Below are 50,284 nucleotides of genomic sequence, written 5' to 3'. Positions count from 1 at the left end.
TTTGCCTTAAGCTTCCTTTGGATTCCCAATTACTCAGGACACCCTTGCCTTCAGCTAACGATTCCACTCCATCTGGGCTCGTTCGGGACTTGGTTTAAAAAAAAACTCAACCTCACCCTAGAGGTAGAGGAAAGTGTGCATGGCACACCAAAAAAAGGCTGCCACATTTCGCGACAGCCTTCTGTTATTTAATTGTAGATGAAAAGCTATTTGCCTCAATCGAAATGAATCTCGATGCTATGTCTGGCAATGTTGCCATCACTGTCCGTCACTTTTACGATTAGGTAGAGGTGCTCGCCTTCTTCCAGTTCGTCCAAATCGCTTTGGGTAACCACGATGCTCTCACCTTCCAGCAGGTCTTGTAGCAATACTGATGTCTCTCCTTCTGCTTCCACGTCTTTATCGTAGATATTTTCTTCCAATACCCGTCCATGACTGTGATCATGGTCATGCTCCTCAGCATCTTCCAGGTGACCCACTACGATCTCTATATGATCGAGGGTACCTACCTCATCTTCTATTTCACCATAAAACTTCAGCTCCTCGCCTACTACTCCTTCGTATTCTTCCACTTCTGTGCCATTGGCATCTTCGAAATGAACATGTGCCATCTCCTCATTTGTGATCCAGATCTCCACCTCTTTGGATGATCCATCAGCAAAATTAGTAGCATTTCCTGCTGCATCGATAGCATCCACCACTAGATGATACGGACCTGCTGTAGCATCTACAGGTATGTCTATATGCTCATGAACATCCTGGGTTTTTCCCGAAAGGGTATAACTCTGATCAAAATCAAAAGGAGTAACCGCTACCCGTCCATGGCTATGACCATTGAAGTTGTCATGAATGGATAGGTTAAAAGTGGCCAACTCGACATCATCCTCAAACATCGCATCAAAATGCAGCTCCTCACCAGCAGCAAACGACTCGCCCATCACGGGTTCTTCCAGTGTGATAGTGGGTGCAGTAATATCCACCTCTGTATCATCCTCACATGCCATCACAAACATAGCCGTAACCAATCCTAAACTAAGTGTTAATCTTCTCATATCAAGTTTTTCATATATGCAATTACATTGCAAATGTATTTTAAACTCTATTTAATTGCAAAAGGGATATTTAGAGAAATAACGAAATTTCGTCCCTGCTCGGGAAGGTTGAGGAGTCTGTATCTACTGAGGTGATTGAAATACCGAGTGTTGGTCAGGTTTTGAGCAGATAAGACAATCTCAGGCTTGAAGCCGTTGAACTCCAAATGGCTACCTAGATTTACTCCCAGCAAATGAAACCCGGGTGTGGTACGCTCATTTCGATCCACACGGTTTTGATCAAAAACCCGCTTATAGCTTACCCCTACATTGATGCCTTCTACCCATGGCAGAGAGGGCTCTAGCTCATACTGCAGCTCCGAATAGACCGATGCTGGCGGTGTAAATGGCAAGGGAAGTTTGGAGTCCAGGTTGTAGTTATAGACGTATTCGTAAGCCACCCGAAAATGGATTTCCTCAATAGGATGGTACTCAGCTGCAAACTCCCCTCCAGCAAAAAAGGCATTGTTTTGGCGGTACTGAAATACCTGCCCGCCCTCAGGAAATGCATCTGGATCCATACTCGATGAAAAACTGGCGGTTGGAGCCAAATAGATAAAGCCATCAAACCACGAAACAAAGGGGCTAACTACCACACTAAAATTGCTCTTTTGATAACTCACACTCATATCTCCCTGTATGCCCCGCTCAGAAGTGAGGGTGCTATCCCCTACCTCATGCCTGAAAGTGCCATGATGGATGCCGTTCATAGATAGTTCGGCGGTGGTTGGCACTTTAAAGCTAGTGCCCAGGTTCCATTTGGCATTGAATGCCCTGCTGGGATAGTAGCTGAGACCTACAGCACCAGAGAAATTATAGAAGTCAGCATCAATAGCCGCGTTGCGCTGATAATAGCGCGCTATCGTATTTTCGTCATCGTAAATAGGCTCCTCAAATGCTTCTATTTGTCGATTGGCATAGTCAAACCGTAAACCCGCAGTGGCCGTAACCTTTCGCTGAAAGCTAAACTCCTCGAAAACAAAGGCTCCTATGGAAGAACTGGTATAATCTGGCAATAGAAACTCAAATCCACCGCGTGAATTGAACTGCTGCTGCCCCTGCACACCTACAATCCGTGAATGCCGTTCTGAGAGCTTTTTGAAATAGCGCGCATTTAGACTAAAGGTTTGCAGCCTCAGTGCATGAGCCATTGTACCCTCAGGTCGAGGCCCTTTGCCATGGGCATGAGGGTTAGACTGCTCCTGCCGGTAGTTGTTTTGATAGCCTATGTCCATCTCCAGCCAATTTTTACCTATCAGGATGTTGCTATTCGAAATGATTTTGAAGTGGTTGATTTCCTGTTGGGGCAGGTCCATATCGCGATCATCCCCATCAGGAGTCAGCTGATAAGCCCTCGGTATACCTATGGCTCCTACAAAAAACCCTGCAGTCTGATGAAAGTTGCTCACCGTTAGTGTGGAGTATCCCCAGTTTTTCTTCAGCCCAACCATGGCCGTAAGGTTTCGTTCGTTTCCTGCTGTATTTTTAAGCTGATTGTTGTAGAGCGGCAGGTTAAAGCTGTTGTAATTAAAGGTGGTGGCTGGTACCCGGTAGTCACCAAAGTCCTGCGTACTAAACCGGAGCCGATACACCTTGTCGTCAAAGTTTCCCTCTAAGGAGGTAGAAGTACTAATGGACTGGTTATTGGTTTTGTAGATACTCTGCACGGATCCCCTGTGGGTACCCGGATCTGGAAGCGATGGCGGAAAGATATTGAGCACGCCCCCCAGGCCGTCGGAACCATACATCAGCGAGCCAGGACCTTTCACTACTTCCACTCTGCCCGGCTCAAACATATCAATCTCCAGCCCGTGATCGGTGCCCCACTGCTGGCCTTCTTGTTTTACACCTTTGTCGTTTACGATCACGCGGTTGAAACTCATTCCACGGATCACTGGTTTCGATATGCCCACTCCGGTATTGATGGCATTGACCCCAGGCAGATCTTCTAGCGAGTTGACCAGCGTGCCTTTTCGGTTGCTTTTCAGGTACTCCATATCGATGATCTCCATAGCGAGCGTATGCTCTTTAGGGCCGGTCTTGTAGTGGTTAGACTCTACTACTATCTCGCTAAGCTCCAGTGAGGTAGGCTCCAGCTCTATGGTGATAAGGTCTCCTTCATTGGCATGCGCCGAAATGGTACGTGCCTCATAGCCTACATAGCTTATGTGCAAGTGATAATCAGCGCTTCGGAGGTTTTCAAAGCGAAAAACACCATCCACGTCAGTAATGGTGCCCTTGTCTAGTTCATGAATCACAATAGCTGCACCTATCAAAGGCTCACCAGCAGGATCGGTGACCTTTCCTGTGAGGACACTTTGCCCCCAGGCAGCTGAACATAAAACGATCAGCAGCAATACAAAAACAGTTCGCATCAATCAGTTGGAGTTGCAGGTGTTACATACTCCGTTGACGATCACATCCATATCTGTCATTTTATAATTTTTGGGTAATGAAAGTGCCGGAATCTCCACAGGTACATCGATGCATTCTGTGGTTCCGCATGAGGTGCATTTGAAGTGCATGTGGTTGTGATGGTGCGACTCCACATCACAGTCGTTGCAAAGGCCATAAACCGCAGAGCCACTGTCACCGGGGATTTTGTGCAGCAGTCCATTCTCCTCAAAGGAGTGCAACGTACGGTAAAGCGTCACCCGATCATACTCCTGAAACTTGTCTTCCAGATCCTTAAACGATAGTGCCCGTTGCATTTCTTTGAAATACGCCAGCACATCCATCCGGCAATCTGTGATACGTAGTTTGTGGTTTTTGAGGCTTTGCTTGAGCTCACTGTACTTCATATTGCAAATATAGGGTAAATGCAACTAAATAACAGCTAAGGATTACAAAGGTTCCCCATCGCTTTAAGCAATTCGGGAAGTTCTATTATTTTGGACTAAAACCAGCAAGACATGCCGATTCACCTATATCAATCGCGAAAAGTAAAACGATACCTCGGGGATCATATCTATATGGACAGCCCCTGGCCTGAGGAGCAAATAGACCCGCTGACCATCTGGTATGTGGACGTGTTTTTCATCAACCGTGCTCGCTACCTGGTATTGGCCAACCCGCTCACCAAACTCACATTCTTTGTCTTTAAGTATTCACGAAAAACACACAAAGACTTTTTGGAAACCTTTCACCAAAACCTGAGTGTCTCGATCCGTGCTGGAGGGATTGACCCGACTCTTTATTTGCAAAAATGTGAATTATTTGTCCCCTACACTCAAACGAACCGATCCGCAACGGCGCACCTTTCCCGAATCAAGCAGGACTATGAATATTCCATAGCCAGTGATCTGGAAGAAATGCCTGTTGAAATAGCAGAAAATCAATTCAATACGAAGATCATCAGAAACCCATGCAGTTTTGGCGGCCCGGGCTTTGACATGCCCATCCGGCGGTTTCATCATGAGCTTTTGCTCAGGAGGTGGGTTTAATACGTTGCTTCCAATCAACAGTTATTTTTAATTCTTTTTATTATTTTTATCCGAAGCACCTAACCAAACGAATTAGACTTGACTGACCTATACCAAAACAAATACCGCATCGCATCTGCGCGGAATCCATACTGGGATTATGGATGGAATGGCTCGTATTTTGTCACCATTTGCACCAAAGACCGGATCTGCTGGTTTGGGGATGTGGTGGATGGAAAAATGCGATTGTCGGAAATGGGGGATATCGCCAATAAATGTTGGCGGGAAATCCCGACACATTTCCCATTTGTAAAATTGGGTAACCATGTCATTATGCCTAATCACGTCCATGGAATTGTAATTATTGACAAACCATATGATCATCCCGTGGTGATAGAGACGCAAGATTTTGCGTCTCTATCACCACCACCATCACCACAATCAATCCCGCCAAAAAACCAATTTGGTCCACAATCCAAAAACCTGGCATCCATCATCCGTGGATTTAAAATCGGGGTAACCAAAAATGCACGGTTGATTAATCCCGATTTTGCGTGGCAATCCCGATACCATGATCATATCATCAGAAATGAAAAATCATTTCAAAACATTTCCGCCTACATCAAAAACAATCCCCAGAAATGGCACGAGGACCGATTTCACGCGAATGACCGGAAACCCTGTTAATACCCGTTAACAGGTGTTAACATTTGTTAAACACCACGAACCACCCCTTCAATATTTTTTGGCCTCAGCCTATACTTGCAGCATGATTTAGCAGATCGCCTACATGCGAGAGCGGATAAAATGTTTGAGATTCTTAACCTTTTAATTCGTTAGAAAATGTCAGTGAAACAAGCTATAACTGCAACCAAAGGCGCCAAGGCTGCGCTGAGTGTTGCGCTATTTTCTTTGATGTGCTGGGGTGCAATCGCCCAAAAAAAGGCCATCACCTTCTCCCCCAACCTGTACAACATTGAAAACACTTCAGATGAGACGTTTCGCTACACGGCCACTCTCAAAAACAGCAGCGATGAGGCTAAAACCTTTGCGCTTGAAGCAGGTGTACCTGAGGGCTGGAGGGCATCGTTTAAGGTGCGCGGAAGTAGTGTAAGGTCCCTCAAAGTGGACAAAGACAAAACAGAGTCGATCAGCATAGAGCTCAAGCCTGCACATGAGTGCAAGCCCAACACTTACAAAATACCGGTAACCGCCAAAGCAGAAAACGAAGACCTGTCCTTTACTTTGGAAGCAGTAGTGAAGGGCTCCTATGAGGTAGCGCTCAGTACTCCTTCGGGAAGACTCAGTGGCAAGGTGGTGGAAGGCGAAAAGATGGAATTTGCCCTGAAGGTAACCAACACGGGTACCCTGCCGCTTAGCGAGCTGGACCTCTCTGCACGCACTCCTTCCAAGTGGGAAGCGAGCTTTGAGCCCGAAACCATCGAAAACCTACAGCCAGGCAAATCTACGGAAGTAAAAACCACCCTTACAGTACCCGAAAAAACCCTTCCAGGAGATTACATCACTAAATTCACAATAAAAAACACCGAGTCGCGAGATACCGCTGAGTACCGGGTGACTGTAGAAACCTCCGTGCTGGCCGGCTGGGTAGGCATTCTGGTCATTGTAATAGCTGTTGGTATCGTCTTTTTCCTCATTCGCAAGTTTGGCAGAAGATAAGCAGAGCTATGGAGCGACAAATCATAGAACTGAATAACCTGTCGAAGCGTTATGGTTCGCTCACGGCTGTAGATAGCCTGAGCCTGAGCATCCAAAAGGGTGAGATTTTTGGACTGCTGGGCCCCAATGGTGCCGGCAAAACCACTACCATCCTGATGATGCTGGGCCTCACTGAACCTGACGCTGGCACAGCGTATGTGTGTGGACACAATGCCACCAAAGACCCCATTGCTGTAAAGCAAAAGGTGGGCTACATGCCCGATAGCATAGGCTTCTATGACGATATGACCGCCTGGCAAAACCTGATGTACATCGGTGAGCTCAACGGCATAGCGGGCTCGCAGCTGAAGCAGGTCTGTGAGGAATGTGTACAGCTGGTGGGCCTGGATGCGGAAGCCATGGCTCGGCGCACATCTACCTTTTCGCGTGGAATGAAACAGCGCCTTGGACTGGCCGAGGTGCTCATCAAGCAACCAGAAGTCATCATCCTGGATGAGCCTACCCTGGGCATCGACCCCATTGGGGTAAAGGAGTTTCTAGACCTCATCGTGAAGCTAAGCCGCCAAAAGGGCCTCACCGTACTGCTCTCCTCCCATTACCTACAGCAGGTACAGCAGGTGTGCGATCGGGTGGGAATTTTTGTCAACGGTAAGCTACAGGCCCAGGGTGACCTGTCCACACTGGCCCGGTCCGTCAATGGTAAAGCTGCCTGCCAAGTGCAGATCGTACTTCAACAGCCATTAACCATACCGTGGAAAGATGAGGCTGACATCCGCCAGCTTCCTGCCGTGCAGGAGGTAACCATCGACGGCCACACAGTAGACATAGCCCTGCGGGAGGACATCACCCCGGAGATTGTCAGGTTTTTTGTCCACAAGGGCTACGATGTGGCGGGCGTTCAGAAGAAAGAATACCAGCTGGACGACATCTATCAATCGATTTTTAGCGCCTAGAAAAATGGAACTATGGAAAAGACGAACAATGCAATAGCTGCCACCATATCCTCCACCAGTCAGGCTCTGAGCAACGCCTTTTGGGTGATGGTGCGCAAAGAAATAGCCGGTCAGATACGTAGTTGGAAGTTTATAGTGCTACTGGTACTGATCCTCCTCACCTACTGGGGGTCGCTGCTAGTGTCTATGAGCAACCTACGGTCTATGGTAGCCTCGGTAAGAGATGCGGATGAGCTGTTTCTCTACCTAAAGCTCCTGACCTCCACGGAGGGGAGCCTGCCGCCGTTTCACGTATTTCTCAACTTTTTGGGGCCACTGTTAGGCATCAGCATGGGATTTGATGCCATCAACTCCGAAAAACAAAGTGGTACGCTCAGCCGCATCATGGCTCAGCCGGTGTACCGAGACAACCTGTTGCTATCCAAGTTTGTGAGTGTCATCATTCTGGTAGGGACTCTGCTGGTATGTCTTACGCTACTCATGATCGGCACGGGCACGCTGCTTACGGGCATCCTAATAGAGCTGGAAGAAGTGCTACGCATCTTTGCACATGTGCTGATTAGTCTGTGCTACATTGCCTTTTGGCTGGCCATCGCCATTTTGCTGTCCATTCTCTTTCGGCAGCCGGCTACTTCAGCGCTTACAGCCATCGGTATTTGGCTGTTTTTTACGGTATTCTATGAAGTGATCGTCAACCTGGCGGTGAAAGCCATGATCCCTGATCCGGCACCTCCTGCAGAGCTGATGCGGTTTTACGACCTACTCTTTAGCCTCACTCGGCTCGCACCCAGCCAGCTATATGCTGATGCCACCACCACGCTGCTGATGCCTTCGGTACGGAGCCTGGGTCCTGTCACCATGGACCAAATGGCCGGTGCTATCCCCACGGCTCTGCCATTTAAAGACAGCCTGATGATCGTATGGCCACAAGTGAGCGGACTGCTGGCAGCCACGGTATCTTGCTTTGCATATGCTTACTACAAGTTTATGCGCAGAGAGATTAGGACGTAATACGATCTGGGCTGCATGCAGTTACTGCTGGGTGCAGCCCATCAATAATAAATAATCACCTCCAATCTCCGATTTGCGCTGCGGTCCTCCTCGTCCGAGTTGTCATTGAGGGGGTAGAGCTCACCCGCTCCCGTGTAAGTCATGCGGTCTGGATCTATGCCCTTGTAGACCAACAGCTCATAGATAAACTCGGCACGCCACTCCGAAAGCTGCTGATTATAGCGGTGACTGCCCGTATCATCGGTATGGCCGATCAGGTCTATCTCCGCCTCCGGATACTGGCGTAGCAGCGTTAGTAACTCCTCCAGTACAGCCACTTCTTCATCCTTGGGCCTGCGGCTATTATGCTCATAGGTAAAATAGAGGAGCAGGCTATCCACCATGCCCGCTTCCTTCGGCGGTATCGAATCAGCCAACAGGACACTATCTATTGGCTCCACAGCAGCACTATCTCCCAGAATAGAGAGTTTGTCATCATCTACTGATGCAGGGCGCGCAGGCCTACGACTATAAAATGCAGATCGCCTCTTTCTTTTACTTTTGCGTAAGCGCTTCACCTCCAACCCTATCTCAAAGGCCCCCTGATGGGCCACATGACTATTGAGAGGCACCTCATAGCTGGCTCCTACGCTAAACCGTCGATCATCCACCAGTGTCACTCCGAGGTTTACTCCCTGATTTTGAGTGTAAAAAAGGGAAAGGTCCAGCCGCTGTTTGGTGCGTCCCCTACGCATGTTCATTTTTGATGTTAGCCCCACTGCGGCGGAAAACAGTCGATCGGCTGCCCACAGTCGCACATCTGCTTGCAGGGCAAAATGACGCTTTCGGTATACCTGATGCCCTGCACTTGCATAGAGTATCGGGTTGAGCCTTGCCTCCGACCAGTTGCTTTCTCGTGGCCTGTTGGCACTTAGCAAAGCAACATTGGCATATTTCGCAATTCCATACTTACGGTGACTTTCACTCCAGGCTAAACCCAAATCCCATGTGAAGTACCGACCGTCCAGATCACCACTGATTTCACCATTGGGCTGGGAAGGGTCGAAACCCACCCCCGGAACATACTGCTGACCAGTGGTGAGCTGTGATATAGCGGCAGTCTGCCGAAAATAACTCAGGCCTGTACCCAGGCACAGGCGATGATACCGCTGAGCAGGCAGCAGGTTCACCGCATACAAGCCTCCCATAGTATACGTAGTAAGGAGGCCGTCCAGGCCGGTTTGATCTTGACCAGCCACCAGCCCATACGTCATGGATGGATCCCGAACTTTATTGAAAATGGGATACTTCAGGCTAAGCAGCGCTGAGGTAAGCCGCACCCCGGGCATGGTTTGTTGGGAACGGTACATGAGCTCTGCAGCCATGTAATTATCCATGCCAATAGTAGCCGGGTTATATACCGCATTTGTAAAGTCCACTAATCCGTGCATGGTCTGCTGCCCCTTGGCCCAAAAACCTACGCTTACCAATAGCAGCCAACCAATATGAAATCGCAAACCGTTCATCTTACGAGGTGAATTACTCCCGACTCTGCACCATTGATACGAATAGGATTGCCCGACAAACTCCGTCCTGAAACCTGCCAAAAGTATGCTCCTGAGGGCAGCAACTGACCGAGATAAGTTCCATCCCAGCCAGAAAACAGTAGCTCATCCAGGCTGGCGCTTTCATATACCACCTTACCACGAGCGTTGTAAAGCTGAAAAGTAATCTGCTGCACGCCCTGGAGCCCATACACACGCAGGTTGTCATTGTTTCCATCATGATTTGGTGTAAAAAGGTCTGGCAAATACCCATCATGTTCTACGTACACGGTGATTACTCCCTCTTTAATGCAGCCATTGCGATCAGTAGCTTGAAAGGTGTAGTGGGTAGTCTGCTCAGGCGCAACTTGCATGGTACAGCCTCCTTGCTTCCGTCCGTTCACTTGCCACTGGCAGTATTGCGCTTCCCTGAGCTCCAGGGTCACACTTGCTCCTCGTGTGATGATGTACTCTGGCTGAAACTCCACCTGGCTGGTATCAACAGTAATGGCCACTGTATCATCCATCTGGCATCCAATGCGATAGGTATACCGAGTAAAAAGTGAGTCGTCTTCAGTCACGGTGTACTCCAGCGGATTGTCCTGCCCGAGGCTTCCAGCATTTGCCGATATCCACTCTACCCTTTCCGAATTTGGCACGGAAAACGTTAATAACGATCCACTACAAGCCAGAAGATCTGAAAAAGCAGATACAGGTGGGTCCAGGTAAGCTGCCCCAGCAATGTTGTTGGTGTAGGTGAGCTCAGCATAACCGGAAGCTGGAAATTCTGAATGTACGCTCAACCAGTTTTCGTCATCTCTTGGAAAATCACTTACCGTTCGGCTGCCTGATGAATCATTTAGTACGAGATAAAACGAATCAACTGATTTATCCCGTGGTAGTACTGTAGTAAAGCGAGCAGAATCTTTCCCGTAGACGACCTTTGGCAAAGGCATGACTTTTAACAAACTGGACGATGCCAGCGCCGGATCACCGTCATAGATGCTAATAGGCGTTTTTACATTAATGGTATCATAGCCATCGTTGTAGATTACAAAATCCGCTATTACGGCTGTATCGTTGTAGCAGGTGAGGCTATTAAACCTGGCACGGGCATCCATGGTGGGGTCATCTACGGGCAGCACAAACATCCTGGAGGTGTCTCTGCAATCTCCGGATTGGGCCTCCAGCCAAATGGTATAGTCGCCAGGTTCTTTGAATAAATAGGTGAAGTGCTGACTACTATCAGTCACCTCAGGAAGAACAACAGTCTCAGGTGCACGTGGGGCATGCTGGATATGCCATTCATAAGTGTCAGCACCGGTACTATAATTGACCAGCCGAACAGAATCGGTCATCAGCGCGTGCGGAACTTTGGAAGCAATGATGCGCTTTTCAGGAGAAAATCGTGCAGAGACTCCACACGTCACAGGAATATGGTAAGCAAAAGAAGCAAAACAGGTACTGTCGCTGTTGCGAAAAGCATTGAGTCGTACCTCATACCAGCCCTTTTCAGGAAAAGCATACACAAACGAAGAAGAGTCACTTATCAGCTTGTCGGCTACATACCACCGAAAGGTCAGGTTGGATGAGTCGGCTACTACCGAAAACCTTACCGAATCACCTGCTGTAGACTGTTGCATACTAGCTGAAACCCCCACCGGAGGCAGTTCACAGGGCTTCACACATAAAGTACTGTTGGGCAATTGGGGGTAATCGTTATCAATAAAAAAGCGCATACGCTCTGCCTGTCCCTCCGTAAAAGTACCCGATGAATTGTAGTCCATAAAGTTTTTGGAGTCCGGCACATCTTCCGTAAAAAAGCCATTAGAGTAATTGGAAAGGGTATCAGTAAAGCAGCTATTGAGTAAATTTCCAACAACAGTGTTGTCCGGAGGTGTATCACATACCATATCACCATCCAGCGTACAGTCAGCATTGGCACAGCCCATTGGATACCCTTGGAAGGTATGTAATAAGCCAAAGTAGTGACCTAGTTCATGTACCAAAACATCTACGCTTGCCGACGCAATCCAGACACCTTGATGTGGCGCTGCCAGCCCACCGATACCAAGGCGTGTCCACCAGGTGCGTCCAGAGTACGTTGCCAGAGCCTCTCCTCGAATTTCATCCACCACATAGATATTCACATAGCGAGCAGGATCCCAAGAGACAGTGGAAATGGTACGATCAAGCTCCATGTCTGCATCCAGCCCTCCATAGGGTGTGACGATGTGCTGAATACCGCTGGTCACGCCTGAGTCTGGTGTTGCTTTTGCCAAACAAAACTGAATACCTGTATTGACGCTTTCAGAAAACACCCCCTCTCCTGCAAATGCTTGATTAACTTGATCAAGCAGCTCGATCAGCTCATCCGATCTATCTACCATTGAATGACTGAGAACATGAAATACCACGGGTATTTCGAAAGTGATTCTCCTGGAAGTACTCCCCTGCCAGCGTTCCAGCTTTGTGGCAATGACTAAACGCTCCGCATCGGTAAGGCTCGACTCGCTACCACAGCCATTTTGCGCATAGCCCCAACACACCAACCCAACAAAGATGATCGATAAAAAATACTTCATGGCTGCTCAGAAAATAACTGAAAAGTAATGGGGATAGTAAAATCCTGCTTCACAGGTTTTTGATTTTGCATGGCAGGCTGCCACGTAGGCATGTGACGTACTACGCGCTTTGCTTCTTCGTCGAATAGCGCTCCCAGCGATTGAACCACTTTGATAGCGCCAATGGTACTATCCTCCAGCACCGTAAAGCCCACCACCACTGTACCTGAAATGGAGTCTGGCTTGTGAGCTTCCGGGTAAATGATGTTTGCCTGTAAGTAAGCTAACAAGTGGCTAATACCTGCTATGGGTTGGGCTGCCCTAAAAACACTCATGGATGGGGAAGTATCAATTGAAACAGTATCAGGAATAACAGCCTCCTCTGAACCTGTAGACTCCTCTTTTTGCTCCATAAGTCTGGCAACTGGAAGCTCTGACTGTTTGGTCTTGATCTGGGCGTTCGGATCCAGCCGATCTGGAAGCCGAGTGGCGAGTCCATGTTGAAGGGGCTTGGGTGCCAATCGCATCAGTTCATGGGTTTGCATTTGGATTTTCTCTGGCTTAGTCAAGTCGCTCGCAAGCAGATAAATAATAGCTGTTACAGCGATTGATACACACACCGCTCCTACTATTTTATATTTTACAAGTGTAGCACGGTAGTCTGTATACTGGTCATATAGCGCCTCGAAATTACTATGCTTCGCTCCATCATGCAGGTGCTCGATATGCCGTACGATCTTTACTTTCTTATTTTCCATGGCCATCGATCATACGTTTGAGTTTTTTCAGAATTCTGTAGGTCTTCACCTTAGCGGAATTTTCGGTGATACCGCTCAGGTAGCCAATTTCCTTGAAGGAGTAGCCTTCAAAAAACCGTAACTCCACCAGCATGAGTTCTTTGCTCTTTAGTTGCTCTAATGCCTGGATGAGGGCTGCCTCCCTTTGGAGATGCTCTGCATCAGCACAGCCCATCGACTGGATCAGGGATTCAGCTAGCGCATCATCCATCAGCACAAAGCGCTGATTCTTGCTTTTTCTAAAATATTCGTTACACAGATTAATTGCGATGCGGTGGAGGTAGCTGCTGTAGGGGTGACCCATCTCCCGATAGCTGGACAGCCGGGTCAAAGCATTGAAAAAGACCTGCTGCGCAATATCCGCTGATACTGTGGGCTCATTTACCCGCTTGATCACAAACCGGTAGATCTGCTCGAAATATCGCTCATATAAGCCTTCGAAAGCTCTGTGGTCTTTTTTGGAACGTTCGATCAGTTCCTGATCCGTGACCGTTTCGGTTTTGTTCATTGGTGAATAGGTGCTCCTTTTCCCTGTAGAATGCAGAAATGATCAAAAGATACACTTTCCAGCCAACTTTTTTTCGGAAGTATATCTAGCGCGTCATGTTGGTAAATTTCCAACCGCGACAGCAATGATCAAACATACCCTTAAGCATATACTAAAGTACCGACACCCGCACTTTTTTCTTCTTGATGCGGGTGTTGTTGAGGGTTTTGGCAATTTGAGCAGCTTTTTTGGCGGTAACGGCCACAAATGCACAGTCATGCTTCACCTCAATCACACCTACATCGTCACGATCCAGCTTTCCTTGCTTGATAAACGTACCCGCCAAATCCCCTTTGGATATCTTGTCCTTTCGGCCGCCAGACACAAAGAGCGTCTTCCACACTGGAGCAGAAATATCCTGTCCTGCACCTGGCTTGTAGGTGTCCACCTTCTGAATAAATTCGGGTAAACTTTCTGCTTCCCACTGGATCAGGTACGCCACTCCACTACTATGCATCCGTGCCGTGCGGCCATTACGGTGCGTAAACTCCTCTTCACGATGTGGAAGCTGGTAATGGATGATAAAACCCAGCTCAGGGATGTCCAGTCCGCGAGCGGCCAGGTCGGTGGCCAGCAGCAGCTGGTGCGACTTATTGCGAAACTTCACCAGCGATCGCTCCCGATCGATCTGCTCCATGCCCCCATAAAACGTGGCATGCCCAATTCCTTCTGCCTCCAGGTGCTCACTGAGGTAACTGATGGTGTCTTTGTAATTACAAAAAATAATCCCTGGTTGATCACCCACATTCCTCAAGAGCTGAATGAGTGTTTTGGCTTTGTCCTTTTCAGGCGAAATCACCCGTTTTAAAGTCAGGTTATTGGACTTCTGGCCTAGAAAATCAACGATTTTGGGTTGCTTAAAATTGACGAATGAGGGCACTTCTACACCCTGAGTGGCAGAAGTAAGCACGATTTTACGCACTCGGCGCACCGCCTGTGTGATTTCTATCATCTCCTCATCAAAGCCCACTTCGAGCGACTTGTCAAACTCGTCCAGCACCAGTGTATTGATTTGGGAGGTATCTATATCTCGTCTCCGGATGCGATCTGCTAGTCGACCAGGGGTACCTATGAGGATGGCAGGTGGGGTTTTCAGGTCTAGCTTGTCCTTGCCACCCGAGCGGCCACCATAGATGGCGTTTACTTTGTAGCCGGAACCCATCTCGCGCACTACCTGCTCTATTTGGAGGGCCAGCTCGCGTGATGGCACGATGATCAGCACCTGCACCTTAGACTCCTCCGGATCTAGCTCAGCAATGATCGGCAGCAGAAAAGCCAACGTCTTGCCTGTACCTGTAGGCGATAGCAGCATCACATGCCGTGCCGACTGAATGGCCACTGCGGTGGCCTCCTGCATGGGATTGAGCTGTTGGATGCCTAGTTTTTTAAGGATTTGTTGTTGGTTTTTGATGGACATGGATTGAAGTCAGATACGAATGAGCAGGCAAAGATCACCTTTTTTTCAAGAACCAGCCGTGCACCCGGCCATGGTTAACCAGATGATGAATCAGATAGCTACACTATTGAGTATCAACACGCTAACAATGCTGCCAAATCCATCTTCCTAACTCTACATTAGATTTCTCCTTGCCACAGCCCCAGGAATCAGCTATTATCGAGCAACACTAAAAACGCCAGGCACGTTAGAACCGTGTCTTATCTATCTCGTAAATTGAGGGTTTAAAAAATTCCCAGGGCATACCGATGACCATTACTATAGAAAACATCATACTTATAGGATCCATTCTGCTTCTGATCAGTATTGTAGCAGGCAAAACCAGCTATCGGTTTGGTATTCCTACGCTCCTCCTCTTCCTGTCTATTGGGATGCTGGCCGGCTCTGATGGCATTGGTGGTATCTATTTCGACAATCCACAAATAGCTCAGTTTATCGGCATAGTATCGCTCAATTTCATTTTGTTTTCGGGAGGTCTGGATACTAGCTGGCAATCTGTAAAACCTGTGCTGAAAGTAGGCATCACGCTTTCCACCCTGGGGGTACTCCTCACAGCTTTGGGTTTGGGCTATTTTGTCTACCTCATCACCGACTTTTCCATTTACGAAAGCCTACTGCTGGGAGCCATCGTATCCTCCACAGATGCAGCAGCAGTTTTTTCCATACTCAGGGGAAAGAACCTCGCCCTAAAGAAAAACCTAAGGCCTACACTGGAGCTGGAAAGTGGCAGTAACGACCCCATGGCCTATGTACTCACCATTGCGTTTCTCTCTCTTGTACAACAACCCGAACAGGGCTTCTGGTCGGTAATTCCGGTTTTTCTGCTACAAATGGCTGTTGGAGCTGCGGCAGGTTTCATATTTGGCAAGCTCAGCAAGCTGGTCATCAATAAAATCAAGCTCGACTTTGAAGGCCTGTATCCAGTGCTTACCATCGCGCTAATGTTTATCACCTTTTCTGCTACCAATGCCGTGGGTGGCAATGGTTTTTTGGCCATTTACATCTGCTCGGTGTATTTGGGTAACCAAAACCTGATCCATAAAAAAACCATCATGCGGATGTTTGATGGTCTGGCCTGGCTCATGCAAATCGTGCTATTCCTTACGCTGGGGTTGTTGGTCTTTCCTTCGCAAATTATTCCTTATATAGGCATTGGGCTGTTGATATCTGTTTTCTTAATCCTGGTAGCTCGGCCGCTAGCGGTTTTCATCTCACTGCTTCCTTTCAAAATGAAGCTTAGAAGGCGGTTTTACATCTCGTGGGTGGGTTTGAGAGGCGCAGTACCTATCGTTTTTGCTACCTACCCCTTACTTGCAGGCATCGATAAGGCCTCCATCATTTTCAATATTGTCTTTTTTGTGTCCCTTACGTCGGTGCTTATCCAGGGCACCACCCCCTCCATGGTAGCCAAATGGCTACATGTAGGGTTACCCCAAAAAGCGAAGCCTTTGTCTCCTACCGACGAGCTGCTGGCCGAGCACCCAAAAACGATTATGAAGGAAATCCGGATAGCGCCTGACGCTGCAGCCGTAGGTCTGCAGATAGTAGAACTCAATTTTCCCAAGAAGGCTATTATCGCAATGATCGAGCGCGATGGGGTGTACCTCACACCAAATGGATCTACAGAACTCATGGCAGACGACAAACTCATCGTACTCACCGATAGCATTGAAATTATGGATGAGGTCAATGCAGCATTAAGGATAAACCCCGCTTAGCACAATCTATCGACACAAAACCGCTAGAAAAAAACGAGAATAACCCTACTTTTGTAAAGCTACAACTGCAATACCTTGAGCATACAACGTAAAAACGGCATCATCTCCTTACTACTGGCCACCTACCTGCTGGCCATGGGACTGACCTATTCTGCTCAGTGGTATCTGGTAGGCCCTGAGCTGGCAGCAGTAGCAGCACAAACCGATGACTCTAAGAATTACTTTCACCACACAGTACCTCTAGAGGCAAGTCGTACCATCCAGGTAAAAAACACTCCGCTCCCCCAGCCTTTAGATGAGCCGATAGCCTATACAGCGCAGTGGGCACCAAGCCGTTTTTTCACTGGCCATCTTCAAAAACAGACTTATCAGGAGCTCAACCTGCTGATTGAGCGAAAAAAAGTACAACTCCTCTATCCCTTCCATTTCTACATTTAAGTAGGCCTACACGTATTGAACGCACTGATTGTGCGATTACTATGATTTTCGGCATCCACGCCGACATCTTTTTTACATCAAAACTTTCAAGCAAATGGATATAGGAACAATCGTCATTGGGTTGATCACAGTCGCCCTATGTATTATACCGTTTTTTCTCATGCGAAAAAGCAAACAACTCAATGAACAAAACTTAATCAATGGACTACAGGCACTGGCCGACTCTTACCACTGTGAATTAGCAGCAAAGGAAGTGAGCATGGATTTCGTCATAGGCATTTCTGCTTCAAACAACTATGTGTTTTACTACAAGTATAGAAATGGGAAAATGCAAGAAGAAGCGATTCCTCTGGATGCCATCGATAGGTGCGAGGTGATGACCAGGCGACGTACAATCAAAGCAGGTAAGAAAAGAGAGACGGTATATGAAAAACTAGAACTTGCATTTATACCGCAACACGCTCAAACACCACCCACACGGGTTACGTTTTTTGATGCTGATGAGCAGATCCAGCCCAATGGACAGCTCAAACTCATACGCGACTGGGAAGCGCGTATCAACGAAGTACTGAAAGCGAGAAAACTGGTCAACAGCTAAATGAAGGCCCCGAGCACCGCTCGGGGCTTTTTGGTAGTTCCAAGAATTTTCAATTCAAGAAAAGTCTCCTTCGTTTTGAATTTTGCGTTGTAATTTCGGGCACTTAGGGAATCCTCACTGTCAAATGAAACTCTTGTTAGCCAATATAGCGCAACACCTAAGTCTTCCAGACAAAGACCTCAATAAGCTTACCTCGTACTGGAAAAGTGATCAACTAAAAAAAGGTCAATTTCTATTACAAAGTGGACAAGTGTGCAAATTTGACACTTTTGTATTGAAAGGAAGTCTTAAGGCTTCCATTCATAACAAGTCCACCCATAAGGAAGAAATTATCTTCTTCGCAATCGACGATTGGTGGGCCACAGACCTTCATAGCTTCCATCACCAGAGCCCCTCCTATATGACCATCCAGGCTTTAGAAGATTGTGAAGTAGTCAAACTATCTCACAAAAATTTCGAGCTACTTCTTGAAGCATACCCCACAATGGAGCGCTACTTTCGGCTAATCCTACAGTCGCATAGTGCCGCGCTTACTCGCAGAATTTACCACCGAAATGCGCTTTCGGCACAAGAACGTTACCTTTCCTTTTTGAAAGAATACCCTCAGCTTAATGCCCGAATTCCCCAATACCTGATTGCTTCATACCTTGGGATGTCTGCCGAAATGCTCAGCAAAATCCGGTCACAATTGCGATCTTGAACTAGTTCAAGGCAATTGGCTTGGCAATACTGAAACTTTGCCACCAAAAAAACATGAAGGTACTAAGCATCCAATCGAGCGCCAGTATGGACCGATCGCTCACCCGTCAGCTTTCAGCTCAATTTATTCAGTCACTGGCACAAAAAATTAACTTTAAACTTACCACTTTGGACCTGGTAAATGACAACCCTCCTTTCGTTACTCCCGAATGGATCGCAGGGGCGTTCAGTAGAAAAAGGCTTACGGTAACTCAAAAAGCTGCTCTTGAAAAATCAGACAACTATATTCAGCAAGTCAGACATGCTGACCTCCTGATCATCGGAGCACCCATGTACAACTACGGTATGCCTGCTGTACTCAAAGCCTGGATTGATCAGGTAGCCAGGGTAAATAAAACCTTTTCATTTGATCTATCGAGGGGAGACGAACCAATACGGCCCATTTTATCGGGTAAAATAGCAGTAGTATTTACCTCATCCGGAGAGTTTGATTTTCAGCCAGGTGGTAGCAGATCAAACCACAATCATCTGGTACCACACATCAAAAGCTGCGCGCACTATCTGGGAGTAGATACTGTTAAAAACTTTCACCAAATCGGTATCGAATATCAGGAATTCAAGGATCTGCGCCATGAGCAGTCTAAAGCTCGTGCGTTTCAACAAATACCTGAGCTCGTCAGCAAGCTAATTTAGGCAATGATTAGGGGGTTGGACGTAAATGGAAAAAACTCCAACCCCTTAAAGCTCATGCTGCGCTTTTGACTTGCTCATAAAGTGAAAGACAACCTTAAGCACAACCAGCAAAAACTGCAACAAACCACATGCAGGCAAGAGCAGCATGTAAACCCAAAGAACTACCCCTGGCCCGTTTTCATCCCACATATTGCCCCCACCTGATGCTAGATATGCATAAACCAATGGCAACAGGAACAGTCCCGTATTGGCTATCATCAATCCATTCACTATTCGCTTTCTACGCACATTTTGGTCTTGCGCAAATACAAATATGACAGCTACTAAAACCAATACAAATGCAATGGAAACAATCATAAATTACTGGTGGCTTACACCTTTAGGTTTAACAGGATGACCCAATGGAATTATGCATTAAGGTTCAACCTGTGAATTAATTGTATGTGAGCTTAATAACCCGAATAGGCCGTAGGATACAAAAAAGTAATGTCTATATGCGAAACATTGTTTTGATACTCCGGCAAGACTTTGAGGTCGTTCCACTCGGGCGAATCCACAAAAGCTTTCCAGTGATCATCTCGGCTTTTTTGATCAGCAAATGTGGTCATATACATAAGGTTTGGCATACTGGCCCCTGCCAATACCTCTCCATAAAACACAGCATTGAACCCTAACTTATCAAACAGCTTCACTTCGCCTCCTGCATTGAACATGTCTACCTTGTTTTTAAAATCAAACTCTGTGGCAGACTCGTAGCTGCGTAGTTCATAGATACGGTCTGCTCGAAAGCCAGTAAGCGGAGTAGGCACCAATGATGGAAAGTCTGCAAATGCCCTCATAAGCACAGTACTTATTCGGTTATACGGGGGATTGTCATGTGCTGCATGTAAGTAAGCGCTCCCTGCCTTGAGGTAAGTCTCATCTGCCAAAAGGACTTCATCGAGTTTTACAATATCCTCTAAAGCCGAAAAAGACTGTAACACATACGTCTTTCGCAACGTATCTTGCTCCGGTCTGAGCTTAAATACCCCTGCGCCCTGGAATCCGTGCCGCTTGAGGGCCGGTAAGTACGCTTTGCGCAGGTAACTGTCTAGTGCCATTTCCTGCTCTTCCGAGTCCAGATGGTAAATTTTGAGCTGATGATAGGCCCGATCAGCGATATGAGTCTCACTTGCAGGAGCTGTGGTTGGCGTACATCGCGCCATGAGCGCAAACAAAAAAACAGGTAAATAAATCGATTTCATAAGTATGAGTTAATGTGACGTTTAGCCCTCAGGAAGTTGTTGCCATTTCTTAGGACAGAGCCAAAGCTAATGGATATCTACATGAGATAAGCACTCCGCCACATCCAGTAGCCTACCCTGTTAACTAGCCTGCTTCGCGCTGGCTATGATCAGATACCTTTTCACGACCAAAATTCACTGCATCAATACATCGGAATCCTATTTAAAAATTTCTTTTGGCTAAGCCTTCCACACACCAGCCTGTGTACTCTATTTTTGCGCTCATGTACATTGCGATTTGTGGGAATATAGGATCAGGGAAGACTACCCTGGCGGAGAAGTTAGGGCATCACTACGGCTGGAATGTCCTCTATGAAAGTGTAGAAGACAATCCCTATTTGGCGGATTTTTATGAAGACATGGAAAAGTGGGCCTTTCACCTGCAAATCCACTTTCTAAACAGCCGATTTAATCAGATTAAGACCATTCAGGAGTCTGGTGTTTCCTCTATTCAGGACCGCACCATTTACGAAGACGCTTACATCTTTGCCAACAACCTGCGTAGCTCCAACCTCCTCAACGAGCGCGATTACCGCACATACCGAGACCTGTTCAACTCTATGGTGGAGCACATTAAGGCGCCAGACCTGCTCATCTACCTCAAAGCGGACATCCCACGCCTGGTGAATCAAATCCAAAAGCGTGGCAGGTCTTACGAGACCACCATGCGGATCGACTACCTCAAAAACCTCAACGACCACTATGTAGAGTGGATCAAAGATTATGATCAGGGCAACCTCCTCGTAATCGATGTAAACAACCTGGATTTTGTGGAAAACCCCGAAGACTTTGCACTCATCGTGGAGCGCATTGATGCGGAGATCCATGGCTTGTTTAGCCAGCAATAGCGAGCACTTCAACTACCTACCTTAGTGACTGGGACCTAACAAAATCTTCATACGAATAACATGGTGTTTCAAACAATGCATCGTAATATTGCAATTACATAATTAACTTAGCGAATTATATGAAACTATCCGAAATCAAAAGCGCATTGGCAGGGTTAAAAGAAGTCACTTTTGTGGAGCCTTCTGGCAAACTGGTGCCTGCACATTTTCATGTAACCGAGATAGGTGCTGTGCACAAGCATTTTATTGACTGTGGAGGTACTGAGCGCAAAGAATCCGTCATCAGTCTTCAGCTGTGGACGGCAGATGATTTTGACCACCGACTGGGAGCGCAGCGGTTTGCAGAGATCATCGCCAAATCCGAAGAAGTGCTCCAACTGGAAGACCTGGACGTAGAAGTAGAATATCAGGGCGAAACGATAGGTAAATATGGGCTGGAGTTTAGAAACGGTGCTTTTTACCTCACCCCTTCACAAACGGCCTGCCTCGCCCCTGACCAATGTGGCGTGCCTGCGTCTAAACCAAAAGTGAAGCTTTCGGAGCTTCAAAACTCATGTGCCCCCGGATCGGGATGCTGCTAGCGAGTTGGTGAAAACACTACCTTCTATAGCTTCTTTTGGAGCGTCAAACGAATACCAGTATGAATTTAGTAAGGTTACAGCCTCCGATGCTTTCATACTGGCTTTTCTTTTTTTAGCTGTCCATTGATACGTCCATTTTTCGTGATGTAACTTGCGCTCCCGATTAATTAGATACGACCAGGCATGACACTCAAAACACCACTTGGAAGATTGCGCACTTTTGCCATATTGGAAGGCATCAGTTACTTGCTTTTTGGCATCACCATGCCTCTCAAATACGCTATGGATATCCCTCAGCCCAACTATATCGTGGGCATGGCCCATGGCTGGCTTTTTATCCTGTATATCATCTTTTGCCTGCAATGCATCCGCATCTATCGCTGGCCGCTAGTGACTTCACTACTAGTACTGGCAGCCTCGCTCATTCCCTTCGGCACATTTGTGGCTGATGCAAAGGTGTTTAAGCGGGAAAAAGAAGCTTAATCGAGTTTTTTACAGTTGATAACTAACTTGATTCACAAATCCCAACCGTTTCGAACTGCTTCGAGCTTTGGGATCAAGCAGCTTTTTGAGTAATCGCTTTTAGATAGAAAAATCTGAACCTGATCTCCTTGCTGTACCTTGTTCTTAAATGATTGATCATCTGTAATGGAAACTCCCTCCAGACTTGACCCATCGGCACTTTCATACCGATAATGTACATGCCATAGATGTTTGAAAAACGGAAATGGTAGAATGCTATTACTAGTAACTGAAGTTACCTCAGCAGATCCCACCTCACCAAAACGGTAGAGATGCAATTCCTTTTTTATTCTCAGATACAAAAGCCCTGACGATATCAAGCCGATAAAAAAAATGGGACAAACTACCAACACTATGATTCGAACCGGAAAATGAAAAGGCTCAAAATCAACAAGAACTGAACCACCTCCATCATAGCTCACGGTAACAGCAACTCCCGTATCCAGTTGCTCTAAAGCTTTGGGGTCAAGTGTTCTAAAAATACCATTAGCAATACTATCCCCAGCACTATATTGATAGCTGACCAACATTGGGTTTTGTCCATTTATAGTCACATTTTGTTGGCTTTCGATCTTTGTCACTTTCCCTTCTACATAAGTCCCATTATTTATGAGGTATTTTTCATCTACATTCGGAATGTCTGAGTTAATCAAACTCAGCACCAGGATAAATATTGAAGTGACAAACAAAGGCAGAATTATCGCAACCAGGGAATAAATAAAATGAATCGGCCTTTTCTTCATTAATGAAAACACCGTAACCGGTCTTACATGCCGTCCATTTACTTTTTTGCCATCCTTCATAGAAACTTAAAAAATCAAAACTCGATTATATTAATATTATAATTGTAAAGTAGGTGTTCATCCTTATGAAGAAAAGAAAATCTCTCCCCAATATAAATGATCCTTCTCCCCTAAATAGGGCAAGCCTCAAATCTGACGCACATCACATCGAAAAAACAATCCCATCTCTTGTGGAAAGCCTAATTGGTTGCATTCAAATAGAAGATGGTTACGACCTCAAAAAGGACTATACCGAATATCTCAGCAAAAAAATAGTTAGTGCAGTTGAGGAGTCTAAAAACCACTATCTATTCCTGATCTCAAAAAAATTCCTCAAAAGATCGATTCCTAATAAAACTCCGTAAGACAGGACTTTCAATGGGAATCAACCTTTCAAGGCTTCTAAATACTTCTACCCCATCTGGACCTTTTCGTACTCCAGCGCGAAAGGCTGCTCATAAAACCGCCGACCAGTAGCCTGATACAGTGCATTGGCCAAAGCACCAATCACTGGCGGCAGTGAAGGCTCACCCAGACCGGTGGGATGTTTGTCGTTTTTCACAAAATGCACGTCGATATCCATCTGGGCTTCCTGATTTCGAATCAGACGATAGCCATCAAAATTGTTTTGCTGCGGAGTACCGTTTTCGAAGGTCATCTGACTATAGAGCGCATGCCCGATCCCATCGATCATGCCCCCCTCTACCTGATTGATGGCCCCTTCCAGGTTGACGACAATCCCACAATCTACCGCACACCAGATCTTTTGGATTTTGGGTAGGTTGTCCCCATCTTTTACCACATCCATTACCTGCGCTACATAAGAGTTGTGGCAGTAGTAAGCCGCCACTCCTCGGTATACCCCTGGCTTGTTTTCACCCCAATTGGCTTGCTCCCTGACCGCACGTAGTACGCCAGCATAGCGTTCAGGGTCATAGTCATTTTTCTCACCCACGGGATTTTTGATAGCCCGATCAAACAATTCCAAGCGGAAATCAATCGGGTCTTTCCCTGCAGCCTCCGCTACCTCATCCAAAAATGCCTGCTCTGCACCCGCTGTAAAATTAGAGCGTGGTGCACGCCATGCTCCTGTGGAAATATTGGTATTCACCCAGTAGTTGGTCACTTTGTAATAATCCACCGTACCCGCAGGGAAGCGGTTGGCGAAGAGCGGACTTCCAGGTATACCTGTGCCTTTGGCTTCAAATGCCACCAGATTCTTTTCCTTATCTAGTCCGGCACGATAGGTCACCCGGTATGCCGGGCGGTAGGTCCCCTGAGTCATGTCATCCTCGCGTGTGTACACAAGTTTTACGGGTCCTTGGATAGCTTGAGAGATTGCGGCAGCTTCTAGTCCGAAATGCCCATACAATCTGCGTCCAAAGCCTCCTCCCATTCGGGTCATATCCACCGTAATGTTAGCTTCTGGAATTCCCAACAGCTTGGAAGCAGACTCGCGAAGGTTTTCGGGCGTCTGAATTGGCCCCACGAGCTCAGCTTTATCCGCCGAGACATTTGCATAAAAATTCATCGGCTCCATCGTGTTGTGAGCCAAAAAAGGAGCTGTATACGTGCGCTCTACTATTTCATCGGCTTCAGCAAATGCTTTAGACACGTCACCATCTTCTCGCGCTACATGCCCTTCCATTTGCTCCATAGAGTCCTTCATGGCAAACTCATGATCGGTCGTGTTTTCTAACGAACCATCAGCTTCCCATTCTAGCTGCAAGGCCTGCTTGGCCTTCATTACCTCCCAGGTGGTAGTTCCTACTACCGCCACCAGTTCATTGAAAGCATTGGTATCTGACCACTGCGGCTCCTCCAGCGAAGTATTGATTCGGACCACCTCATGAATGCCGGGCATAGCTTTCACCTCGTCATCGTTCATAGACTTCAGCTTCATACCAAAGGCCGGAGGGTGAACGATCATGGCAACTTTAGTAGCTTCATCGCCAGCATAGTCTATACCGAAAAGCGGCTGGCCAGTCACTATCTTTTTGGCATCCACATTTTTCACCCGCTTACCGATAAGCTGAAAATCTTTGATCTCCTTTAGCTCCACTTCTTCGGGTACTTCAAGATTGGAGGCATCCAATGCCACGTCACCATAGCCCAGCTGGTCACCTATAGCAGGATTAGTAATGATGCCTTTCTCTGCTGTGAGGCCATCTACAGAAACCTGCCATCTTTTTGCGGCTGCTTCCATAAGCATGCGTCTAGCCGTAGCTCCCGCCATGCGCAGCCCATCCCAGCCATGGCGTATGGATTGGCTGCCACCGGCCAGCTGGCGATCAAATTTATCGGTATTGAGGGTGGCCTGCTCTACGATGACCTGCTTCCAATCCACATCTAGCTCTTCGGCTATGATCATGGGCATAGAAGTCTTTACATTTTGTCCGATTTCCGGATTAGGAGAAAAAAGCGTCACTACGCCATTATTGCCGATCTTGATGTAGGCATTGAGGTCGTACCACTCTTCAGGTATTTCCAGGGTTTTGGTACCGGGAGTACAGGAAGCCAGCCAGCTAAAGCTGATCATCAGTCCGGCACTACCTGCCGAACTTACTTTAAGAAATGAGCGTCTATTGATTCGAGTTTTTATTACTGTCATGAGTTCGGGTGTTGGAGGTGATCAGGAGTTTTTAGCAGCGGTTTTGATGGCGGCATTGATGCGGGTGTAGGTACCACAGCGACAAATATTGCCATTCATAGCTGTGGCAATATCCTCATCAGAAGGGCTAGGGTTGCTAGCCAACAAAGAGGCTGCACTCATAATCTGCCCTGCCTGACAATAGCCACATTGGGGCACATCATGCTCCAGCCATGCTTTTTGTACAGGATGGTCGCCCTTTTCTGACAAGCCCTCGATAGTAGTCAGCTCCAGACTGCTGGCAGCAGACACAGGGAGCGTGCACGAACGGATCGCACTGCCATTGGCATGGATGGTGCAAGCACCACAGAGCGCCTTGCCGCACCCAAACTTGGTGCCGACGAGCTTGAGGTGATCACGAAGCACCCAAAGAATGGGGGTGTCCGGATCTACATCCACGGTGTGTTTTTTCTTGTTGACGGTAAGTGTAAAAGTGGCCATAGTAAGCGTAGGGTTTGATTAAGCGTTTAGGTTCAGATCTTATTGTTTATACTTCTCGTTCGCAAAAAGGTTCTTTTCTTGAGCATTTGCAAGCTATTTCGAATCGATTCGATGCTGTTTTAGTACTTCTTCATATTGCTGGCGGGTATCAATATCCATCGCTGCTTCTGGTATTTCAATCATTTTTATTTCGTGGGAATGGCTCATTAAAACCGCCTTTGCGCCTCGATCTCCGGTGAGCTGTTTCAACTCTGAAAAATAGCGCCTCCCAAAATAAGCGGGTACGCCCACCTGCCCGGCATAGCTGGCAGCCACCAGCTCACTATCTGCGCACACGATTTGGTGTAACTGCTGCGCCTGAATGCGAGGTTGATCGCCTAAGACGATGAGTACTCCTTCCAGCTCCGGACGATGCTGTTCACACGCCTTTAGCCCTGCTCGGATACTAGAGGCAATCCCTTCTTCCCATTCCGTATTTTCTACCACTTCAAAACCCTCCACATCAATGTGCTGCAGGATCTGGCTAGCGTTTGCACCCAACACTACAACAGAGAAGGCCAACTGCAGCTCTTTTACTTTTTGCAGCTCATGCTGTAACAAAACTGAAGAATCGTAGGGCAACAGCTGCTTGGGCTCACCCATTCTCCGGCTGCTTCCGGCAGCCAGCACCACTACTCCTATGTTCTTCTGCTCACTCATCGTAGGTCAATCGTTTCAAACTGTTTATTCCTCTGGGAGTGAATCGTTCCCTTTTTATCCCGCAGATACCCTCCCGGCTTTTGGGCGAATGCCGCCTGAACCTCCGCCAATATGGACAAACCTATCTCCGCAGGCGTCTCCGCACCGATCTCGAGACCCACAGGAGCATATACCCGCTCCCAGGCATCTTTTGCGATAGCTACCCCTGAGGCGTTTAGCTCATCTTGCATGCGCAAAAACTTCTTTTTCGGACCTAAAAGCCCAATGTATGGCACTTCGGTAGCCATAAGCAATTGCTGCAAAACAGCCAGATCGTAGTGGTAATTATGCGTGATGAGCACAAAAGCTGTTTGATCATCTACTGGTATGTTTTCCAATACCGCTTCTGGTCTGGAAACCAACACCTGACAGGAGCTCACAAAGCGGTCCTTGCTGGCATGGGACGGGCGGCCATCTACCACGGTCAGCTCCCAACCCAGTGGCTCTGCCAGCTGGGCCAGCACGCGCGCATCATTGCCTGCACCTACAATCACCAATTGCCTTGGGGCCTCAAAAAGCTCTATGAAGGCGTATATCGATTGGTTCTGGAGTTGGTACTTTCGAAAAAGTGAGCATTTGTTGTTTTTCGTGAGCTCCATGTCTCTTTGCAACTGCCGGCGTAACTGTTCGTCTGGCAACTGTCCGTGGAGTTCATTGCCAGTAGCCAGTGCCACCGTGCCGAGGTGCTGTCCACCACTTTTGTCCAAATCAAAAAAAGTCACGACTGCTCTTGTCTCACGATCTGAGGTCACCACCCTCAAAAGCTCAATCACCTGACTATTTGAAGCCTCCAAAGGTTCAAATAGCACCTGAATAACCCCATCGCAGCCCAGCTGCGCTCCTACTATGGCATCAGCTTCATCCCCAGTATCGTAAGTGACCAGCTTGGTTCGGTTTTGGGCGAGCGCATGCAGCGCTTTTTGCAAGGCATCACCTTCCAGACACCCACCACTGATTGCCCCAGTCATTTGGCCGTATTCGTCTACGAGCATTCGGGCTCCGGCTCCCCGGTAGGATGAACCCTCCACATGAACTACTGTAGCAAGTACGCAGCGCATGTTTCGACTGGTTGCACGATCGTATGCAGCTATGATTTCTTTAATCTCCTTCACGACGCGGGCATTTGGGTTAAGGCTTTATAGGCATTGCATATGCGATCTATCGCCAGGGTAATTTCTTCGTCTGTAGTAGGCAGCCCTACGCTGAAACGCACCGCTCCCAACGCAGCACTATCCGTCAAGCCCATGGCCCGCAAAACATGCGAAGGTTCAGCCACAGTTTGCTTGCAGGCCGATCCTCGTGATGCCGCTACAGTACTTAGCGCCCGTAGAAGGCGTTCGGCATCCAAATCAGGAAAGGTCAGGTTGGTTACACTGGGTAAGCGATTGTTTTTGTCTCCATTTACCGTACAGCCCAGCTGCGTAACCAGCTCATTTTCCAGTTTGTCACGCATCGTTCCAAGGTGTCGCACATTTTCCGTCAGGTTTTTACTGGCCAGTTCACACGCTTTGCCAAAGCCTACGATGCCTGGCACATTGAGTGTGCCCGCACGCAGGTTGCGCTCATGGCCTCCTCCGTAAGTCTGAGGCGCGAGCGAAATGCCGGGTCTTACATACAAAGCTCCCACACCTTTAGGCCCATAGACCTTGTGGGCAGAAAAAGCCGCTATATCTACACCCAGTTGAGGCAAACCTACCTCCATCTTGCCCACTGCCTGAGTAATATCGCTCATCACCGGTACGCCTTTGGCATGCGCCAAATCACTAATTTGCTGGATGTCTGCCAGGGTTCCGGTCTCGTTGTTGGCCAGCATAATGCAAACCAGGAGTACATCTTCTGATAGCAAGTCTACTACTTGCTGAAGATCGGGCTGTCCGTGAGCATCTACTCCAAGTTTAGTCACACGGGCGCCAAGTTGCTCCAGCGCGGTGCACGTTTCCAGCACGGCGCTATGTTCGGTAGCGCAAGTGATAATATGGTTTGCCCGCTGTTTGTTGGCTTCATAGTAACCACGCAGCCCCAGGTTGATAGCCTCTGTAGCACCTGATGTAAAATAGATCGAAGCCTGACTGACCCCTATACTCCTGGCTACCTGCTCGCGAGCGTGCTCTACGCACTCTCTGGCGTCCCAGCCATAGCGATGATAGCCACTAGAGGCATTGCCAAAGTGCTCGCTAAAAAACGGCAGCATGGCCTCTAACACACGATGGTCTACCGGTGTGGTAGCATGGTAGTCAAGGTAAATGTTTGGCGTCATAGGTAGAATCTACTCAGACGCTAATAGAATGAGAATCCGCCAAACATCAAAGTGCAAAGAACATCTGAGCTAATATTTGAAGAATATTGGGTAATAAATGGTGACAAGTGGTGAAGATTTCCGACCCTTAGAAAACTTAAAAGGGCCCCAAACAGGGCCCTTTTTTATTGATCAGGAAAGAAACAACAAACCCAACCGCTGATCAATCATATACTCGCTTTTGAAACCAACGATCACGAATGGTTACATTGAGTGAAATCTGATGAGCCACTTCGGAAACCATACGCCCAGAAGTAGATGACAGATTTTTGTAAGTATAGCCAAGGTCTAATCCTCCCAACCCATACTGCACAGGCAGGCCTACCCCGGCAGTAACAAAATAGGTTGGGCGCTGTGCAGACTCGTATCGTAGGTAGTGGTTCTCCCAACCCATACCAAACCGGTATTTCACCCGGTCCAGATAGCGCTCGGTAACCTGGTTTTTGGCATACTCTATACCAAATGCACTCCTCCATACATCCGTGTAGCTGTAATCATCATGGGCGCCATTGGCACCCCACCGCTCCAGCTCTCCATCCCAGCTTACCAGCAGCCCTCCAGCTTGCAAGGAAACCCCCACCCCTATCTTTTCTGGCAGAATGAAGTAATCATCGCCAGTGAGCAGCAAGCTATCCCCCTGCCCGTTAGCAAGTTCCTTTTCTGTGCGAGTAGTGACCGATACCTCTGGCCGGTAAGTGGCCCCGAGGGTAAGTGTGCTGCGTTGCCCCACGCGCCGGGTATATTGCAATCCAAAATCAACGACCGCCTGCGAGGCGGACTCCTCTACTGTGACTGACGAGCTACCGAGTAGCTCATTATCTCCCAGGTACTGAGAGCGTGTGATAGTGCCAGCCAGCAATGCCAGCCTCACCCCAACATCGAACCCTTCAAACAGGCGCTGACCGTAGCCTATATAATAACGCGATAGCCCTCCATTGCCGACAAAACGCACACTGTAATCTCCCGCTAGCTCATCTACCCGATAGTCATCTTGTATGTCGTAGCTGGCATCACTGAAGGGTGAGGCCCCAAATGTAAGCCCACCACCTTTGCCTAACTTCAACCAAAAATTGAGGTTGTTTAGACCTAAAAGCATCGTATTACCGCTGTTCTCTTGCAAACTTTGTGTGAGTACTGTCCCGGTCATACCGATATCAAATACATGAGATGGCCCCACAATCGCGTTTAAAGCTGCAGGGTTTTTGAGGTTAACTACACTGGCAGACCGAGCTGCTATGGAAGCATTGCCCTGCGACAGATAGGCCCCTAAACCATACTCCGAGAGCGTGCCCAGCCCAAAGCGGTTGTAAAATGACCCATTGCTACTTTGAGCACGAGCGCTGCCTACCACCACTATCAATAGCACGAGAACAGACAGCCGCTTAATCATACTCATCGTACTCCTCATCCGGGTAGAATCCCCAAAAATCATCAAACTCGTGCGTGCTGTTTTTGCCAGTGCCTACATACCCGGTGTTTTGAATGGTAAACGCCACTGCCGACGAGCGCGCCGAACCTTCAAAGCTGTTGCTTTGTGACCACTCTCCCGTATTGGGCTCATAAGCATACACGTCCTGAGAATAAGAACTAGCCACACCACCCACGATATAGCCTTTTCCATCCATGGTAAACGCTACCGCACCATATCGGGATACCGCCGCAAGAAATTCATCAAAATAATCACTATCATCATATAAGGTATGGTCTTCCCAGCCTTCAGTGGCAGGATCAAATGCCCAAAAGTCATAGAGATATGAACCGTTGTTTCGGCCAGCACCCACATATGCTTTCCCCTCTATCACAAATGAAACAGCACTTTCTCGTTTGGATCCATATAAGCTAACGACTTGTGTCCACTCATCTGCCGAGGGGTCATACGACCAAAAATCCTTCCGATAGTTGCCATCATAACCGGTACCTATATATCCGCGCTGATCGACAGTAAACCCGGTGGCCGCATAGCGTGCACCTCCACCAAACGCAGCTTTTTCTGACCAGGAATTGGTAGACGGGTCATATTCCCAAAAATCCCCCAACTCTTCTTCGGTCAGGTCTTCATTAAACCCTGTGCCTACATAGCCTTTACCATCAATACTGAAAGACACGGCAGCTATTCGTCCGGGACCGGGAAATGCTGCCATCTCCTGCCAAAAGTTCTGTGTGGCATCATACCGCCAAAAATCCATTAAGTAGTCGTCACCATCTGTACCCAGCCCCACGTAGGCATAGTCACCGATGGTAAAAGACACTGCCCCCGAACGCGTAACTCCCTCAAAATCTGAATATTTTACCCAGTTACCGACTTCTGTTTCGTCATCTATATCCGAACAGCCCATCAGAGCCGCCAGAAATACTACACCCCATAATTTCAATTTTGTTGTTTCCATATTTGTTTGTGTTTAGTCTATTGCTAGTGTATAAAGTATGAGTTGGCTACCGTTGTGACTATCTGCCAGCATCATCACATCCGCGCTGGTCCGCAAATACTCCTGCGGCAGCTGTATGCGCAACCCAAATTCACTGGTACTAAAAGGCTCCAGCATGTATTCTACCAGGTCCGTGACATCCAGCTGGTAATAGGTATCTCTGCCAAAGTCCGCATCTAAATGCAGCACCGCTTGTAAGGCTTCTGTGGTCAGGATGTTTTCAGAACCTACCTCATAGAGGTCCACTTCCAGATATGCAGGATACTCGGATGACTCCATGAGCTCATCAAAAAATGGCTTTAATTGTAAGTTGGCAGCGGCTACCAAATAATCGTCACCTTCCAGCAGAAGTGCTTTCAACCCTGGAAAAGTGGCCCTGACACCATAGCCTGTGCCTCCTGCAAGTACACTTTGGTTTGCTGTACGTGTGCTACTAACAAGCGCCTCGCTATCTGCAAGGTCCATTGCTTCTGGCACGTTGGTATTTAGTACCTGGCTGTAATTCACTGATATTGGAAAATCCACCACGTGTTGGGCTACAGGCAACTCCTCCATATCTGAATAGTAAAGTTTCAGGGCGACCTCCTCCGTAGCTATACCCCATATCGCTTCACTGCCCGCATCCGCATACACCCGAAAGGCACCCACCAGGTCCGCAAAATCATCAGCCGTGAGGATACCTTCTTCCTGATAGTGCTCAAAAAGTGTGCTTCCAAGCGCATTGAATGGCAAGGTAACGGCCAGCTCACGGTCTCGCTCAAGACGAAGCGTAACAGCCGCACTGGCTACCACATCCTGTGGTGCAGCACTTACATTGTACAGCTGACCATCGTCACCCCATTCTATCGGAACAGAAAGCTGATCGGCATGCACTGCGATAGTGGCTACTTCGCCCTCCAACCTCCTGTAGCCGTCTAGCGGCAAATACAATACTAGCGAGTCAAACCGGTGCTTTTGACCGATAGTGGGAGTTTCCAATGTAGTGACATTAAACAAAGCACTGGCAGCCACATCACCAATCATCGCATGCGAGCGAGCCCCCACCACCAGCCTCGACTGATTGCCCGTTACAATGGAGTCGTACTGAAAAGTGGCCAACGCTACACTCAATGTATCGATGTACGACACCTGAAAGTCCTCTTCCCCTACCAGGTTGTTGCCAATAATGGTGGATTCAGAGCAGCCAATAAGACCTAAGGCCAGCACCATGACGATGCTCATATATTTTGGGTTCATAAGCTATATCTCTTTTTTATTCTTTTGTATTGTTTTATGTGGCCTTCCCAATAGCCCACCTCTTGCCGGTGAGCTGTTGTTTGCCTTCCTACTGCCACCGTGATACTATAGATTTCCCATTCAGACAGCTTCAGCTCTAGCAGCAATTGGCGTTTGGACGCCCCCAGGCTAGTGTGGCCCATGACAGCATCTATAGTAGGCAGCTTCGACTTACCAGTCACTACCCAGCCCTTTCCCAACACCCCTTTCACAGCAATATCCTCCAGAGAGTAGTTCGCTTCATGGTTTGCTCCCAAAACCTGCCTGAGGCGCTCCATCGATGAGCCTTGCAACACAGGGTAACGAATGCTCATTTGGTCTTTTCGCTTATGCTTAGTGGCTATTTTCACCTCTGCTCCGTACAATACGATCTGCTGAATCAGCACCGGATCATGAGTGGCGAGTAGCACAAAGCTGCCTTGGGACGACTGTGCTACTTGCAAGCACAGCGACTCATCACCTGCACAGTGCTCCCACTCCCGGGCACTGCCATCCAGAGTGACCTCCGGAATGTCCACAATGCGCCCATACTCCGCACAAGCCGACACAATGACCACCAAAAGCAATAGCCACCTCATTTGCCAGTGGAGCTTTCACCAGGCCGATAAGCTGTCACAGTAGCGGCTTCAAAAGCCCTGTACTGATCCTGTGTTAGAATTCCCCTTACACGGTTATTTTTATCTTCCTGAAGCTTATGAAGGCCCTCTACGTCTGTTGGTTTCAGAGACTGAACAGCCTCCAGGCACTGCTCATAGATCAGCGTAATTTCTTCCCGCTGTTCATCGGATAAAGTGATAGGTTCATTCATGGAGCTATGGTTTATGCTGTGCCCATCCGAAGCCTGGAGCATAAGCGCTCAACATGGCTTCCAAGGCTTTGCAAAATTGATTATTGACCATGGGGCAGCGAAACCCATTCAACCAACGCGTCTTTACCTTCAATGAGTAGCAGGTATTCTTCAAAAAACGAGAAAAAACCCCTAGAAATGACCAAAAAATGGGATTTTGCATTGATCTACAAAAACCGACGAAACGTCGAGACATCTCGTTGATACTTCCATCTTATTTTAGAATCATCCGCTCCCTGGTCATTTTTGAGGTAATCTAAATTTTGTTTTACTTACCAAGTGTTGCACACAAATAGCCATCAATGCAAAGACCACCTCTCAAGTGCATGATTATAGATCCTGACGAAACGGCTTCTCAGCAGCTGATACGCGCTATCGCCGAATGTCCAGAACTACAGCTTGTAGCCACTCACGCTCACTTTTCGGAAGCTTCCCATATAGACCTGGCCGCCATTGACGTGATCTTCCTGGACATAGACGAATTGGGGGTTCACTCCGCAGGTTTTTTCGCCTCGGTGCCTGACGCTTGTCAGGTAGTCATCACCAGCAGGACAGGCAGGTTTTCCTCTGAGGCGTTTGCTTTCAACGTGACTGACTATCTGGTAAAACCACTCACCAAACAGCGTTTTGACATTACCATAAGCAAGCTCACTGCCTTAGCTGTGTCGGCACCTCAGCAGTCAGACAGCTCCCTTCTGGTAAAATCTGATGGTAGCTACCACAAGCTGGCCTATCATGACATCTTGTATGTGGAGGGACTGCAAGAGTATGTCACCTTCCATACCACTACTAAAAAGTTGATCGTGCTGCATTCGCTCAAAAAACTGGAGCAACTGCTTCCCGCAGAATTCATCCGTACGCACAAGTCTTTTATTGTCAACTGCCAAAACATCAGTAGTTTTTCATCTACCAGCATCGTCATAGGCAACCGGTCGCTACCTGTGGGCTCCAACTATAGAAAAAACACCTACCAACGCCTGACCCATCACTATGCGCCACTGGTTGGCTAATGCCCATTAAAAAAATCAACTCCCTTCCGCCCAACATTACCATAAACCACTTTTATTTGAATATGCTACAGTCCAACACAAAGCGCCACAGAATCATCATGCTATTGCAACACATAGGTGTGTGGTGCGTACTTTTGCTGTTTCCACTCCTACTCACCGACCGCAGCGACCCGATGATCTTTCTGATGCGGCATGCCCGCACAGTTCTGATCCTGGGCTTTGTTTTTTACCTCTACTACCTGGTATTGGTACCCCGGCTTTTCCTTACCGGCAAAAAATACACCTTTGTGGCGATCAGTGTAGTGGTGCTGATCTCCCTCGCCTTGGTTTTCATGATCACGGACATCCCCCCTTCTGACAAACCAAACATGCCAAGACCTGGTGGACGAAAAGATTCCGGACTCATGGGGCCCTTTCTGTGGATTAGAAGTTTTACCCTGCTTACCCTGGGTGCAGGTACAGCGCTCGGTATGCGATTTGCGCAAAGCTGGAGACAAGAACGCGAACGGAGAAAATCACTGGAAAACGAACAGCTAAAATCGGAGCTGTCTATGCTCAAGTATCAGCTACAGCCCCACTTTTTCTTCAATAGCCTCAACACCATCTACTCCTCTATAGATGATGACCCCAGCCATGCCAAAGACACCGTGCACAAGCTAAGCAAGCTTATGCGATACCTACTCTACAAAGCCAACGATCAGTCTGTAGCCTTAAAAGATGAAATCACATTTCTAAGTGCCTACATCGAACTGATGAAATCTCGAGTGGGTAGCCATGTAGATGTCATGGTTAGCTTTCCTGCCAAAGACCTGGACCATCTGCAGATAGAACCGCTCATGTTTATCTCTCTGGTGGAAAACGCCTTCAAACACGGCATACATGCCCAGAAACCAAGCCATATCCGCATAGACATGAAACAAACCTCAACAGGAAGTCTTCAGCTGAAGGTGGTGAACTCTAATTTTCCTAAAAGCAACGAGGATCAAAGCGGGTCTGGCATAGGACTTTCCAATCTCAAAAAACGACTCGAACGGCTGTATCCTGACAGCAACAACCGACTGCAACAGGAAATCGTGGATAACCAATACATCGCAACGCTAACAATCCCAACTGCATGACACTGAAATGTATCATTACCGATGATGAACCCAGCGCCCTCAAATTGCTCAAACGCTATGTGGACGATACACCCTTTTTGGAACTGGTGGCCATGTGTAGCAGCGCCAAAGAAGCTATGGAAGCCCTTGCCTCCCATGAGATAGATCTGCTCTTTTTAGACATTCATATGCCAGACCTATCGGGTATGGCACTGGCCAAATCCATAGACCCTGCTATCCCCATCATCTTCACCACAGCATTTGACCAGTATGCCATAGAAGGATATAAAGTCAACGCCAAAGGCTACCTCCTAAAACCGTTTTCCTACGAGGAGTTTATAGAGACTGTAAGCAAACTCACACGAGCTGCCACTGCTCAGTCCACCACGCCTCCCGCTGAGCGGGAATACATCATGGTAAAAGCAGACTATAAAACCTGGCAAATCCCGCTCAATGAAATTCGGTACTTTGAAGGCGTAAAGGACTATGTGAAAATTCATCGTGAAAATGAAAGTAAGCCGCTCATGCCGCTAATGAGCATGAAATACCTCGAAGAGTACCTACCACCCTCCCGCTTTATGCGGGTGCATCGGTCTTTTATCGTCAACCTGGACAAAATCCGCGTCATCGAGCGCCATCAGATTTTGTTTGACGAGGTGCGCATCACCGTATCAGAAAACTACCGGGAGGCCTTTCAGCAATTCATCAAACAGCGATTTGGGACTTAGAGCCATTCAGGGCAAACTTCCTGAAAAAAGCCCCAAACGTCTAGTTCGTTTTTTATCCATAACAGTGGATGACACTTTTGATGTATAAACAATCAAAAGCAGTAAAAAATGAACAAGATCTTCGCTCTCATACTCACAGCCTGTAGCCTAACGGCATGCACCCAGCTGCCGGTACACCAAAGCATACAGGCAAACACCCCAGCAGCTGATGCGCCAGCCACCTATTACAACAAGGACAGCCAGCTGACCTATAAAATCACCCATGATGACGACAGTATCTACCTCACACTCTCTACTGCCAATGCCGCTACACAGGCACGCATACTGAGAGGTGGGCTGTCTGTATGGATAGACCCCTCAGGTAAGAAAAAGCAAGCGTTGGGCTTTAGCTACCCGGTAGTAGAAAGATCTCAAAATCCACGAAACCGCGAGACCAGGCCCCGTGATGAAGGACGCTCCAGACAATTTACTGACCGGGCGCAGCAAATGTACCGCAGGTTTGAAGCCAGCAACCCATCACTGCAGCTTACTGGATTCGCCGGAGAAGGCATCACCCAGCTTTTTGATCCGATGCTAGACCCTACTCCTGTAAAAGTGGCCACCAATATGGACGAATCAGGTACGCTCTCTTATACGGCAAGCATCGCCAGACAACACATAGGCAAACGAGTGTTTACCATAGGTGTGGTAGCCAATGAAATGCCGGCACAGCCGAATCTTATGGCTGAAAACCGCCCCTCCGACGGTCAGCAGCCTGCGGGTGAAGGACGAATGGGCGGAGGCCGACATGGCGGACCCGGAGGCATGGGTGGCGGCATGCGGCCAGGTGGAAATGGATCCCAAAGAGCCACCAGTACTACCATCGATTTTTGGTTTGCCGTATCCCTACAAGACTAACCCCATCAGATCAACAGTTCACAACAAATGACTAAACACTTCATTTACATCATTCTTCTGGCCATGAGCACCAGCACCCTGGCACAATCCGCACAAAGCAGGCTAAATGGTCAGGTGCTGGACTCTACCAGCGCACCGGTAATCGGGGCTACTGTGCTGCTCACCAATGAAAACGACTCCACTATACGCTATGGCAGTACCACAGATCTATCTGGAAACTTTCAGCTCAGCGTGGCACCCGGATACTATCAGTTGCAAATCAGTTTTATAGGGTTTGAAAGCCTGGCAAAACGCCTGCTCATCAACCATGAAGAAGTAAACCTCGGCAAAGTCACCCTGCACGAACAGACTCTGGCACTGGACGAGGTAGCCGTAGTAGGCAAACTCATCCCTGTGATCGTGAATGGCGATACCACCGAGATCAATGCAAAAGCCTACCAGACCAACCCGGATGCTGATGCCTCTGATCTGTTGGAAAAAATGCCCACCATCAGCATAGCCAATGGCTCCGTGCAGGCAGAAGGTGAAAACGTAAAAAAAGTACTCGTAGACGGCAGGCCATTTTTTGGGAGTGACCCCAATGCAGCACTGAAAAGCCTACCGGCAGAGGTGGTGGATAAGATTCAGGTGTTTGACGACCTCAGTGACCAGGCAAAGCTCACGGGATTTGATGATGGCAACTCAGAGAAAACCATCAACATCGTAACCAAACAGGAATTTAGAAACGGCTCATTTGGCAAAATCACTGGCGGATTTGGTGCGGACGACCGCTACAAGCTCAACGGACTGCTCAACAGCTTTAACGACGACCAGCGCCTCACAGTGGTAGCTCAGAGCAACAACATCAACGAACAAAACTTCTCTACTGCCGACCTGGCTGGGGTCACTTCTGGCAATAGCCGCCGTGGTGGAGGTGGCGGGCGCCGTGGAGGTGGTGGACCTGGCAGACCTGGTGGAGGCAATATTTCTGGCGATATCAATGACTTTTTGGTAGGCAGCCAAAACGGACTGGTCAATACCAATGCCGTAGGGATCAACTACACTGATGAAATAGGCGACAAACTGACGCTCAATGCCAGCTACTTTTTCAACCAAACAGAAAATACGGCCCACACCACACTGGAACGCCAATACTTTGGCGAAGGCCAAAACTACACTGAAGACGAACTGGTAGCCGCCACCAACCAAAACCACCGGCTAAACATGCGCATGAAATACGAAATCGATGAGCAAAACACGGTCATCTACACCCCGTCGTTTACCCTCCAACGCTACCAGGGACTGAGCGACCTCAGCACACAAACTACCCAAAGTGCCAGCACACTGAGCAGTGCACTGACTAACTACAGCAGCGAACTACGCTCCTACACGCTGAGCAATCGCCTGCTGCTGCAGCATAAGTTTAGCAAACGAGGACGTACCCTTTCGCTAAACCTCTCCCAAAACTATGACCCCACCAATGCTTCGAGTGAACTCTACTCAGACACCTACTACGATTCGGAGCAAGACACGCTGGACCAACAATCCGACCTGGAGCAGTTTGACCAAACCTACAGCGCGCGCCTGATGTACACGGAGCCTCTAGGGCAAAAAACCATGTTGATGATGAACTACAAACCATCGGTAAGCTTTAGCAACAGCGACCAGCTCACCCACGACTTTGACGAAAGTACACAAGCCTATAGCACGCTCAACGAATCGCTCAGCAATGTATTTGAAAGCCGGTACATGGCTCAGGAAGGTGGCGGAGGTATTTTGTACCGTATGGGCAGTGGAGGTGCATTTACGCCGGGCAGCGGGCGGCCCAGAGGCAATGTACTCATGATCAATGCCAACTACCAGTATGCGCAGTTGACTACCTATCAGGAATACCCCGCTGCTGCTGAAACCAGCAAGCAATTTGCCGCTCTGCTGCCCATGGTGATGTGGCGTGCCAAGCCCTCCACCAATAGCGACCTGCGGATCATGATGCGAACCAGCACCAGTGTGCCTACAGTAAACCAGCTTCAAAATGTGCTGGACAATACCAACACTACCCAGCTGAGCATAGGCAACCCACTTCTGGATCAGCAGTACCAGTACAACTTCTTTGCTCGTTATAACCTCACCAGGCCAGAAAAAGCCCAAACCTTGTTTCTGATGCTGGGAGGTAGCGTCACCAATGCCTACATAGGCACCAGTACCACCACCGCTACTAACGAAATCAAAACCGTAGACGGCATTACGCTAGCGCCCGGTGTACAGCTCAGCAAACCCGTAAACCTGGACGGCTACTACAACCTCCGGGCACTGAGTACCTACGGTCTGCCACTTGGCCTGCTCAAGTCCAACCTCAACCTCAACTTTAGTGCGCAGTACACACGTACTCCCGGCCTCATCAATGAGCAGCTCAACTACACCTACAACCCAAGCCTAAGCTGGGGAGCAGTGCTCAGCAGTGGAGTCAGCAAGCGGCTAGACTTTACCCTGTCGAGTAGTAGCACCATAAACTTCACGCAGAGCAGCCTCTCCGAAGGGCTCAACACCAACTACCTCAGCCAGCAAACCAAACTGAAGTTTTACTGGAACCCCTGGGATGGACTGGTTTTGCGGACCAATTTTAACCACCAATTGTATGCCGGACTCAGTGACACTTTTGACGACAACTACCTCATCTGGAGTGCAGGCGTGGCCTATAAGTTTATGAGCAACGACCGGGCGGAGCTGGGACTGGAAGCATTTGACCTGCTCAACCAAAACCAAAGCATCTCCCGTACCTCTACAGAAACCTATTTTGAAGACTACCAGACCAACACCCTACAGCGGTACGTTATGCTCAGCTTCAAATACAACTTTGGCAAATACAATGTAGGTGGGTAAAGCTGGCTCACCGCAGGCATAGCCGAGTCACCCCGAGTCGAGTCACCCTGCCTGCCTGCCGCGCCAAAGGCGGGCCTGCCGGAGGCATGGTCGAGTCATCCTGCCTGCCTGCCCGCCGGAGGCATGGTCGAGTCGCCTGGAACTGGTGGTCACCCTGAGTCGGGTCATCTTGAGCCTGTCGAAAGATAGAACCGACTCATCATACCCCATCCCACAAGGTTTTGTCTGATAGTTCGAGACTAGGCGTCCCCCAAGCCTGTCTGCCGACAGAGGCAGGCTCAACATGACAAAACCAACGGGCCTGCCTCGCCGGAGGAGGGCCTTTCACGCCGCAGGCGGGCCTGTCACCTCAAAAAAAACCCTGGAGGTTTTCAAAACCTCCAGGGTTTCTACATGCCTATATTGGACAGGTGTCCCGGTCTGGTGAACATGCCAGATGAAAATCATACAGATTTACAACAACCGGTTTTTTATATAATTTCGCATAAGCTCACACACCAATTCCATCTAAACTCATGAGGCATTTTCATCCGCTTTTCTTAGTTCTATTGATTTTCACCCTATGCACAGGAGTGGTACATGGACAAGCCAAAAAAGTGGGCCGTATTATTGACCAAAAGAGCAAAAAGCCTATTCCTAATGCGATCGTCACTTATTCAGGTAATCCGGAAGGAAGCCTCAGTAATTCATTTGGATATTTTGAATATCCGGAAGATGTAACTGAACTGGTAGTATCTCACATCAGCTATGCGACGATCCAAATTCCAGTTGACTCGTACACACCCGCTATCCTCATTCCTTTAAAAAGAGAAAACTTCACCCTGCCCGCACTGACACTTCAAAAATACCAGGAGCTTCCGGTGTTTACGTACCAGGACAGCTTACGCGAACTTATGCTTCAGCAACGACAACAGCAATCATCAGAACTTATGATGGGACCGGATTTTCCGGGAGGCATCCAGTCATTTCATCATTATTTGCTAGAGGAGTTCCAAAAGTCAGATACATTCCCAACTGATGAACTTTCATTCAACCTTTTGCTCGAAGTAGATCAGGAAGGTGCCGTAAAGGTCCAGCAAGAACCCCAAAACCCTATAGCATTACAGGTAGTAGGACTGGTAAATAATTCACCAAAATGGATTCCGGCTTTTCAAAACCATGAACCATGTACCAGCTACTTATCACAAGAAATTAAAATAACAGGTAAACAATTAATCATCATCACCGAAAAACAGCCTCAATTCCCTGGTGGTATGGAGGCTTTTTACAAATTCGTCAGAGAGGAAATGAACTACCCCAAAAAGGCCCTAAAGCATGCCAAAAAAGGACGTGTATATGTGCGGTTTGTAGTCGAAGAAAATGGCGAGATATCCTATGCAGCCCCAATAAATCGTGTTGGCTATGGTTTGGACAAAGAAGCTGTAAGGATCGTGAGGCAGACCTCAGGAATGTGGATTCCTGGCACAAGGAACGGGAAGCCAACCAATGTGCGAATGGAACTTCCTATCATATTTCGCACAAATTAACAAAGCGGAGTATCTCCTCGATTTTTATAAACACCCCAGCTTAATAGAGCACTAGGATTTGTCCAATGCTTCGACGGTACTCACTTTGACAAACTTCACCACCTCAAAAAAACCCTGGAGGTTTCGAAAACCTCCAGGGTTTATTCAAGCCAGATGAAGTGAGCTACCTTGAAAACAGATTATTTCTAATAGCCACAGGCAACACACTTGTTGCGGCCTTGAAGAATACCATCTCCATCGTAACTCACATCGAAATTGATAATTTACTTTCTATAAGATTTTAGCCTAATATTTGTACCATTTGAGGGCTTAAGGTAATTGAAGTTCCTTCTGAAGTTCCATCAAATTGCACCTTTAACTCCCCTTTGGTAGCAAACAGTATCTGCCCCTTTGGAGTATTGATATAAAAATCTTCATCATAAATTCCTACTATCGTCCCATGTCTTTCTGCTATGGTAAATAGTTGTTTTACTCGGTCTCCTTCTTTCATATATTCAGTTTTTAGTTAATAAGCTTAGGCAACCCTGCTACAATCTCCACGGTCTGTAAACTCACGTTTATGATGCTCAGGAGTAAGTCCAGTATATAGTGGGCTTGTACGTCATCGGCCCAGTCGTTCAGGTCATCCGTCCGAGGACCACACAAAAAACATGGTTAAACTACATAAAAAATTCACGATCCCGCCTTATGTCATGAAGAATCTTTACACAAGTCGGTATTTATACGGACCCACTGACCGCCTAATCCCAACAAAATCCTAATTATCCTAAAATACCTTCCAGCTTGATGGAAATTACACTCCAAACTTCATCCCTAATATGAACATTTATTTATCTCACAAAAACCCTGGAGGTTTTCAAAACCACCAGGGTTTGGCCTCAAGAACTTGGCCGCCCTCAAACCAACATTTAATTAATTCGAGACAATCTTATTTAAGACCTAAGTCATTAAATTATTTACCTCTATTTTGCATATTGCACAGCTCGCAATTAGCATCAATAATTTTATTGGTAAGTCATAAACAGAGATTCATAAAATTTAGCAATGGATTTAATCGATATAGGTATAGAAAAAGGTTTGATTGCCTTTAGCAATGACAGAAAACAAATCACCTACATCCATCAAAATAAAAAAAGGAACTACTCCAATCCAGAGGAACAAGTACAAGCTGAAACATTCCTTAAGCTCATTCTTATATATGGCTATCCTGTAGAACGCATTCAGCAATTCGTACCCGTGACAATGGGATCTACTACGAAAGAAGCAGACATTTTAGTCTATGCAGATAATGACAAAAAGGAACCTCTAATTATTGTAGAATGTAAAAAGCCTGAAGTATCAGAACTAGAGTTTGAACAAGCGGTAAAACAGGGGTTTGCCTACTGTTTTGCTACAGCTAAAACAATCAAATACCTGTGGGTAACATCTGGAATTAAGGATGTCTATTATCAGGTAAACAAAGAGCAACATGATGAAAATTCGATCCCTGATATTCCCCGATTCGGGCAAAAAACTATCTCAAAATACAAATATGCCAAGGGTGGAGTTAGTGGGAATTTCACCAATGAACCTGAAGCCGGATATGGCAATAAACTGGAAGCAGAAGAAAAGTTTTTTGACTTAGAGGTAGTTAGCGAAGAAGAATTGACCAGACGCTTTAGACTAGCACATCAATCGCTTTGGGCTGGTGGAGAGCTAAATCCTTCAGAAGCTTTCGATGAACTGGACAAACTCATATTCTGCAAAATATGGGACGAACGGCACCCAAGGAGAACAGGAGAACCCTATCAATTTCAAATTTTTTACATTCCGGTTCCTCCCAAGGCTAGCAAAAAGAAGAAAGATGAGATCGAACAAAGAATCACCAATGAGCTGTATGATCGAGTTGTAGCCCTCTATGCCGAAGGAAAAGAGCGCGACCCGGAAGTATTCAAGGACAACATAAGACTGAATGCCGCCAAAGTAAGAACGGTAGTTACCTACTTAGAAGGCATTAACCTCAGCAAAACAGACTTAGACAGTAAGGGTCGAGCATTTGAAGCCTTTATGGGCAGTTATTTCAGGGGTGATTTTGGTCAATTTTTCACACCGCGTAATATCGTGAAATTCATTGTAGATGTGTTGCCCATAGAAAACACCTCCAGAGTATTGGACACCTCTTGCGGCAGTGGTGGCTTCCTACTTTATGCCTTAGATAAGATTCGAGCAAAAGCAAGTGAATACTATGATGAAACATCAGTAGAGCATTACAAATATTGGCACGATTTCGCTGAGAAGAACCTATTCGGCATTGAGATTAATGAGCAGATTGCTCGTACAGCCAAAATGAACATGATTATTCATGATGATGGCCACACCAATGTAATTGCCTCCGATGGCTTGCTACCAAGTGAAGACATGATTAAGAAGAGTGGCAACAAGGAGTTCAAATACGGTTCATTCGACTATATCATTACCAACCCTCCTTTTGGTTCTACAGTTAGGCAAACTGAAAGAGCTTACATGCACCAGTACAATATGGCTATTAAAGATGCTGACTGGTTAGATGTTAAGAAGCAAAAAGCAAAAAACAGAGCCAATCAAAGCACGGAAGTAATGTTCATTGAGCAGTGCTACAAATTTTTAAAACCAGGGGGCTACTTAGCTATCGTTATTCCTGATGGTATTCTTACCAATAGCAGCCTGCAATATGTCAGAGATCAAATTGAAGATTGGTACAGAATTGTAGCCGTGGTTTCCATGCCGCAAGACGCTTTTGCTCATACAGGTGCAGCAGTAAAAAGCTCGGTTATGTTCTTAAGAAAACTATCAAGTAAGCGCAGTGATGCCATTAAAGCGAAGAAAGTAAGCGTTCAAGACAAGATACTGAAAGATCGGAAGTTTGAGAAGCAAATAGCCGATTGGGAGAAGGAAAAGAAAAAGATACTGAAAGATCATATTGGTTTTGAAAGCCACTCAGGCAAAACCAAGGCGACCAACTTAGGCAAGAAAGAAATTGAAGCCACTCAAGAGTTCAAGGACTGGAAGTCAGAAATCAATGCGGAGTACAATCAAAAAATAAATGACCTGAAAGACCAATTAGCGGACCTATACCTTGAAGAGAAGCAAAAAGCTTTAGAAGACTACCCAATCTTTATGGCAATCGCTGAAAAGATTGGATATGATGCAACAGGGAAAACGATCAATGAAAACGAATTAGAGTCAATTGTACCTGAATTGAGAAATTTTATTGATGTGGTTAATAAGCAAGATGCCTGATGGAAAGCTATTCACTCCCTGAACATATTAAACCAATCGCTTTCTTAATCAAGAATAGTCAGATTGATGGTCGCCTCGACCCAAACTACAATCGGTTAAAAATTGAAGTAGAACAGGAATTGGCGAAATCTATATATCCCGTCAAAAGAATTAAGGATGTACTTTCAAAAATCCAATACGGCACTTCAAGTTTAGCTAATACCGAAAGAAAAGGAGTACCGATCTTAAGAATGAATAATATTCAAGACGATGATCTTGACTTGACTGACATTAAGCATATTGAACTTTCTCAGAAAGAAATTGATAATATCTCCTTAAACAAAGGTGACATATTGTTCAATCGTACCAACTCTAAGGAATTAGTCGGGAAGTGTGTAGTCTTTAATGAAAGTGAAAAATGGGTTTATGCTTCATACATTATTCGGGTAGTACTTGATAAAACAGAAGTTTTACCAAAATATGCCTCCTACTTCCTAAATGCAAGATTAGGGAGACTTCAAGTAGACTGCATTAGTCGTCAGATAGCGGGAATGACTAATATCAACGCAGAAGAAATAAAGTCACTGAAACTGATAGTGCCACCTATTAAGAAGCAGGAAGAGTTTGTTGCAATTATTGATGAAGCCAAAAAGAAAAAATTTGAATTAAAGAAAAAGGCCTCAGATACACTTGATTCAATCGATTCCTACATTCTCAACGAACTAGGCATTACTTTACCAGAGAAAGACACCAGAATTGAAGCAAGAATGTTTCAAACCACCTTTAAAGAGCTTTCAGGAAGAAGGTTTGACCCTAAACTATTCGACACATATTCCAAAAATCTATTCGCAGCGGTTGAAAATGCCCAATATCCAATAGAGCCTCTTAAAAACCTGATTACACATTCAGCAGCAGGAGATTGGGGAATTGATGAAGAAGCGGAAGTTAAGCAAGATCAATACGACACCTGCTTGGTAATCAGAGCCACTGAGTTTGATAACCTATACAATCTCAAGCTAGAAAATGACAGGGTTAGGTACAGGAAAATAAAAAAGGATAAACTCAAGCAATTAGACATTCAACCTTATGACTTGCTCATAGAAAAATCAGGTGGTAGCCCAGATCAGCCAGTGGGCAGAATCTCTTTGCTTACAGAAGATTTATTTGAAAATAATACGCTGTGCTACAGCAACTTCATTCATAAAATAAGAGTGGACATCTCAAGAGTTGACCCCTCCTATTTGTTCTGTTTTCTCAAAACAATTCACAATATCAAAATCACTGAGATTATGCAGAGTCAAACCAACGGCATACGTAATCTTATCATGGGTGAATACTTTAATCAATCTATAGTCCTTCCAAAATTGGATAAGCAGATAGAGATTGGTCAAGAAGCCAACAGGAGAAGGTTTGAAGCTCAGCGATTGTCCATTGTAGCTGATAAGGTATTGGAAGATGCCAGAGCAGAAATTGAACAAATGATACTCGAACCCTGAATTATGATACCAGAAGAAAAAATAGAAAAGATAAAATCGATTTGGGATACTTACGCATCCTCTGACCAGCGGGTGTTTGATACCAAGGGAAACGAACTACCCAACATTGATGAGTCCAGAATTGAGGCAATTTCAGATATAAGCGCTTTTATGGATTCATTTATTTCGGGAGAAATCGATATCTATGAGTTTAAGACCAATATCGACAGTTACAATAAGCGCAACAACTATTGGGGTTTCACAGCTACTAAAGGTCAAATGTTCTTCAATCAATTGGTCAAGAATAGTGAACAAAACACTAATAATCTCACCTACCTTTTGAAGCAAGCCATTTCCAAACCTGAATCATTGGATCAAGCACTGGCCAAAATTGAAAGCCTTGAAACCTACTGCATCAACATCTTTTCGAAAGCCAAAGACAAACGTAAGGTACCAAACCCCGGATCTGTTGGATATTTCCTTTCTTACTTCTGGCAAATTTGTGATCATGAGCGGTGGCCAATCATGTACACGTCTTTAACTATGGCGTTTCAGGAAATAGAAATCTGGGAAGATCAGCAATCTCAAAAGGAATCCTATCGGCACTTTTACAAGCTCAACGAGGAAATTAAGTCCATCTTGAAGTCACATGCCGGTCGAGATATTTCGAACTGGGCAGCCGAACACGCATTTTGGAAATTCAAGGGAAATCCGAACAAACCCGAAAAACCGGTAACCAAGAAAAAAGAAATAGTAGAAAAAATTGAAAACGAAGAAACCCAGCTAAGGATTACGGCAAATTTTGAACTCTCTGACTACCTAATTCCTAAAGTTGCAAAGTTGATCGATCTCGGAAATCAGACCGATAAATCCGCTGCTTCCAAAGGAACGGAATACGAAAAATTGGTTGCTGAAATCTTCAAGCTTTTGGACTTTGAAGTTGATGTTTTAGGGCAAGGAAGCGGACGAAATCCCGATGCAATCATCAAACTGCGAGAGGAGAACACTGCTTTTCTTGTTGATGCCAAAGCATACAGTAATGGATATAGTTTAGGTACTGACGACCGGGCAATTAAAGAGTACATCAACCATTATTGCCCCAAACTTCAAAAAGAAGGATACAAGAAAATCGGTTTTATCATTGTCAGTAACTCATTCAAATCCAATTTTGACCCCTTCATCAACGAGATCACTTGGAACACGGACATTAAGAGATTCATACTTCTCACTTCAGAAGCTCTACTTTATCTTCTGGCCTACAAAACCAAAGACAGACTGAGCTTGTCCACAATGATTGAAAGTCTAATAGGTTTTGCTAACCCAGTATCCTCTCAAAACATTATTGAACAATTTGACGACATTTAGTCTACTCACAAGATTTCCAAAAATCACCTAAGAATGAAATGCTCCTCTTCAGGGGTATAGTCCCATTTTGGATAATTGCCATGTGACTAACTAAACAAAGCCACCACCCCACCACATAAAACGCATGCCCCCTCCTGGGCTACCCGTACTTCCAGCGAAAAACGCATCACCCGCCCGGGGGAATGCACCAACCTCGCGGGGGAGTCCATAACCAGCTAGGGGCAACGCACCACCCATGCGCTGCAGTCCATAACCAGCTGGGGGAACGCGCCACCCATGTACTGCAATGCATGACCCGTGCGGGGGAACGCATGCCGCCACCGAAAAACGCATCACCCCTCCGGGGGAATGCACGTTCCTCGAGGGGGAGTCCATGCCCAGCCGTAAAAACGCATCTCCCCTCCGATAAAACGCATAACCCGTCCGGGGGAGCCCATAAACACGCAGAAAAACGCATGCCCCGTCCGGGGGAGCCCACAAAGACGCATAAAAACGCATACAGCGCTATTACACATATATACCGTTAGCTTTATATAGAGTTTACCACACAACTACACAATACTTCCTTACACACACCGTTTTTCATTTTTTATTTTATATTTAATTCATGTTTCACATTTAAACCAAACAATTATGCCTAATCAATCACTCGCCGAAAAGATGGAAGCTGCACGCCTCCTCATTTTCAACAGTACAGACCCAGAAGTAGCACCACTGCTAGACGCTTATGGTATAGACGAACCCTACCTCCTCGAGCGCATGACCTTGTACAACACCACCGCGGAACTGATCCAAAAACAAATACAGGAATACCGCGAGTCCGACTTGGCTTATGACGAATTTTATGTAGCCAAAGATGAAGTACAAGAGGCTGTAGCGCGCACTGTAAAACTGGTACGTGTACTGTCACGCAATGACGCAGACCTCCAAAACCGGCTAAACCTCCATACGGCTTTCCCAGACAGCATAGCCGATTGGATCGAGCATACCATCACTTTTTACACGCTCCTTCAGGGCGAAACAGAATTTGTGACCACATTGAACCGATTCAAACTCACCACCGAAAAAATACAGCAGGAAAAAGATATGGTTCACAACCTAAAACAGCTCCGCGAAAAAGTGACGGTAGAAAACGGCCAGGCACAAGAAGCCACCCGAGAGCGCAATGAAAAACTAGACCAGCTCGATGACTACTGTACCGAGCTGAAAGTCATAGCGCGGCTAGCCCTGGAATCCAAACCTCAACTCCTCGAAAAGCTGGGAGTCATGGTGAGAAACTAACAACATCCCAATCTGTAACAAGCAATCAAAACCCTGCAGGTACCCCTACCTGCAGGGTTTTTCATTTTGTTAGAAGTCCCGTGCGCCACCTTTGCTCTTGGGAGTCACCCTAAGTCGAGTCATCCTGAGCTGGGGTGTCATCTTGAGCCTGTCGAAAGATAAGACACCCCAGCTCACTCAACACAAGGTTTTGTCTAATGCTTCGACGGGCCTGTCTGCCGACAGAGGCAGGCTCACCATGACAAAACCGACGGGCTCACCACGCCGCAGGCGGGCCTGCGGTGGCATGGTCGGGTCAACTCGAACTGGTGGTCACCCTGAGTCGGGTCATCCTGCCTGCCTGCCGTAGGCATGGTCGAGTCATCCTGAGCCTGTCGAAGGATAAGACTCGACTCATCATACTACATGGTTTTGTCTTATGCTTCGACAAGCTACCGATGACGTATTTTTCTACGTACTAACTGTAAGCTGGTATCCAAGCTTTTTGGCAGTTTTTTGTAGCCACCTTTCTTGCTGTAGTTTTATTCTTTCCTCGTATGCCGCAATCCCTTTTTCGGTATATGCCAGTCCTTTAACCATAAGTTTCCAATATAGCACCGCTAGCTTCCTAGCTGTTGCTTTAACAGCAACTCCTGCTCCTTTCTTATTTTTTATCTTCCTGCCAAAAGCCCCTAATGCAATCTGTTTGCTCTCGATTAGGCTTTGGCTTAACTGACGGAATATTTGTCCTGCTTTAGGGTGTTGTTTTCTGTTTCGTGATTTATTCATTTTCCCCGACCTATGTTGACCCGGAGCTAAACCTAGCCAACTTGTAAAGTGCTTTTCCGTTGGCCACTTACTTAAATCACTCCCCGTTTCGCCATATATCTGCAGCCATCCATAATCGGTTATACCGGGAAGGACTGTTGCATCTTTATTATCAAAGATTTT

General features: G+C 46.9%; 47 protein-coding genes. 24 read left to right on the top strand and 23 right to left on the bottom strand.

Features of this window, described 5'->3' with window-relative positions; genetic code table 11:
* Positions 1-215 precede the first annotated feature (215 nt).
* The 3 genes from C7460_RS22110 to C7460_RS22100 are packed head-to-tail and all read right to left on the bottom strand — an operon-like array spanning position 216 to position 3,892.
* Positions 216-1,052: a DUF4625 domain-containing protein gene (locus C7460_RS22110; RefSeq protein ID WP_115870326.1), complete on the bottom strand. Its 837-nt coding sequence runs from the start codon at positions 1,050-1,052 to the stop codon at positions 216-218.
* A gap of 47 nt (positions 1,053-1,099) precedes the next feature.
* Positions 1,100-3,466: a TonB-dependent receptor gene (locus tag C7460_RS22105; protein WP_115870325.1), complete on the bottom strand. Its 2,367-nt coding sequence runs from the start codon at positions 3,464-3,466 to the stop codon at positions 1,100-1,102.
* Between the two features lie 3 nt (positions 3,467-3,469).
* Positions 3,470-3,892, bottom strand: coding sequence for a Fur family transcriptional regulator (locus C7460_RS22100; protein ID WP_115870324.1), 423 nt, complete (start codon positions 3,890-3,892; stop codon positions 3,470-3,472).
* Between the two features lie 111 nt (positions 3,893-4,003).
* Here C7460_RS22100 and C7460_RS22095 point away from each other — a divergent pair, with 111 nt between their 5' ends.
* From C7460_RS22095 to C7460_RS22075, 5 genes are all read left to right on the top strand, one after another.
* Positions 4,004-4,534 carry a DUF6933 domain-containing protein gene (locus C7460_RS22095; protein ID WP_115870323.1) on the top strand — a complete coding sequence of 177 codons (531 nt, stop codon included), beginning with the start codon at positions 4,004-4,006 and terminating at the stop codon, positions 4,532-4,534.
* A gap of 78 nt (positions 4,535-4,612) precedes the next feature.
* Positions 4,613-5,200 carry a transposase gene (locus C7460_RS22090; protein ID WP_115870322.1) on the top strand — a complete coding sequence of 196 codons (588 nt, stop codon included), beginning with the start codon at positions 4,613-4,615 and terminating at the stop codon, positions 5,198-5,200.
* Positions 5,201-5,362: 162 nt separating this feature from the next.
* Positions 5,363-6,193 (top strand): COG1470 family protein, encoded by an 831-nt coding sequence (locus tag C7460_RS22085; RefSeq protein WP_221409606.1) that lies wholly within the window; start codon positions 5,363-5,365, stop codon positions 6,191-6,193.
* 8 nt (positions 6,194-6,201) lie between these two features.
* Positions 6,202-7,146 (top strand): ABC transporter ATP-binding protein, encoded by a 945-nt coding sequence (locus C7460_RS22080; protein WP_115870320.1) that lies wholly within the window; start codon positions 6,202-6,204, stop codon positions 7,144-7,146.
* A gap of 12 nt (positions 7,147-7,158) precedes the next feature.
* Entirely contained in the window at positions 7,159-8,157 is a 999-nt protein-coding gene (locus tag C7460_RS22075) for an ABC transporter permease (protein ID WP_221409605.1), read from the top strand.
* 41 nt (positions 8,158-8,198) lie between these two features.
* Here C7460_RS22075 and C7460_RS22070 read toward each other — a convergent pair whose 3' ends face one another.
* From C7460_RS22070 to C7460_RS22050, 5 genes are all read right to left on the bottom strand, one after another.
* Entirely contained in the window at positions 8,199-9,662 is a 1,464-nt protein-coding gene (locus tag C7460_RS22070) for an OmpA family protein (protein WP_115870319.1), read from the bottom strand.
* A complete protein-coding gene (locus C7460_RS22065; RefSeq protein WP_115870318.1) occupies positions 9,659-12,265 on the bottom strand; it encodes a M43 family zinc metalloprotease in 2,607 nt (868 codons plus the stop codon). Before C7460_RS22065 ends, C7460_RS22070 begins: the two co-directional genes overlap by 4 nt.
* Positions 12,262-13,002 (bottom strand): energy transducer TonB, encoded by a 741-nt coding sequence (locus C7460_RS22060; RefSeq protein ID WP_170148140.1) that lies wholly within the window; start codon positions 13,000-13,002, stop codon positions 12,262-12,264. The genes C7460_RS22065 and C7460_RS22060 overlap by 4 nt, the downstream gene beginning before the upstream one ends.
* Positions 12,992-13,549 (bottom strand): RNA polymerase sigma factor, encoded by a 558-nt coding sequence (locus tag C7460_RS22055; RefSeq protein WP_115870316.1) that lies wholly within the window; start codon positions 13,547-13,549, stop codon positions 12,992-12,994. The genes C7460_RS22060 and C7460_RS22055 overlap by 11 nt, the downstream gene beginning before the upstream one ends.
* A 151-nt stretch (positions 13,550-13,700) precedes the next feature.
* Complete coding sequence (locus C7460_RS22050; protein ID WP_115870315.1) at positions 13,701-15,005, bottom strand: DEAD/DEAH box helicase; 1,305 nt, start codon at positions 15,003-15,005, stop codon at positions 13,701-13,703.
* Between the two features lie 287 nt (positions 15,006-15,292).
* Here C7460_RS22050 and C7460_RS22045 point away from each other — a divergent pair, with 287 nt between their 5' ends.
* The 5 genes from C7460_RS22045 to C7460_RS22025 all read left to right on the top strand — a co-directional run bounded on the left by C7460_RS22045 (position 15,293) and on the right by C7460_RS22025 (position 19,190).
* Positions 15,293-16,762, top strand: a complete 1,470-nt coding sequence (locus C7460_RS22045) for a potassium/proton antiporter (RefSeq protein WP_115870314.1) — start codon at positions 15,293-15,295, stop codon at positions 16,760-16,762.
* Positions 16,763-16,837: 75 nt separating this feature from the next.
* Positions 16,838-17,200: a hypothetical protein gene (locus C7460_RS22040; RefSeq protein ID WP_115870313.1), complete on the top strand. Its 363-nt coding sequence runs from the start codon at positions 16,838-16,840 to the stop codon at positions 17,198-17,200.
* A gap of 94 nt (positions 17,201-17,294) precedes the next feature.
* A complete protein-coding gene (locus C7460_RS22035; RefSeq protein WP_147303056.1) occupies positions 17,295-17,798 on the top strand; it encodes a hypothetical protein in 504 nt (167 codons plus the stop codon).
* Positions 17,799-17,922: 124 nt separating this feature from the next.
* Complete coding sequence (locus C7460_RS22030) at positions 17,923-18,498, top strand: Crp/Fnr family transcriptional regulator (RefSeq protein ID WP_115870311.1); 576 nt, start codon at positions 17,923-17,925, stop codon at positions 18,496-18,498.
* Between the two features lie 53 nt (positions 18,499-18,551).
* The gene (locus C7460_RS22025; RefSeq protein ID WP_115870310.1) at positions 18,552-19,190 is read left to right on the top strand and encodes an FMN-dependent NADH-azoreductase; all 639 of its coding nucleotides are present in this window, start codon (positions 18,552-18,554) and stop codon (positions 19,188-19,190) included.
* Between the two features lie 45 nt (positions 19,191-19,235).
* Here C7460_RS22025 and C7460_RS22020 read toward each other — a convergent pair whose 3' ends face one another.
* Positions 19,236-19,547: a hypothetical protein gene (locus tag C7460_RS22020; RefSeq protein ID WP_115870309.1), complete on the bottom strand. Its 312-nt coding sequence runs from the start codon at positions 19,545-19,547 to the stop codon at positions 19,236-19,238.
* Positions 19,548-19,639: 92 nt separating this feature from the next.
* Positions 19,640-20,434, bottom strand: a complete 795-nt coding sequence (locus tag C7460_RS22015) for an NIPSNAP family protein (RefSeq protein WP_115870308.1) — start codon at positions 20,432-20,434, stop codon at positions 19,640-19,642.
* Positions 20,435-20,697: 263 nt separating this feature from the next.
* On the opposite strand from C7460_RS22015, the gene C7460_RS22010 reads away from it, so the two are divergent.
* The 3 genes from C7460_RS22010 to C7460_RS22000 all read left to right on the top strand — a co-directional run bounded on the left by C7460_RS22010 (position 20,698) and on the right by C7460_RS22000 (position 22,385).
* The gene (locus C7460_RS22010) at positions 20,698-21,321 is read left to right on the top strand and encodes a deoxynucleoside kinase (protein ID WP_115870307.1); all 624 of its coding nucleotides are present in this window, start codon (positions 20,698-20,700) and stop codon (positions 21,319-21,321) included.
* Positions 21,322-21,440: 119 nt separating this feature from the next.
* On the top strand, positions 21,441-21,902 hold the full coding sequence (locus tag C7460_RS22005; protein ID WP_115870306.1) for a DUF6428 family protein: 462 nt from the start codon (positions 21,441-21,443) through the stop codon (positions 21,900-21,902).
* 183 nt (positions 21,903-22,085) lie between these two features.
* Positions 22,086-22,385 carry a DUF3817 domain-containing protein gene (locus C7460_RS22000; RefSeq protein WP_115870305.1) on the top strand — a complete coding sequence of 100 codons (300 nt, stop codon included), beginning with the start codon at positions 22,086-22,088 and terminating at the stop codon, positions 22,383-22,385.
* A gap of 32 nt (positions 22,386-22,417) precedes the next feature.
* Here C7460_RS22000 and C7460_RS21995 read toward each other — a convergent pair whose 3' ends face one another.
* Entirely contained in the window at positions 22,418-23,227 is an 810-nt protein-coding gene (locus tag C7460_RS21995) for a hypothetical protein (RefSeq protein ID WP_115870304.1), read from the bottom strand.
* A gap of 65 nt (positions 23,228-23,292) precedes the next feature.
* On the opposite strand from C7460_RS21995, the gene C7460_RS21990 reads away from it, so the two are divergent.
* Positions 23,293-23,571, top strand: a complete 279-nt coding sequence (locus tag C7460_RS21990) for a hypothetical protein (protein ID WP_115870303.1) — start codon at positions 23,293-23,295, stop codon at positions 23,569-23,571.
* Between the two features lie 47 nt (positions 23,572-23,618).
* Here C7460_RS21990 and C7460_RS21985 read toward each other — a convergent pair whose 3' ends face one another.
* From C7460_RS21985 to C7460_RS21940, 10 genes are all read right to left on the bottom strand, one after another.
* Positions 23,619-25,817, bottom strand: a complete 2,199-nt coding sequence (locus C7460_RS21985; RefSeq protein ID WP_115870302.1) for a xanthine dehydrogenase family protein molybdopterin-binding subunit — start codon at positions 25,815-25,817, stop codon at positions 23,619-23,621.
* Between the two features lie 21 nt (positions 25,818-25,838).
* Positions 25,839-26,297 (bottom strand): (2Fe-2S)-binding protein, encoded by a 459-nt coding sequence (locus tag C7460_RS21980; protein ID WP_115870301.1) that lies wholly within the window; start codon positions 26,295-26,297, stop codon positions 25,839-25,841.
* 93 nt (positions 26,298-26,390) lie between these two features.
* Positions 26,391-26,996, bottom strand: a complete 606-nt coding sequence (locus C7460_RS21975; RefSeq protein ID WP_115870300.1) for a nucleotidyltransferase family protein — start codon at positions 26,994-26,996, stop codon at positions 26,391-26,393.
* Positions 26,993-28,147 carry an XdhC family protein gene (locus C7460_RS21970; RefSeq protein ID WP_115870299.1) on the bottom strand — a complete coding sequence of 385 codons (1,155 nt, stop codon included), beginning with the start codon at positions 28,145-28,147 and terminating at the stop codon, positions 26,993-26,995. The genes C7460_RS21975 and C7460_RS21970 overlap by 4 nt, the downstream gene beginning before the upstream one ends.
* A complete protein-coding gene (locus tag C7460_RS21965) occupies positions 28,144-29,292 on the bottom strand; it encodes a cysteine desulfurase family protein (protein ID WP_115870298.1) in 1,149 nt (382 codons plus the stop codon). Before C7460_RS21965 ends, C7460_RS21970 begins: the two co-directional genes overlap by 4 nt.
* Positions 29,293-29,494: 202 nt before the next feature.
* Complete coding sequence (locus tag C7460_RS21960; protein ID WP_147303055.1) at positions 29,495-30,727, bottom strand: hypothetical protein; 1,233 nt, start codon at positions 30,725-30,727, stop codon at positions 29,495-29,497.
* Positions 30,714-31,718, bottom strand: coding sequence for a Kelch repeat-containing protein (locus C7460_RS21955; protein ID WP_115870296.1), 1,005 nt, complete (start codon positions 31,716-31,718; stop codon positions 30,714-30,716). The genes C7460_RS21960 and C7460_RS21955 overlap by 14 nt, the downstream gene beginning before the upstream one ends.
* A 12-nt stretch (positions 31,719-31,730) precedes the next feature.
* A complete protein-coding gene (locus tag C7460_RS21950; protein ID WP_115870295.1) occupies positions 31,731-32,993 on the bottom strand; it encodes a DUF4270 family protein in 1,263 nt (420 codons plus the stop codon).
* Positions 32,990-33,610 (bottom strand): hypothetical protein, encoded by a 621-nt coding sequence (locus tag C7460_RS21945; RefSeq protein ID WP_115870294.1) that lies wholly within the window; start codon positions 33,608-33,610, stop codon positions 32,990-32,992. Before C7460_RS21945 ends, C7460_RS21950 begins: the two co-directional genes overlap by 4 nt.
* The gene (locus tag C7460_RS21940) at positions 33,607-33,840 is read right to left on the bottom strand and encodes a hypothetical protein (protein ID WP_147303054.1); all 234 of its coding nucleotides are present in this window, start codon (positions 33,838-33,840) and stop codon (positions 33,607-33,609) included. Before C7460_RS21940 ends, C7460_RS21945 begins: the two co-directional genes overlap by 4 nt.
* Positions 33,841-34,181: 341 nt before the next feature.
* Here C7460_RS21940 and C7460_RS21935 point away from each other — a divergent pair, with 341 nt between their 5' ends.
* The 6 genes from C7460_RS21935 to C7460_RS21910 all read left to right on the top strand — a co-directional run bounded on the left by C7460_RS21935 (position 34,182) and on the right by C7460_RS21910 (position 41,996).
* Positions 34,182-34,889, top strand: a complete 708-nt coding sequence (locus C7460_RS21935) for a LytR/AlgR family response regulator transcription factor (RefSeq protein ID WP_115870292.1) — start codon at positions 34,182-34,184, stop codon at positions 34,887-34,889.
* Between the two features lie 98 nt (positions 34,890-34,987).
* Positions 34,988-36,007, top strand: coding sequence for a sensor histidine kinase (locus C7460_RS21930; RefSeq protein WP_170148139.1), 1,020 nt, complete (start codon positions 34,988-34,990; stop codon positions 36,005-36,007).
* Entirely contained in the window at positions 36,004-36,714 is a 711-nt protein-coding gene (locus tag C7460_RS21925) for a LytR/AlgR family response regulator transcription factor (RefSeq protein ID WP_115870290.1), read from the top strand. The genes C7460_RS21930 and C7460_RS21925 overlap by 4 nt, the downstream gene beginning before the upstream one ends.
* 108 nt (positions 36,715-36,822) lie before the next feature.
* Positions 36,823-37,611: a hypothetical protein gene (locus tag C7460_RS21920; RefSeq protein WP_115870289.1), complete on the top strand. Its 789-nt coding sequence runs from the start codon at positions 36,823-36,825 to the stop codon at positions 37,609-37,611.
* 27 nt (positions 37,612-37,638) lie between these two features.
* Positions 37,639-40,470 (top strand): outer membrane beta-barrel protein, encoded by a 2,832-nt coding sequence (locus tag C7460_RS21915; protein WP_115870288.1) that lies wholly within the window; start codon positions 37,639-37,641, stop codon positions 40,468-40,470.
* A 515-nt stretch (positions 40,471-40,985) separates the two neighbouring features.
* Positions 40,986-41,996, top strand: a complete 1,011-nt coding sequence (locus C7460_RS21910; protein WP_115870287.1) for a TonB family protein — start codon at positions 40,986-40,988, stop codon at positions 41,994-41,996.
* A 280-nt stretch (positions 41,997-42,276) separates the two neighbouring features.
* On the opposite strand, the gene C7460_RS21905 is transcribed toward C7460_RS21910, so the two are convergent.
* Positions 42,277-42,486 carry a hypothetical protein gene (locus C7460_RS21905; RefSeq protein ID WP_115870286.1) on the bottom strand — a complete coding sequence of 70 codons (210 nt, stop codon included), beginning with the start codon at positions 42,484-42,486 and terminating at the stop codon, positions 42,277-42,279.
* 554 nt (positions 42,487-43,040) lie between these two features.
* Between C7460_RS21905 and C7460_RS21900 the strand changes: the two genes are divergently transcribed.
* From C7460_RS21900 to C7460_RS21880, 4 genes are all read left to right on the top strand, one after another.
* The gene (locus tag C7460_RS21900) at positions 43,041-45,254 is read left to right on the top strand and encodes a restriction endonuclease subunit M (protein WP_115870285.1); all 2,214 of its coding nucleotides are present in this window, start codon (positions 43,041-43,043) and stop codon (positions 45,252-45,254) included.
* On the top strand, positions 45,254-46,729 hold the full coding sequence (locus tag C7460_RS21895; protein ID WP_115870284.1) for a restriction endonuclease subunit S: 1,476 nt from the start codon (positions 45,254-45,256) through the stop codon (positions 46,727-46,729). Before C7460_RS21900 ends, C7460_RS21895 begins: the two co-directional genes overlap by 1 nt.
* 3 nt (positions 46,730-46,732) lie before the next feature.
* Positions 46,733-48,073 carry a restriction endonuclease FokI C-terminal domain-containing protein gene (locus C7460_RS24160; RefSeq protein ID WP_221409604.1) on the top strand — a complete coding sequence of 447 codons (1,341 nt, stop codon included), beginning with the start codon at positions 46,733-46,735 and terminating at the stop codon, positions 48,071-48,073.
* A gap of 633 nt (positions 48,074-48,706) precedes the next feature.
* The gene (locus C7460_RS21880) at positions 48,707-49,354 is read left to right on the top strand and encodes a hypothetical protein (protein WP_115870282.1); all 648 of its coding nucleotides are present in this window, start codon (positions 48,707-48,709) and stop codon (positions 49,352-49,354) included.
* Between the two features lie 450 nt (positions 49,355-49,804).
* Here C7460_RS21880 and C7460_RS21875 read toward each other — a convergent pair.
* Positions 49,805-50,284: transposase (locus tag C7460_RS21875; RefSeq protein WP_147303053.1), on the bottom strand; the 480-nt coding region annotated here is incomplete at its 5' end.

The sequence above is a fragment of the Marinoscillum furvescens DSM 4134 genome (assembly GCF_003386095.1).
Taxonomy (GTDB): Bacteria; Bacteroidota; Bacteroidia; order Cytophagales; family Cyclobacteriaceae; genus Marinoscillum; species Marinoscillum furvescens.
This window is presented reverse-complemented; position numbering and strand designations above follow the sequence as displayed.

Excerpts from the sequence above, each read along its gene's own strand:
- C7460_RS22110 (WP_115870326.1), bottom strand. The coding sequence starts at position 1,052 with ATGAGAAGATTAACACTTAGTTTAGGATTGGTTACGGCTATGTTTGTG.
- C7460_RS22105 (WP_115870325.1), bottom strand. The coding sequence starts at position 3,466 with ATGCGAACTGTTTTTGTATTGCTGCTGATCGTTTTATGTTCAGCTGCC.
- C7460_RS22100 (WP_115870324.1), bottom strand. The coding sequence starts at position 3,892 with ATGAAGTACAGTGAGCTCAAGCAAAGCCTCAAAAACCACAAACTACGT.
- C7460_RS22095 (WP_115870323.1), top strand. The coding sequence starts at position 4,004 with ATGCCGATTCACCTATATCAATCGCGAAAAGTAAAACGATACCTCGGG.
- C7460_RS22080 (WP_115870320.1), top strand. The coding sequence starts at position 6,202 with ATGGAGCGACAAATCATAGAACTGAATAACCTGTCGAAGCGTTATGGT.
- C7460_RS22075 (WP_221409605.1), top strand. The coding sequence starts at position 7,159 with ATGGAAAAGACGAACAATGCAATAGCTGCCACCATATCCTCCACCAGT.
- C7460_RS22070 (WP_115870319.1), bottom strand. The coding sequence starts at position 9,662 with ATGAACGGTTTGCGATTTCATATTGGTTGGCTGCTATTGGTAAGCGTA.
- C7460_RS22065 (WP_115870318.1), bottom strand. The coding sequence starts at position 12,265 with ATGAAGTATTTTTTATCGATCATCTTTGTTGGGTTGGTGTGTTGGGGC.
- C7460_RS22060 (WP_170148140.1), bottom strand. The coding sequence starts at position 13,002 with ATGGAAAATAAGAAAGTAAAGATCGTACGGCATATCGAGCACCTGCAT.
- C7460_RS22055 (WP_115870316.1), bottom strand. The coding sequence starts at position 13,549 with ATGAACAAAACCGAAACGGTCACGGATCAGGAACTGATCGAACGTTCC.
- C7460_RS22050 (WP_115870315.1), bottom strand. The coding sequence starts at position 15,005 with ATGTCCATCAAAAACCAACAACAAATCCTTAAAAAACTAGGCATCCAA.
- C7460_RS22045 (WP_115870314.1), top strand. The coding sequence starts at position 15,293 with ATGACCATTACTATAGAAAACATCATACTTATAGGATCCATTCTGCTT.
- C7460_RS22035 (WP_147303056.1), top strand. The coding sequence starts at position 17,295 with ATGGATATAGGAACAATCGTCATTGGGTTGATCACAGTCGCCCTATGT.
- C7460_RS22030 (WP_115870311.1), top strand. The coding sequence starts at position 17,923 with ATGAAACTCTTGTTAGCCAATATAGCGCAACACCTAAGTCTTCCAGAC.
- C7460_RS22025 (WP_115870310.1), top strand. The coding sequence starts at position 18,552 with ATGAAGGTACTAAGCATCCAATCGAGCGCCAGTATGGACCGATCGCTC.
- C7460_RS22020 (WP_115870309.1), bottom strand. The coding sequence starts at position 19,547 with ATGATTGTTTCCATTGCATTTGTATTGGTTTTAGTAGCTGTCATATTT.
- C7460_RS22015 (WP_115870308.1), bottom strand. The coding sequence starts at position 20,434 with ATGAAATCGATTTATTTACCTGTTTTTTTGTTTGCGCTCATGGCGCGA.
- C7460_RS22010 (WP_115870307.1), top strand. The coding sequence starts at position 20,698 with ATGTACATTGCGATTTGTGGGAATATAGGATCAGGGAAGACTACCCTG.
- C7460_RS22005 (WP_115870306.1), top strand. The coding sequence starts at position 21,441 with ATGAAACTATCCGAAATCAAAAGCGCATTGGCAGGGTTAAAAGAAGTC.
- C7460_RS22000 (WP_115870305.1), top strand. The coding sequence starts at position 22,086 with ATGACACTCAAAACACCACTTGGAAGATTGCGCACTTTTGCCATATTG.
- C7460_RS21995 (WP_115870304.1), bottom strand. The coding sequence starts at position 23,227 with ATGAAGGATGGCAAAAAAGTAAATGGACGGCATGTAAGACCGGTTACG.
- C7460_RS21990 (WP_115870303.1), top strand. The coding sequence starts at position 23,293 with ATGAAGAAAAGAAAATCTCTCCCCAATATAAATGATCCTTCTCCCCTA.
- C7460_RS21985 (WP_115870302.1), bottom strand. The coding sequence starts at position 25,817 with ATGACAGTAATAAAAACTCGAATCAATAGACGCTCATTTCTTAAAGTA.
- C7460_RS21980 (WP_115870301.1), bottom strand. The coding sequence starts at position 26,297 with ATGGCCACTTTTACACTTACCGTCAACAAGAAAAAACACACCGTGGAT.
- C7460_RS21975 (WP_115870300.1), bottom strand. The coding sequence starts at position 26,996 with ATGAGTGAGCAGAAGAACATAGGAGTAGTGGTGCTGGCTGCCGGAAGC.
- C7460_RS21965 (WP_115870298.1), bottom strand. The coding sequence starts at position 29,292 with ATGACGCCAAACATTTACCTTGACTACCATGCTACCACACCGGTAGAC.
- C7460_RS21960 (WP_147303055.1), bottom strand. The coding sequence starts at position 30,727 with ATGAGTATGATTAAGCGGCTGTCTGTTCTCGTGCTATTGATAGTGGTG.
- C7460_RS21955 (WP_115870296.1), bottom strand. The coding sequence starts at position 31,718 with ATGGAAACAACAAAATTGAAATTATGGGGTGTAGTATTTCTGGCGGCT.
- C7460_RS21950 (WP_115870295.1), bottom strand. The coding sequence starts at position 32,993 with ATGAACCCAAAATATATGAGCATCGTCATGGTGCTGGCCTTAGGTCTT.
- C7460_RS21945 (WP_115870294.1), bottom strand. The coding sequence starts at position 33,610 with ATGAGGTGGCTATTGCTTTTGGTGGTCATTGTGTCGGCTTGTGCGGAG.
- C7460_RS21940 (WP_147303054.1), bottom strand. The coding sequence starts at position 33,840 with ATGAATGAACCTATCACTTTATCCGATGAACAGCGGGAAGAAATTACG.
- C7460_RS21935 (WP_115870292.1), top strand. The coding sequence starts at position 34,182 with ATGCAAAGACCACCTCTCAAGTGCATGATTATAGATCCTGACGAAACG.
- C7460_RS21930 (WP_170148139.1), top strand. The coding sequence starts at position 34,988 with ATGCTATTGCAACACATAGGTGTGTGGTGCGTACTTTTGCTGTTTCCA.
- C7460_RS21925 (WP_115870290.1), top strand. The coding sequence starts at position 36,004 with ATGACACTGAAATGTATCATTACCGATGATGAACCCAGCGCCCTCAAA.
- C7460_RS21920 (WP_115870289.1), top strand. The coding sequence starts at position 36,823 with ATGAACAAGATCTTCGCTCTCATACTCACAGCCTGTAGCCTAACGGCA.
- C7460_RS21915 (WP_115870288.1), top strand. The coding sequence starts at position 37,639 with ATGACTAAACACTTCATTTACATCATTCTTCTGGCCATGAGCACCAGC.
- C7460_RS21910 (WP_115870287.1), top strand. The coding sequence starts at position 40,986 with ATGAGGCATTTTCATCCGCTTTTCTTAGTTCTATTGATTTTCACCCTA.
- C7460_RS21905 (WP_115870286.1), bottom strand. The coding sequence starts at position 42,486 with ATGAAAGAAGGAGACCGAGTAAAACAACTATTTACCATAGCAGAAAGA.
- C7460_RS21900 (WP_115870285.1), top strand. The coding sequence starts at position 43,041 with ATGGATTTAATCGATATAGGTATAGAAAAAGGTTTGATTGCCTTTAGC.
- C7460_RS21895 (WP_115870284.1), top strand. The coding sequence starts at position 45,254 with ATGGAAAGCTATTCACTCCCTGAACATATTAAACCAATCGCTTTCTTA.
- C7460_RS24160 (WP_221409604.1), top strand. The coding sequence starts at position 46,733 with ATGATACCAGAAGAAAAAATAGAAAAGATAAAATCGATTTGGGATACT.
- C7460_RS21880 (WP_115870282.1), top strand. The coding sequence starts at position 48,707 with ATGCCTAATCAATCACTCGCCGAAAAGATGGAAGCTGCACGCCTCCTC.